The 54,106-nt window shown below is 72.9% G+C and carries 57 protein-coding genes and 2 pseudogenes (2 of these 59 cut by a window edge); 29 read left to right on the top strand and 30 right to left on the bottom strand.

The features are described from left to right. Both ACLIN4_RS03470 and ACLIN4_RS03465 read right to left on the bottom strand, forming a co-directional pair. Positions 1–278: the 5' portion of a DUF6479 family protein gene (locus ACLIN4_RS03470; RefSeq protein ID WP_107477692.1), read on the bottom strand. Its footprint begins 79 nt before the window's first position; the window shows 278 of its 357 coding nt (coding positions 1–278); it begins with the start codon at positions 276–278; its stop codon lies off the left edge, out of view. 37 nt (positions 279–315) lie between these two features. Continuing rightward, entirely contained in the window at positions 316–720 is a 405-nt protein-coding gene (locus ACLIN4_RS03465; RefSeq protein WP_107477697.1) for a ChaB family protein, read from the bottom strand. A gap of 153 nt (positions 721–873) precedes the next feature. Between ACLIN4_RS03465 and ACLIN4_RS03460 the strand changes: the two genes are divergently transcribed. The 5 genes from ACLIN4_RS03460 to ACLIN4_RS03440 all read left to right on the top strand — a co-directional run bounded on the left by ACLIN4_RS03460 (position 874) and on the right by ACLIN4_RS03440 (position 6,525). Continuing rightward, positions 874–1,251, top strand: a complete 378-nt coding sequence (locus ACLIN4_RS03460) for a four-helix bundle copper-binding protein (protein WP_100046063.1) — start codon at positions 874–876, stop codon at positions 1,249–1,251. Between the two features lie 49 nt (positions 1,252–1,300). Further along, positions 1,301–2,170 carry an oxygenase MpaB family protein gene (locus ACLIN4_RS03455; protein ID WP_382024926.1) on the top strand — a complete coding sequence of 290 codons (870 nt, stop codon included), beginning with the start codon at positions 1,301–1,303 and terminating at the stop codon, positions 2,168–2,170. Positions 2,171–2,240: 70 nt separating this feature from the next. After that, positions 2,241–4,496 (top strand): tetratricopeptide repeat protein, encoded by a 2,256-nt coding sequence (locus ACLIN4_RS03450; RefSeq protein ID WP_411575475.1) that lies wholly within the window; start codon positions 2,241–2,243, stop codon positions 4,494–4,496. Positions 4,497–4,673: 177 nt separating this feature from the next. Further along, a complete protein-coding gene (locus ACLIN4_RS03445) occupies positions 4,674–6,251 on the top strand; it encodes a phytoene desaturase family protein (protein WP_411575474.1) in 1,578 nt (525 codons plus the stop codon). Positions 6,252–6,333: 82 nt separating this feature from the next. Further along, the gene (locus ACLIN4_RS03440) at positions 6,334–6,525 is read left to right on the top strand and encodes a DUF2795 domain-containing protein (RefSeq protein WP_107480329.1); all 192 of its coding nucleotides are present in this window, start codon (positions 6,334–6,336) and stop codon (positions 6,523–6,525) included. A 27-nt stretch (positions 6,526–6,552) separates the two neighbouring features. Here ACLIN4_RS03440 and ACLIN4_RS03435 read toward each other — a convergent pair whose 3' ends face one another. Then, positions 6,553–8,328 (bottom strand): serine hydrolase, encoded by a 1,776-nt coding sequence (locus ACLIN4_RS03435; protein WP_307653251.1) that lies wholly within the window; start codon positions 8,326–8,328, stop codon positions 6,553–6,555. 163 nt (positions 8,329–8,491) lie between these two features. Continuing rightward, the gene (locus ACLIN4_RS03430; RefSeq protein ID WP_411575473.1) at positions 8,492–10,915 is read right to left on the bottom strand and encodes a penicillin acylase family protein; all 2,424 of its coding nucleotides are present in this window, start codon (positions 10,913–10,915) and stop codon (positions 8,492–8,494) included. Positions 10,916–11,055: 140 nt separating this feature from the next. Here ACLIN4_RS03430 and ACLIN4_RS03425 point away from each other — a divergent pair, with 140 nt between their 5' ends. From ACLIN4_RS03425 to ACLIN4_RS03400, 6 genes are all read left to right on the top strand, one after another. Continuing rightward, positions 11,056–12,561, top strand: coding sequence for an acyl-CoA synthetase (locus ACLIN4_RS03425; protein ID WP_107480500.1), 1,506 nt, complete (start codon positions 11,056–11,058; stop codon positions 12,559–12,561). Positions 12,562–12,611: 50 nt separating this feature from the next. After that, positions 12,612–13,451, top strand: coding sequence for an alpha/beta fold hydrolase (locus tag ACLIN4_RS03420; RefSeq protein WP_307653254.1), 840 nt, complete (start codon positions 12,612–12,614; stop codon positions 13,449–13,451). Positions 13,452–13,592: 141 nt separating this feature from the next. After that, a complete protein-coding gene (locus ACLIN4_RS03415) occupies positions 13,593–13,835 on the top strand; it encodes a DUF397 domain-containing protein (RefSeq protein WP_043377340.1) in 243 nt (80 codons plus the stop codon). Between the two features lie 85 nt (positions 13,836–13,920). Further along, positions 13,921–14,826, top strand: coding sequence for a universal stress protein (locus tag ACLIN4_RS03410; protein ID WP_411575472.1), 906 nt, complete (start codon positions 13,921–13,923; stop codon positions 14,824–14,826). 63 nt (positions 14,827–14,889) lie between these two features. After that, entirely contained in the window at positions 14,890–15,489 is a 600-nt protein-coding gene (locus ACLIN4_RS03405) for a CGNR zinc finger domain-containing protein (RefSeq protein WP_381914579.1), read from the top strand. 57 nt (positions 15,490–15,546) lie between these two features. Continuing rightward, entirely contained in the window at positions 15,547–16,044 is a 498-nt protein-coding gene (locus ACLIN4_RS03400) for a hypothetical protein (RefSeq protein WP_100046055.1), read from the top strand. Positions 16,045–16,052: 8 nt separating this feature from the next. Here the strand turns inward: ACLIN4_RS03400 and ACLIN4_RS03395 are convergent, their stop codons facing one another. Continuing rightward, a complete protein-coding gene (locus tag ACLIN4_RS03395; RefSeq protein ID WP_289908480.1) occupies positions 16,053–17,987 on the bottom strand; it encodes an N-acetylmuramoyl-L-alanine amidase in 1,935 nt (644 codons plus the stop codon). Between the two features lie 292 nt (positions 17,988–18,279). Continuing rightward, the gene (locus tag ACLIN4_RS03390; RefSeq protein WP_107478174.1) at positions 18,280–19,422 is read right to left on the bottom strand and encodes an aminoglycoside phosphotransferase family protein; all 1,143 of its coding nucleotides are present in this window, start codon (positions 19,420–19,422) and stop codon (positions 18,280–18,282) included. Between the two features lie 287 nt (positions 19,423–19,709). Here ACLIN4_RS03390 and ACLIN4_RS03385 point away from each other — a divergent pair, with 287 nt between their 5' ends. Beyond that, complete coding sequence (locus tag ACLIN4_RS03385) at positions 19,710–21,218, top strand: hypothetical protein (protein ID WP_100046053.1); 1,509 nt, start codon at positions 19,710–19,712, stop codon at positions 21,216–21,218. Positions 21,219–21,230: 12 nt separating this feature from the next. Here the strand turns inward: ACLIN4_RS03385 and ACLIN4_RS03380 are convergent, their stop codons facing one another. From ACLIN4_RS03380 to ACLIN4_RS03365, 4 genes are all read right to left on the bottom strand, one after another. Next, on the bottom strand, positions 21,231–22,556 hold the full coding sequence (locus ACLIN4_RS03380; protein ID WP_411575471.1) for a SpoIIE family protein phosphatase: 1,326 nt from the start codon (positions 22,554–22,556) through the stop codon (positions 21,231–21,233). A 273-nt stretch (positions 22,557–22,829) separates the two neighbouring features. Continuing rightward, positions 22,830–23,849, bottom strand: a complete 1,020-nt coding sequence (locus ACLIN4_RS03375) for a Gfo/Idh/MocA family protein (protein WP_307653258.1) — start codon at positions 23,847–23,849, stop codon at positions 22,830–22,832. A gap of 112 nt (positions 23,850–23,961) precedes the next feature. Beyond that, on the bottom strand, positions 23,962–25,056 hold the full coding sequence (locus ACLIN4_RS03370; RefSeq protein WP_100046051.1) for a chemotaxis protein: 1,095 nt from the start codon (positions 25,054–25,056) through the stop codon (positions 23,962–23,964). Positions 25,057–25,109: 53 nt separating this feature from the next. Continuing rightward, positions 25,110–26,717, bottom strand: coding sequence for an alpha/beta hydrolase (locus tag ACLIN4_RS03365; protein ID WP_411575470.1), 1,608 nt, complete (start codon positions 26,715–26,717; stop codon positions 25,110–25,112). Positions 26,718–26,975: 258 nt separating this feature from the next. Here ACLIN4_RS03365 and ACLIN4_RS03360 point away from each other — a divergent pair, with 258 nt between their 5' ends. Continuing rightward, positions 26,976–27,680, top strand: coding sequence for a chaplin (locus tag ACLIN4_RS03360; RefSeq protein WP_307653260.1), 705 nt, complete (start codon positions 26,976–26,978; stop codon positions 27,678–27,680). 358 nt (positions 27,681–28,038) lie between these two features. Here the strand turns inward: ACLIN4_RS03360 and ACLIN4_RS03355 are convergent, their stop codons facing one another. After that, complete coding sequence (locus ACLIN4_RS03355; protein WP_411575469.1) at positions 28,039–28,524, bottom strand: nucleoside deaminase; 486 nt, start codon at positions 28,522–28,524, stop codon at positions 28,039–28,041. 156 nt (positions 28,525–28,680) lie between these two features. Between ACLIN4_RS03355 and ACLIN4_RS03350 the strand changes: the two are divergent. Then, positions 28,681–29,312 (top strand): annotated as a pseudogene (locus tag ACLIN4_RS03350) (hypothetical protein). 32 nt (positions 29,313–29,344) lie between these two features. On the opposite strand, the gene ACLIN4_RS03345 reads toward ACLIN4_RS03350, so the two are convergent. After that, on the bottom strand, positions 29,345–29,614 hold the full coding sequence (locus ACLIN4_RS03345) for a GlsB/YeaQ/YmgE family stress response membrane protein (protein ID WP_100046046.1): 270 nt from the start codon (positions 29,612–29,614) through the stop codon (positions 29,345–29,347). 141 nt (positions 29,615–29,755) lie between these two features. After that, the gene (locus ACLIN4_RS03340; protein WP_107478178.1) at positions 29,756–30,196 is read right to left on the bottom strand and encodes an SPW repeat protein; all 441 of its coding nucleotides are present in this window, start codon (positions 30,194–30,196) and stop codon (positions 29,756–29,758) included. A 203-nt stretch (positions 30,197–30,399) separates the two neighbouring features. On the opposite strand from ACLIN4_RS03340, the gene ACLIN4_RS03335 reads away from it, so the two are divergent. The 4 genes and pseudogenes from ACLIN4_RS03335 to ACLIN4_RS03320 form a co-directional block, all read left to right on the top strand. After that, positions 30,400–30,567, top strand: coding sequence for a hypothetical protein (locus tag ACLIN4_RS03335; protein WP_179342496.1), 168 nt, complete (start codon positions 30,400–30,402; stop codon positions 30,565–30,567). Positions 30,568–30,694: 127 nt separating this feature from the next. Next, positions 30,695–32,017, top strand: a complete 1,323-nt coding sequence (locus tag ACLIN4_RS03330; protein ID WP_289908485.1) for an aldehyde dehydrogenase family protein — start codon at positions 30,695–30,697, stop codon at positions 32,015–32,017. 216 nt (positions 32,018–32,233) lie between these two features. Further along, a complete protein-coding gene (locus tag ACLIN4_RS03325) occupies positions 32,234–33,124 on the top strand; it encodes a glycoside hydrolase family 19 protein (protein WP_100046440.1) in 891 nt (296 codons plus the stop codon). 28 nt (positions 33,125–33,152) lie between these two features. After that, positions 33,153–33,283 (top strand): annotated as a pseudogene (locus ACLIN4_RS03320) (aldo/keto reductase); the annotation flags it as partial. A gap of 131 nt (positions 33,284–33,414) precedes the next feature. Here the strand turns inward: ACLIN4_RS03320 and ACLIN4_RS03315 are convergent. From ACLIN4_RS03315 to ACLIN4_RS03300, 4 genes are all read right to left on the bottom strand, one after another. Further along, positions 33,415–34,290 carry a DUF899 family protein gene (locus ACLIN4_RS03315; RefSeq protein WP_289908487.1) on the bottom strand — a complete coding sequence of 292 codons (876 nt, stop codon included), beginning with the start codon at positions 34,288–34,290 and terminating at the stop codon, positions 33,415–33,417. A 66-nt stretch (positions 34,291–34,356) separates the two neighbouring features. After that, positions 34,357–34,713 carry an ArsR/SmtB family transcription factor gene (locus tag ACLIN4_RS03310; protein ID WP_289908488.1) on the bottom strand — a complete coding sequence of 119 codons (357 nt, stop codon included), beginning with the start codon at positions 34,711–34,713 and terminating at the stop codon, positions 34,357–34,359. Next, positions 34,710–35,153 (bottom strand): SRPBCC domain-containing protein, encoded by a 444-nt coding sequence (locus ACLIN4_RS03305; protein WP_107478183.1) that lies wholly within the window; start codon positions 35,151–35,153, stop codon positions 34,710–34,712. The genes ACLIN4_RS03310 and ACLIN4_RS03305 overlap by 4 nt, the downstream gene beginning before the upstream one ends. Positions 35,154–35,385: 232 nt before the next feature. Next, the gene (locus tag ACLIN4_RS03300; RefSeq protein ID WP_307653263.1) at positions 35,386–35,844 is read right to left on the bottom strand and encodes a pyridoxamine 5'-phosphate oxidase family protein; all 459 of its coding nucleotides are present in this window, start codon (positions 35,842–35,844) and stop codon (positions 35,386–35,388) included. A 146-nt stretch (positions 35,845–35,990) separates the two neighbouring features. Here ACLIN4_RS03300 and ACLIN4_RS03295 point away from each other — a divergent pair, with 146 nt between their 5' ends. Together ACLIN4_RS03295 and ACLIN4_RS03290 are read left to right on the top strand one after the other, a co-directional pair. Next, complete coding sequence (locus ACLIN4_RS03295; RefSeq protein ID WP_307653264.1) at positions 35,991–36,383, top strand: VOC family protein; 393 nt, start codon at positions 35,991–35,993, stop codon at positions 36,381–36,383. A 43-nt stretch (positions 36,384–36,426) separates the two neighbouring features. Continuing rightward, positions 36,427–37,506 (top strand): adenosine deaminase, encoded by a 1,080-nt coding sequence (locus ACLIN4_RS03290; protein WP_307653265.1) that lies wholly within the window; start codon positions 36,427–36,429, stop codon positions 37,504–37,506. On the opposite strand, the gene ACLIN4_RS03285 is transcribed toward ACLIN4_RS03290, so the two are convergent. Together ACLIN4_RS03285 and ACLIN4_RS03280 are read right to left on the bottom strand one after the other, a co-directional pair. After that, positions 37,488–38,003 carry a mycothiol transferase gene (locus ACLIN4_RS03285; RefSeq protein ID WP_107478186.1) on the bottom strand — a complete coding sequence of 172 codons (516 nt, stop codon included), beginning with the start codon at positions 38,001–38,003 and terminating at the stop codon, positions 37,488–37,490. The genes ACLIN4_RS03290 and ACLIN4_RS03285 overlap by 19 nt on opposite strands. 25 nt (positions 38,004–38,028) lie before the next feature. Next, positions 38,029–38,913 carry a LysR substrate-binding domain-containing protein gene (locus tag ACLIN4_RS03280; RefSeq protein WP_100046433.1) on the bottom strand — a complete coding sequence of 295 codons (885 nt, stop codon included), beginning with the start codon at positions 38,911–38,913 and terminating at the stop codon, positions 38,029–38,031. Positions 38,914–39,040: 127 nt separating this feature from the next. Here ACLIN4_RS03280 and mgrA point away from each other — a divergent pair, with 127 nt between their 5' ends. Beyond that, on the top strand, positions 39,041–40,033 hold the full coding sequence (gene mgrA / locus ACLIN4_RS03275) for an L-glyceraldehyde 3-phosphate reductase (RefSeq protein ID WP_289908492.1): 993 nt from the start codon (positions 39,041–39,043) through the stop codon (positions 40,031–40,033). A gap of 57 nt (positions 40,034–40,090) precedes the next feature. On the opposite strand, the gene ACLIN4_RS03270 is transcribed toward mgrA, so the two are convergent. Continuing rightward, positions 40,091–40,471: a nuclear transport factor 2 family protein gene (locus ACLIN4_RS03270; protein ID WP_100046431.1), complete on the bottom strand. Its 381-nt coding sequence runs from the start codon at positions 40,469–40,471 to the stop codon at positions 40,091–40,093. A 375-nt stretch (positions 40,472–40,846) separates the two neighbouring features. Between ACLIN4_RS03270 and ACLIN4_RS03265 the strand changes: the two genes are divergently transcribed. Then, positions 40,847–41,257 (top strand): hypothetical protein, encoded by a 411-nt coding sequence (locus tag ACLIN4_RS03265; protein ID WP_100046430.1) that lies wholly within the window; start codon positions 40,847–40,849, stop codon positions 41,255–41,257. A gap of 25 nt (positions 41,258–41,282) precedes the next feature. On the opposite strand, the gene ACLIN4_RS03260 is transcribed toward ACLIN4_RS03265, so the two are convergent. From ACLIN4_RS03260 to ACLIN4_RS03250, 3 genes are all read right to left on the bottom strand, one after another. After that, entirely contained in the window at positions 41,283–42,569 is a 1,287-nt protein-coding gene (locus tag ACLIN4_RS03260) for a streptophobe family protein (RefSeq protein ID WP_381942215.1), read from the bottom strand. 178 nt (positions 42,570–42,747) lie between these two features. Further along, a complete protein-coding gene (locus ACLIN4_RS03255) occupies positions 42,748–43,167 on the bottom strand; it encodes a PRC-barrel domain-containing protein (protein WP_381942212.1) in 420 nt (139 codons plus the stop codon). Then, positions 43,164–43,748 (bottom strand): PRC-barrel domain-containing protein, encoded by a 585-nt coding sequence (locus tag ACLIN4_RS03250; protein ID WP_107479332.1) that lies wholly within the window; start codon positions 43,746–43,748, stop codon positions 43,164–43,166. The genes ACLIN4_RS03255 and ACLIN4_RS03250 overlap by 4 nt, the downstream gene beginning before the upstream one ends. A gap of 156 nt (positions 43,749–43,904) precedes the next feature. On the opposite strand from ACLIN4_RS03250, the gene ACLIN4_RS03245 reads away from it, so the two are divergent. Then, positions 43,905–44,360: an ATP-binding protein gene (locus tag ACLIN4_RS03245; RefSeq protein WP_100046426.1), complete on the top strand. Its 456-nt coding sequence runs from the start codon at positions 43,905–43,907 to the stop codon at positions 44,358–44,360. Positions 44,361–44,420: 60 nt separating this feature from the next. Here the strand turns inward: ACLIN4_RS03245 and ACLIN4_RS03240 are convergent, their stop codons facing one another. Then, positions 44,421–45,308, bottom strand: coding sequence for an RNA polymerase sigma factor SigF (locus tag ACLIN4_RS03240; RefSeq protein WP_107479333.1), 888 nt, complete (start codon positions 45,306–45,308; stop codon positions 44,421–44,423). Between the two features lie 244 nt (positions 45,309–45,552). On the opposite strand from ACLIN4_RS03240, the gene ACLIN4_RS03235 reads away from it, so the two are divergent. After that, a complete protein-coding gene (locus ACLIN4_RS03235; protein WP_107479334.1) occupies positions 45,553–45,981 on the top strand; it encodes a helix-turn-helix domain-containing protein in 429 nt (142 codons plus the stop codon). A gap of 49 nt (positions 45,982–46,030) precedes the next feature. Here the strand turns inward: ACLIN4_RS03235 and ACLIN4_RS03230 are convergent, their stop codons facing one another. Together ACLIN4_RS03230 and ACLIN4_RS03225 are read right to left on the bottom strand one after the other, a co-directional pair. Next, positions 46,031–46,633: a ClpP family protease gene (locus ACLIN4_RS03230; RefSeq protein ID WP_100046423.1), complete on the bottom strand. Its 603-nt coding sequence runs from the start codon at positions 46,631–46,633 to the stop codon at positions 46,031–46,033. Continuing rightward, entirely contained in the window at positions 46,633–47,289 is a 657-nt protein-coding gene (locus ACLIN4_RS03225) for an ATP-dependent Clp protease proteolytic subunit (RefSeq protein ID WP_107479335.1), read from the bottom strand. Before ACLIN4_RS03225 ends, ACLIN4_RS03230 begins: the two co-directional genes overlap by 1 nt. Positions 47,290–47,540: 251 nt before the next feature. Between ACLIN4_RS03225 and ACLIN4_RS03220 the strand changes: the two genes are divergently transcribed. From ACLIN4_RS03220 to ACLIN4_RS03205, 4 genes are all read left to right on the top strand, one after another. Then, the gene (locus ACLIN4_RS03220; RefSeq protein ID WP_100046443.1) at positions 47,541–48,023 is read left to right on the top strand and encodes a VOC family protein; all 483 of its coding nucleotides are present in this window, start codon (positions 47,541–47,543) and stop codon (positions 48,021–48,023) included. Positions 48,024–48,146: 123 nt separating this feature from the next. Next, complete coding sequence (locus ACLIN4_RS03215) at positions 48,147–48,845, top strand: ribonuclease H family protein (protein WP_107479336.1); 699 nt, start codon at positions 48,147–48,149, stop codon at positions 48,843–48,845. Positions 48,846–48,962: 117 nt separating this feature from the next. After that, positions 48,963–50,183 (top strand): FAD-dependent monooxygenase, encoded by a 1,221-nt coding sequence (locus ACLIN4_RS03210; RefSeq protein ID WP_382086476.1) that lies wholly within the window; start codon positions 48,963–48,965, stop codon positions 50,181–50,183. 61 nt (positions 50,184–50,244) lie between these two features. Continuing rightward, positions 50,245–51,228 carry an aldo/keto reductase gene (locus ACLIN4_RS03205; protein ID WP_289908498.1) on the top strand — a complete coding sequence of 328 codons (984 nt, stop codon included), beginning with the start codon at positions 50,245–50,247 and terminating at the stop codon, positions 51,226–51,228. Between the two features lie 16 nt (positions 51,229–51,244). On the opposite strand, the gene ACLIN4_RS03200 is transcribed toward ACLIN4_RS03205, so the two are convergent. Beyond that, the gene (locus ACLIN4_RS03200; protein ID WP_107479339.1) at positions 51,245–51,589 is read right to left on the bottom strand and encodes a hypothetical protein; all 345 of its coding nucleotides are present in this window, start codon (positions 51,587–51,589) and stop codon (positions 51,245–51,247) included. A gap of 154 nt (positions 51,590–51,743) precedes the next feature. Between ACLIN4_RS03200 and ACLIN4_RS03195 the strand changes: the two genes are divergently transcribed. After that, positions 51,744–52,241 (top strand): DUF6328 family protein, encoded by a 498-nt coding sequence (locus tag ACLIN4_RS03195; protein ID WP_100046417.1) that lies wholly within the window; start codon positions 51,744–51,746, stop codon positions 52,239–52,241. A gap of 10 nt (positions 52,242–52,251) precedes the next feature. Here ACLIN4_RS03195 and ACLIN4_RS03190 read toward each other — a convergent pair whose 3' ends face one another. From ACLIN4_RS03190 to ACLIN4_RS03180, 3 genes are all read right to left on the bottom strand, one after another. Beyond that, positions 52,252–52,677 carry an SsgA family sporulation/cell division regulator gene (locus ACLIN4_RS03190; protein WP_107479340.1) on the bottom strand — a complete coding sequence of 142 codons (426 nt, stop codon included), beginning with the start codon at positions 52,675–52,677 and terminating at the stop codon, positions 52,252–52,254. 109 nt (positions 52,678–52,786) lie between these two features. Further along, a complete protein-coding gene (locus tag ACLIN4_RS03185; protein ID WP_100046415.1) occupies positions 52,787–53,764 on the bottom strand; it encodes an LLM class F420-dependent oxidoreductase in 978 nt (325 codons plus the stop codon). A gap of 45 nt (positions 53,765–53,809) precedes the next feature. Continuing rightward, on the bottom strand, positions 53,810–54,106 hold the 3' end of the coding sequence (locus tag ACLIN4_RS03180) for a serine/threonine protein kinase (protein ID WP_289908499.1). The gene runs 1,335 nt beyond the window's last position; the window shows 297 of its 1,632 coding nt (coding positions 1,336–1,632); its start codon lies beyond the right edge, outside the window; the stop codon is at positions 53,810–53,812.

Raw genomic sequence — 54,106 nt, 5'->3', positions numbered from 1 at the left:
GTGCGGCTGCCCTGGTTGCCGAGGTCGTGCGGCAGCGTCCGCTCGTCAGTGCGGGGCATCTCGTCGGGCTCCCGCCGCTCACGCACCTCGCGGACGGGCCCCTCGTCGGGCATGCGGGGCTGCTCCTCCGGGGTCGGCGGCGGCGACTCCTTGCGCTTCTGCCTGCTGCCGAAGGCGAACGCCCCGATCAGCAGGGCCACGACCACGACCGCTGCGACACCGATGCCGATGCCGATGCCGCCGCCACCGGCGGCCAGGTCCATCCATGCGTTCGTCATGGAGCGCGGGTACCCTCGGTCCACGCCACCAACCAGCTCAGCTCGACCGGGCGGACCGCGTCCGTGAACGGTTCGCCTTCCGGATCGCCGCGAGCAGATCCGCCTTCGACATCCGCGACCGGCCCTCCACCCCGAGCTCCTTGGCGATGCCGTACAGGTGCTCCTTGGAGGCCTTCTCGTCGACGCCCTCACCACTGCGCCCGCCCTGTCCGCGAGGCCGCGCGGACTGCGGGTCGGACGGGCCCTTGCGACCGCCCTCCTTGCGCTGCCAGTGATCGCCGACCTTCTCGAACTTGTGCTTCAGCGCCCCGTACGCCACCCGGTGGGCGCGCTCACCCTCGCCGTACTCCTCCACGGCCGAGTCGTGCGCCTTGATCCAGGTCCGCTGGGCCTCCTGGGGCGAGCGCTCCAGCGTCGACGGCAGTTCCTGTCGTCCCGGCATGTCCTGCACCTCCGCGAGTCGTGGACGTTCTCGCTGTCACCAGCGTCGGGAGAGCGCACGGGTGCCCGCCGGGCCACCCGGAAAACGGGCCGGAACCCTTGGGAACACCGGGCCCGGCGGTTTGGCACCGTCCGCAGCGGCAACCCGCGCGGTGTGACATCGACGACGACTTCCCAGCAGGAACTGTTCCGCTTCCTCGAGGACCGCTTCGCCTGCGCGCAGGCGTGCACCGAGTGCGCGCGGGCCTGCGCCCTGCGGGCGAGCCTCGTGGACCCGGACGGGACCGAGAACCAGGAACTCGTACGACGCAAGGGCATCATGTGCGCGGAGGTCTGCGACGCGACCTGCCGGGTGCTGTCCGAACAGAACCAGGTGGACGAGACCGCCATCCGCGTCCAGCTGGAGTGGTGCCGGCAGGTGTGCCTGGAGAGCGCCCACGTCTTCGACGCCCACCCGGGCGCCGAGGAGAGCGCCGAGGCCTGCCGCGCCTGCGCCCGTGCCTGCGGAGAGTTCCTGGCCACCCTGCGCTGACCACCGCCGCACCCTGGGGCCGCGGCGCGCGGGGCGTTAGCCTGCCGGTATGACGCTCACGCGGGCGGGCGATCCGGCGGGCGACCCGGGACTGTTCGGCCCCGGCTCGGTGACCTGGCAGGCGCACGGCGACCCGATGATGTGGATCGCCGGAATCCGCGCCCTGTACCTCCAGGCGCTGCACCCGCGCGCCGTGCGCGGCGTCATGCAGAACAGCGACTTCCGGCGCGACGCCTGGGGCCGCCTGATGCGCACCGCGAGTTTCGTCGGCACGACGACGTACGGCACCACCGAGGCAGCAGAGCGGGCCGGGGCCCGCGTACGGAAGATCCACCGCCTGCTGGGCGCGACGGACCCCGACACGGGGGAGCGCTACGGTGTCGACGAACCTGCACTGCTGCTGTGGGTGCACTGCGCCGAGATCGACTCCTACCTGCACGTCCTGCGCCGATCCGGGTTCCCGCTCACCGACGCCCACGCCGACCGCTACCTCGCCGAACACCGGCACAGCGCCCGCCTGGTCGGCCTCGACCCCGCCGCCGTGCCCGCGGACCGCGCCGCACTGGCCGCCTACTTCGCGCGCGTACGGCCCGAGCTGGCCGCCGGCGACGACGCGCACGAGGTCGACGACTTCCTGCGCCGCCCGCCCGTGCACCCGCTCCTGGTCCCCGCACGCGCGCTGCTGTGGCACCGGGTGGCGCAACTGGCGTACGACTCCCTACCGCCGTACGCGCACGAGCTCTACGGCAGAGCGGCCCCCGATCCCGTCACCGTCACCCGGCGACTGCGCGCCACGGGCACCGCGCTGCGCACGATCCCCGCACGTCTGCGCTGGCAGCTGCCGCCCAAACACATCCTGCGCGCCATGGCACGGCTCGGACCGGCCGCGCGCCCGGCACCATACAAACTCGGACCATAAACCGCCATACTGGACCCGCCAGGGGAGGGCGCAGCTGACGGGACGCATCACTACGGGGGCGGGCGTAGTCATGGGGGACAGCACGCTGATCCAGGGCCGGTACCGGCTGCTGGAGCGGATCGGGCGCGGCGGCATGGGCGAGGTGTGGCGGGCGCGGGACGAGTCACTGGGGCGACGCGTCGCCGTCAAGTGCCTCAAACCGCTGGGCGCGCAGCACGACCACGCCTTCACCCGCGTCCTGCGGGAGAGGTTCCGGCGCGAGGCCCGGGTGGCCGCCGCGCTCCAGCACCGCGGAGTGACCGTCGTGCACGACTTCGGCGAGAGCGACGGCGTGCTCTTCCTGGTCATGGAGCTGCTGGAGGGGCGCGACCTGAGCCGGCTGCTGGAGGACAACAAGCACCATCCGCTGCCGGTCGCGGACGTCGTCGACATCGCCGAACAGGTCGCCGCCGCGCTCGCGTACACCCACGACCAGGGCATCGTGCACCGCGACCTGAAGCCGGCGAACATCGTGCGGCTCGCCGACGGCACCGTGAAGATCTGCGACTTCGGCATCGCCAGGCTCGGCCACGACGTCGGGTTCACCGCCCGGCTGACCGGCACCGGCATCGCCATGGGCACCCCGCACTACATGTCGCCGGAGCAGATCGGCGGCGACGAGGTGGACCGGCGCAGCGACCTGTACTCGCTGGGCTGCGTGCTCTACGAGATCGCCACCGGGGTGCCGCCGTTCGACCTCGACGACGCCTGGGCGATCCTCGTCGGCCACCGCGACACCGAGCCCGAGCCACCTCGCACCCACCGTCCCGAGCTGCCCGCCTACCTGGACCGGATCATCCTGGACCTCCTGGCCAAGCGGCCGGACCGGCGTCCGGACGACGCCCGGGAACTGGGCCGGAGGATCACCGCCGGCCGCACGTCGCCGGCGTACGCGCCGGCCGTGGTGGCGCCCCGGACCCGGACGCCCCAGCCGGTCGGCGGTGGCCGGGCCGCGCTGCCGTCCTGGACCGACGGCATGACCACCGGCCACAAGGCGACCGCCACCGGCCTGCGCACCACGCCGCCGGACCCCGCCTCCGGTCTGTCCGCCGACTGGGTCCCGCGGCCCGTCGGCTCCGGGGCCGCGCCGCCCGCTCCCGAAGTCCGCCCAGGACCGACGTCCGAGGCGGCCGCCGCGCTGGCCGGGCGGCACAACGCCGGACTGAGCCTGGGACGGCTCGGCCGCTGGGAGGAGGCCCGCGCGATCCACCGCGCGGTGGCCGAGGAACGCGAGCGCCTGCTCGGCCCCGACCACCCGGACACGCTCGCCAGCCGCTACGAGACCGCCTTCACCCTCAGCCGCACCGGTCACGCCGCCGACGCACTACGCGCCTACAAGCGCGTCGCCGAGGCCCGCATCAGGGTGCTGGGCGCCGACCACGCCGACACCCTCGCCGTCCGCCAGGAGATGGCCTACACCCTCGGCCGGCTGGGCCGGCACGCCGACGCCCACCAGGTCTACGCGTCGGTCCTCGCGGCCCGCGAGCGCGTCATGGGCCCCGACCACCCGGACACCCTCCGCTGCCGGCACAACCTGGCCTTCAACCTCGGCCGGCTGGGCCGCACGGAGGACGCCCACCGCATGGCACGTGAGGTCGCCGAGGCCCGCGCCCGGGTGCTCGGCCCCGATCACCCCGACACTCTGGTCACCCGCTACGAGGTGGCCTACGAACTCGGCCGGCTGGGCCGCTGGCAGGAGGCCCTCGCCGCCTACCGGGAGGTCGCCGAGGCCCGCGGGAGGGCGCTCGGCCCGGATCACCCCGACACCCTCGCGGCCCGCTACGAGATCGGCATCAGTCTCGGGCGTCTCGGCCGCAGCGCGGAAGCGCTGACCCTGTACGAGGGGCTGATCGACGACCGGACGCGCGCCCAGGGACCCGAACACCCCGAGACCCTGCGCGCCCGCCACGGACTGGGAGTCAACCTCGGCCGCCTCGGCCGCTGGGAGGAGGCCCTCGCCGAGTCCCGCGAGGTGTGCGCGATCCGCGCCCGCGTCCTCGGCCCGGACCACCCGGACACCCTCGTCAGCCGCCGCGAGATCGCCGTCGCCCTCGGCTGGCTGGGCCGCTGGTCCGCCGCCCTCACCGAGTACAGCGCAGTCGCCACCGCCCGCGAACGCGTCCTGGGTCCCGACCACCCCGACACCCTGGCCGGCCGCGACGACGAGGCCCACTGCCTCGAACAACTCGGCCGCGCGGCCGAGGCCGTGGAGCTGTACCGCAGGGTGGCTGTCCTGCGCAGGTCGGGAGCCCACCGATCCGGGGCGGCACACGCGGCCGGGCGCTGAAACGCGCAGCGCCGGCCCGGCGACGCGGGGCGCGCCGGGCCGGGCGCGGACGTGTGACGTGGCGTCGCCGCCGGGCGTGAGGCACCGCGTCCGCCCGGCCCGGGGGTTACGCCCCACCCCGGGCCGGGCCGGCGCGCGCCTCTGGCAGCCCGAAGCAGCACCGTGCTAACAAGAGCCATGACGTCGCCCACGCCGCCCCCCGCCTCCCGTACCTACGACGCCGTCGTCGTCGGCGGCGGCCACAACGGGCTGGTCGCCGCCGCCTACCTGGCCCGCGCCGGGCGCTCCGTGCTGGTGCTGGAGCGGCTCGACCACACCGGCGGGGCCGCCGTGTCCACGCGGCCGTTCGCCGGGGTCGACGCGCGGCTGTCGCGGTACTCGTACCTGGTCAGCCTGCTGCCCGAGAAGATCGTGCGGGACCTGGACCTGGACTTCCGGGTGCGCGGGCGCACCGTCTCCTCGTACACGCCCGTCGAGCGGAACGGCCGACCGACCGGCCTCCTCGTCGGCGGGGGCGAGCGGCGGACCCGGGAGTCCTTCGACCGGCTCACCGGCTCGGACCGGGAGTACGCGGCCTGGCAGCGGTTCTACGGCATGACCGGACGCGTCGCCCGGCGGGTCTTCCCGACCCTCACCGAACCGCTGCCCACCCGGGAGGAACTGCGCCGCACGGTCGACGACGAGGCGGCCTGGCGTGCCCTGTTCGAGGAGCCGATCGGCGTCGCGATCGAGGAGCACTTCGCGGACGACCTGGTACGCGGAGTGGTCCTCACCGACGCGCTGATCGGCACCTTCGCCGACGCCCACGACCCCTCCCTGAGCCAGAACCGCTGCTTCCTCTACCACGTGATCGGCGGCGGCACCGGCGCCTGGGACGTCCCGGTCGGCGGCATGGGAGCCCTCACCGGCGCCCTGGCCGGCGCGGCACGCTCGGCCGGTGCCGTGCTCGCCACCGGACACGAGGCCGTGCGCATCGACACCGACGGACGAGCCGCCGAGGTCACCTACCGCTCGGCCGACGGCGAGGGCGTCGCCGCCGCACGCCACGTCCTGGTGAACGCCTCCCCGCGGGAGCTGGCGGCGCTCACGGGCCAGGCACCGCCGCCGCCCGCCGAGGGCGCCCAGCTCAAGGTGAACATGCTGCTGACCAGGCTCCCCGCCCTCCGCGACCCCGCCGCCGATCCGCGCGAGGCCTTCGCCGGGACCTTCCACATCGCCGAGGGCTACGCGCAGCTGGCCGCCGCGCACGCCAGTGCCGCCGCGGGCGAGCTGCCCGCCGCCCCGCCCTCCGAGATCTACTGCCACTCCCTGACCGACCCCACCGTCCTCGGCCCGGACCTCGCCGCCCGGGGCATGCACACCCTCACCCTGTTCGGCCTGCACACCCCCGCTCGTCTGTTCGCGGGGGACAACGACGCCGTACGCGACGAACTGCTGAAGTCGACCCTCGCCCAGCTCGACGCCCACCTGGCCGAACCCCTCGCGGACTGCCTGGCGACCGACGCCGACGGACGGTCCTGCGTCGAGGCCAGGTCGCCGCTGGACCTGGAGCGCGACCTGCGCCTGCCGGGCGGCAACATCTTCCACCGCGAGCTGTCCTGGCCCCACGCCCAGGACGGCACCGGCCGCTGGGGCGTGGAGACCGGGCAGGCGAACGTCCTGCTGTGCGGGGCGGGCGCGGTGCGCGGCGGCGGGGTCAGCGGGGTGCCGGGGCACAACGCGGCGATGGCGGTGCTGGAGCGGACGCGGAGCTGACGCACGCATGCGCCGGACGGGGCTGGGTACCGCGACATAACGGAAATTCCGTACACGCGACCAGCACGACAAGGAGCCTGCCATGGCGGACCTCAGCCCCATCGACCTGCAGAAGGCGCTCAGCGGCATGGACTACCCGACGGACAAGAAGTCGCTCGTCGAGTGCGCCCGCAAGAACAAGGCCGACGACAAGGTCGTGAGCCGTCTCGACGGCCTCAAGGAGAACAGCTTCGACGGCCCCAACGAGGTGCAGAAGGCCGTCTTCAACGACTAGCGGACACCACCGGACGCGTACGACCCGTCAGTCGGCCGACGCCGTCCACCCCACCGCCTCGATCCGCGCCGCGTCCGCCGGGCGCGCGTCGTGGAACAGCACGTCGCCCGCGGCCTCGGCGCGCAGCCCGTCGACGTACGCTCCGCGGCCCACGTACAGCCGGTCGGTCGTGTACCGCCAGCGCAGGGTGAGGCCGCGGGCGGCCGGCAGCGCCGCCGTCAGCCCGTGCCAGACGCGGCCCGACCAGCCGGTGACCGAACCCGCCGGGTGCTCCCGCGGATCCTGGCCGCGGCGCGCGGTCGTGAACGGCACCGGCGTCCACGTGGTGCCGCCGTCGGTGGTGGCCTCCAGGACGAGGGCGTCCGAACCGGGCTCCGTGTCCCACCACAGCGCGCACCGCAGCCGCGCCGCACCGCCGGACGTGTCCAGCGCGGGCAGGGTCAGCGTGGCCGTGGTCGAGCCCGCCGTCCCGGAGAACCACGCCGTACGCCCGTGCGCGGGACGGACCGGCACGGCCCGTGCCAAGTTCGTTCCCGCGGCGACCCTGGGGGCCGACCCCGAGCGCCAGCCGCGCACCGGGTGCACCGAGTTGCCCAGCACCACCAGGAACGAGTCGGTCGTCGGGTCCAGCACCAGCGAGGTGCCGGTGAAGCCGGTGTGCCCGGCCGTGCGCGGAGTGGCCATCGCGCCCATGTACCAGTGCTGGTACAGCTCGAAGCCGAGGCCGTGCTCGTCGCCCGGGAAGTCGGTGTTGAAGTCGGTGAACATCAGCTCCACCGACTCCGGCCGCAGGATGCGCGCCCGCCCGTAGGAACCGCCGTTGAGCAGCGTCCGGCCGAGCACCGCCAGGTCCCAGGCGCAGGAGAACACCCCCGCGTGGCCGGCGACGCCGCCGAGGCTGAACGCGTTCTCGTCGTGCACCTCGCCCCACACCAGCCCCCGGTCCAGACCCGACCAGGGCTGCCGGGCGTCCTCGGTGGCCGCGATCCTCGGTCTCCAGGAGGCGGGCGGGTTGTAGCGGGTGCGGTCGAGACCGAGCGGGGCGGTGATCTCGTCGCGCAGCAGGACGTCCAGGGTGCGGCCGGTGACCTCCTCCAGCACCAACTGGAGGGAGATCATGTTCAGGTCCGAGTACAGGTACGCCGTGCCGGGCGGGCTGACGGGCGCCTCGTCGTAGACGAGCTGGACCTTCTCCTCGTACGTGGGCACCCGGTACAGCGGGATCCACGCCCGGAAGCCGGAGGTGTGCGTCAGGAGCTGCCGGACCGTCACGTCCTGCTTGCCGGAGCGGCCGAAGTCCGGCAGGTACGAGGCGACCGGCGCCTCCAGCTCCAGCGCGCCGCGCTCCAGTTGCTGCACGGCGAGGATCGAGGTGAACAGCTTCGAGATCGACGCGAGGTCGAACACCGTGTCCCCGGCCATGGGGATCTGCTCCCCGGCCGGGAACTCGATCCCGGTGTCGGTCTCCTCGTCGTACGCCCGGTAGCGCACCGCCATGCCGATCGGCTCGTGCAGTGCCACCGTCCCGCCCCGGCCGGCGAGCAGCACGGCGCCCGCGTACCACGGGTGCTTCGGCGAAGGGGAGAGGAACGCCTCCGCGTCGGTGACCAGCCGGCGCAGATGGCCGGGCAGCAGGCCGGCGCGCTCGGCGGAACCACGCCGCAGGGTGGGGTGGCGACCCCGGTCCGCGACGGCCTCGGCCGGTCCGGCCGCGAACGGGGCGACGGCCAGGGCGCCGCCCAGGGCCAGGGCTCCGGCGCCCAGTTGACGCCGTGTGAATCCGCTCGTCACCTGTCCGGCCATCGAAGAGCCTCCCGCCGTCGAAGCTGAAAGTATCTTTCCTGGATCGCCGTGCGGGGTGAAACTTTCCTGTCAGGACGCGGGTCGTGTCAATGGGGCGTGCGGAGTCGACAGGGCGCCGGACCCGCCCGGCAGAGCGCCGGACGGGTCGCGGGGGCGGCGTGGTTCAGCGTTCGCGCACCCGGACGACGCGGAGCTCGGGTGACGACCGGATGTCGCGCTCGCAGAAGCGGGACGTCACCCACCGCTCGCCGGAGAACAGCCGGGTCTGGTCGGCGTGGTGCGGCGAGGCGGGGTTGGACGACTGGGAGTAGGTCAGCAGCGTGCGCGCCACCGGGCAGCGGCTGCCGTCCCAGCCCACGGCCTGGATGTAACTGGAGCCGGTGGTCACCTCCGTGTACCCGCCGCCGGCCGGGTCCCACACCGGCTCGATCTTGTTCCAGACGCCCAGCGACTCCGTACCCCCGCCCACGGGTAGGCGCTCGCCGCCCCGCACCACGAACTGGTGCTCGCCGAGCCGGGCGTCGAGCGGGATGCCCGCCGCCCGCAGTTCGCCCACCGTGTCCGCCAGCGCGGTGGCGAAGCCCGGCGCGCCGGTGTTCAGCGTGTTCGGCGTGCCGACCGGGTCCGCGGCCGAGAACGGCACCTTCCACAACTGCCCGGCGGGCACCGTCCTGGTGAGCGCCCGCCAGAACCGGTCGAAGAGCAGCGCCCCCTCGCTGCCGGTGTCGACCGTGCGGTCCCAGCCGGCGAGCACGTCACAGGCCTCCCGCACGTCCACGGACCTGCCCTCGCCGTCCTGTGCCGTGCCGCCCGGCAGCGCGGCGCAGGCCCGTGCCGCATCCTCCGCGGCCAGGTCACCGGCGGGCACGCGATCGGCGAACTGCTGCCGCTCCAGGTCGCGTACGGTCAGCCCGCCCCGGTCCGCCATGGCCGCCACGTCCTCGATCGCGCCCCGCGTCCGCATCGACCGCTGGGTGCCGACCGTGCCGAAGACCCGCTCGTAGCCGGTCAGCGGCCGGTCCGCGTTGGCCAGCCAGGCACTGTCGTTGGAGTTCTCCGCGTACGGCGCGTCCTTCAGCGTCGGCATCCGCGAGGGACCGAAGATCCCGGGCCGAACGGCGTCCCGGTCACTGCCTAGCGCGCACTCGCCGCGCGAGCCGTCGAGCACCGCGAGCCCGGAGGACGGGTAGGTGACCTTGCCGAGCTCCGTCGAGCAGCGTTCGGCGAGCTCGTCGGTGATGCGGGGGAGCACCTGCGACTGCGTGAACAGCGTGCGGCCCCGCGAGTCGGCGGCGATGGTGTTCACCCACGGCAGCCCCTGCGTGCGGCGCAGCGAGTCCAGTACGTCGTCCGTGCCGCGGGCCCGGCTGAAGCCGAGCGCGGTGTCGGAGGCGCGCAGGTTGGCGGCGTTGGGGTCGTTGAGGGCGTACGCCGTGGTGGACGTCCAGGGCAGCGGCAACGAGGTGCCGAGCGAGGTCGCCACCGGGCCGTACCGGGTCCACCACTGGGTCTTCGTCACCGGGGCGCCGTTCCGCACCGGGACGGTGACGGACCGTTTCGTCATCCGTTCGCGCCGGCCGTCCACCAGGTAGACCGTCGGGTCGGCCGGATCGAGCGACAGCCGGTGGAGGTTGAGGGTGACGCCGGTGGCCACGGTGTGACTCCAGGCGACGTGCGCGTTGTGGCCTATGGACACCGTGGCGGAGCCGAGCAGGGAACCGCCGGCCACGTCGAGCCGTCCCGGGATGGTCTGCTGCGACTGCCAGAAGCGGCGCCCGCCGTGCCACGGGTAGTGGGGGTTGCCCAGCAGCAGGCCGCGGCCGTTCGCGGTGGTGCGCCCGCCGAAGGCGACGGCGTTGGAGCCCATGTCGGCGTCGTCGGCGGCGAAGAGCTCCCGGGCGGCACGTGCGGCCGCGTCGGCGCCGGGCTCCGGAGCGGACGCCTGCCGGGAGCCGTCGGCCGGCGGCTGTGCGGCCGTGATGCCGTCGACGGCGCGGCCCTGCCCGCCGAGCACGGAGAGGGCGAAGCCGCGCGCGGCCACGTCCAGCGCGGTGACCGGCCGCACCCACGCGGCGCCCCGGCACGCCGGGTCGGTGATCCGGTTCTGCTCCAACCAGGCGTTGTAGCCCGCCGCGAAGCCCCGCATCAGCTCCTTCGCGTCCCGGCTGGGGCCGCGCGGCGCCGGCTCGGCGAGCAGCTTCTCGACGGTGCCGGCCCGGCGCACGCCCCGGAAGTACAGGTCGCTGGAGAGGTTGGTGCCGGCCGACGAGAGCGAGAGGTCGGACGCCGCGTCGGCGCCGAAGAAGCGGGAACGCTCACCGCGCACGGTCACGAAACCGTCGGCCAGCGTGCAGACCTGGTCCGCGGCCTGCGCCCAGCCGGTGCCGAAGCCGAGGTCGGCGTAGTCCTCGGCGACGATGTGCGGGATGCCGTACTCGGTGTAGCGGATGACGGCGGACAGTCCGCCGTGGGACGGACGTTCGTGCCGGCCGCGGGCGGGTCCGTCGGCGGCGGCCGCGGGCAGTGCGGTCGCCGCGGTCAGCAGCGCGACGGCCGCGGCGACGAGCCGTCTCGGGCGGATGCGCATCGTGCCTCCCGACGTCTTCGTGGGAAAGGAGCGGCCGAGCGTACCAGTCGGTATGTGCAGGTGTCAGTGGCATGACACGACGGCTTTCGGTGCCACGCACATGACTTGACCCGCCCCGCCCACCGGCCGAGGATCGGGCCATGACGCTGACGCCCGGACACGGCAGCACGGTCGACGGGGTGCTGCGGCGCAGTGCCCGGCGCACTCCGGCCCGCGCCGCGGTGGAGTACCGCGACCGCACCTGGACGTACGACGAACTCGACACCGCGGTCTCCCGCGCGGCGAGCGTCCTGCTGGCCGAGGGCCTGTCCCCGGGCGACCGGGTCGCCACCTACGGGCACAACTCCGACGCCTACCTCATCGCCTTCCTGGCCTGCGCCCGCGCGGGCCTGGTGCACGTCCCGGTCAACCAGAACCTGACCGGCGACGACCTCGCCTACATCGTCGGCCAGTCCGGCAGCGCCCTCGTCCTCACCGACCCGGACCTGACCGCGAGGCTCCCGCGGGACGTGCGCACGCTGCCCCTGCGCGACGCCGACGGCTCACTGCTCGCCCGGCTGGCCGAGGCGCCCCCGTACGACGGCCCCGAGCCGGGCGGCGAGGATCTGGTGCAGCTTCTCTACACCTCGGGGACCACCGCCCTGCCCAAGGGCGCGATGATGACCCACCGGGCGCTGGTGCACGAGTACCTGAGCGCCATCACCGCCCTCGACCTGCGCGCCGGCGACCGCCCCGTGCACGCCCTGCCGCTCTACCACTCGGCGCAGATGCACGTCTTCCTGCTGCCCTACCTCGCCGTCGGCGCGACGAACATCGTGCTCGACGCACCCGACGGCGACCGCCTCTTCGACCTGATCGAGGCCGGCCGCGCGGACAGCCTGTTCGCACCGCCCACGGTGTGGATCGGCCTCGCGAACCGCCCCGACTTCCCCACCCGCGACCTCGGCGGCCTGCGCAAGGCCTACTACGGCGCGTCCATCATGCCCGTCCCCGTCCTGGAGCGGCTGCGCGCCCACCTGCCCGGACTCGCGTTCTACAACTGCTTCGGCCAGAGCGAGATCGGCCCCCTCGCCACCGTCCTCGGCCCGGACGAGCACGAGGGCCGCATGGACTCCTGCGGCCGGCCCGTCCTCTTCGTCGACGCACGGATCGTCGACGAGGTCGGCAAGGACGCCCCCGACGGCACCCCCGGCGAAGTCGTCTACCGCTCCCCGCAGTTGTGCCAGGGCTACTGGGACAAACCCGAGGAGACCGAGGCCGCCTTCCGCGACGGCTGGTTCCACTCCGGCGACCTCGCCGTGCGGGACGCGGACGGCTACTTCACGATCGTCGACCGGGTGAAGGACGTCATCAACTCCGGCGGTGTACTGGTCGCCTCCCGCCAGGTCGAGGACGCCCTCTACACCCACGAGGCCGTCGCCGAGGCTGCCGTCATCGGCCTGCCCGACGAGCGGTGGATCGAGGCGGTCACGGCGGTCGTCGTCCCGCGCGGGGAGGTGACGGAGGACGAGCTGATCGCCCACGCCCGCGAGAAGCTCGCCCCGTTCAAGGCACCCAAGCGAGTGCGCTTCGTGGACGCGCTGCCGCGCAACGCCAGCGGAAAGATCCTCAAGCGGGAGCTGCGGAACCGGTTCACCGCTTCGTGACCCGGCCGATCGCGTTGCGGCGCCGGTCGCCGACGTCGATGATCGGCGCCGTGCCGACCCTCACCGCGAACGACGGGACCCGACTCGCCTACCACCTCAGGGGCGACGGCCCGCCGCTGGTCGTCCTGCCGGGCGGCCCCATGCGGGCCTCCGCCTACCTGGGCGACCTGGGCGGACTGTCGGCCCACCGCACGCTGGTCCTGCTCGACCTGCGCGGCACCGGCGACTCGGCCGTACCCGCGGACCCGGCGACGTACCGCTGCGACCGGCTCGTGGACGACGTGGAGGCGCTCCGCGCCCACCTCGGCCTGGAGCGCATGGACGTCCTCGCGCACTCGGCGGGCGGCAGCCTCGCCATGCGGTACGCCGCCCGGTACCCCGCCCGCGTGGCGAGCCTCTCCCTGATCGCCGCCACCCCATGGGCGCTCGGTATGCCGGCCACGGCCGAGGACCGGCTGGCCGCGGCGCGGCTGCGCGAGGACGAGCCCTGGTACGGAGCGGCGATCGGCCCCTTCCGGGCCTGGCTGGCCGGGACCGGTGACTTCGACCCCGTCTTCGCCCCCTTCTTCTACGGCCGCTGGGACGACGCCGCCCGGTCCCACTTCGCAGGCGACGAGGCGGAGACCAACGACGAGGCCGCCGACGTCTACGGTTCCCCGGGCGCCTACGATCCGCCCGCCACCCGCGCCGCGCTGGCCGGCCTCGCCGCCCCGGTCCTCGTCCTCGCCGGCGCGCTCGACGGAGGCCCCCGCCCCTGCCTCGCCCGCCGCTGCGCCGATGTCTTCCCGCGCGCCGAGGCCGTCGTCCAGCCCGGTGCCGGGCACTATCCGTGGCTGGACGACCCCCGGTGGTTCGTACGGCGTGTCGCCGCTTTCCTCGGACAGTGCTGAGGCCACCGGAAGACGATCACCGCGCGGCCCGTGGCGCCCGCCGAACCGATCTTCCGGAAGGCACCCCCTCACGTGGCCTGTCGGTGGTCGGAACCGATCGCTAGGCTGACCGCGGACGACGACATCGGGAGGAGCACGGACGTGGCCGAGAGCACCACCCACCAGCGCCCGCTCATGGGCTGGGACAAGCCGGAGCTGGACCTCAGCAACGCGCAGTGGCAGTCCAGCAGCCGGGGCCTGGGGGATGTCCAGATCGCCTTCGTCGAGGGGTTCATCGCCATGCGCAACAGCGGCAGCCCGGAAAGCCCCTCCCTGATCTTCACCCCCGCTGAATGGGGCGCGTTCGTGTCGGGAGCACGCGAAGGGGAGTTCGACCTCACCTGAGCCGCCGGAAGCTGGGCCGACCGGCCGAACCGGTGTGTCCCGTCCGTCCCCGGGGGGAAGTCGGTCTTCCGGAGGTGAGGCACCCATGAGCACCCTGCCGGTCATCGCGGCGGTCGACGGATCGGACGACAGCCTGCGCGCCCTGGACCAAGCGCTGGAGGCCGCTCACCGGCGTGAGGCACCCCTGCGAGTGGTGCACGTACGCCAGTACGCCGCCTGGGCCCAGACGGACGTCCTGGTCGCGGGCCCACCGGACACCGGCGAGGACCCCGTGCTCGACCAGGCCCGAGCGCACCTGGAGGGGCGGGCCTACGCGGTCGCCACGGAGTACGTCGGGATGGAGGGCGTTCCCGGCGCCGTGCTGCCGGAACTGGGGGCCGACGCCCAGCTCCTGGTGCTCGGCTCCCGGGGCCGCGGCGGCTTCGCCAGCCTGCTGCTCGGCTCCAACGGACTGGCCGCGGCCCGCGACGCCGAGTGCCCCGTCCTCGTGGTGCCGCGCCCCGGGCGCGAGGCCCACGGCGAGGCGCCGGACGAGCCCGGCCCCCGCGTGGTCGTCGGCCTGCACGTCGACAGCCCCGACGACGCCACGCTCTCCTTCGCCTTCACCGAGGCGGAGCAGCGCGGCGCCCGCCTCCAGGTGGTCGCCGCCTACCCGTGGCCGGTGCAGACCTGGGCCGCGGCGGGCCAGATCATGCCCCCGGTCATCGACGAGGTCTCGATCGAGAGCGAGACCCGGGTGCTGGCCGACGGCTTCCTCGCCCCCTACCGGGGACGCCACCCCGACGTCCGGGCCGAACCGTACGTCGTGCCCGGCGACGCCGCCGGACACCTCGTCACCGCCTCCCGCGACGCCGACCTGGTCGTCGTCGGCCGCCACCGGCGGCGCCTGCTGGCCCCGGCCCGCATGATGGGCTCGGTCACCCACGCCGTCCTGCTGCACGCGGTCTCCCCGATCGCGGTCGTACCACCGGCTCCACCGGACGAGGGCTGAGGGACGCGGGGCGACGGGCCCGAGCGCGGAACGCACGGGCGCCGCCTGCCTATCATCGGCCCCATGCAGCAGGACTCGACCAGCAGGGACACCCGGATCGCCCTCGACCTCGCGCTGACCGTCCGGCACGACGGACACGGCGGGGTCGCCGACGACCTGGCCGACCTCGCCGGGCTCGGCGCCTGGGTCCGCGCGCACCCCGGCACCGTGCCGGACGCCGAACGGTACCGCGCCGGCGAGCCGGACCTGGCCGCCGTCCGCGCGGTGCGTGCCGCGGCCCGCGCCCTCTTCGCCCGCGCCGTGCGCCCCGGAGAACCGAGCCCCGCGGACGCCGCCCGGCTGCTGCCCGTCCCCGAGGCCCTGCGGTGTCTCAACCAGGCGGCCGCGCGCATGCCGACCGTCCCTGTGCTGGACTGGGCCGATGCCGGTCCCGTGCTGCGCAGGGAGCCCGCCGAGGACCGGGCCGACCTCGCCGCGGTGCTCGCCCACGCCGTGATCGGCTTCCTCGCGGGCCCCGACCGGCCGCGGCTGCGGGCCTGCCACGCACCGCGCTGCGTGCGCTACTTCCTCAAGGAGCACCCGCGCCAGGAGTGGTGCAAGCCGTCCTGCGGCAACCGGGCCCGGGTGGCCCGCCACCACGAACGGCAGAGGCGGACCGCGTAGCCCGGCAGGACACCGCCCGCACGCCGTTCGAGGGCCCGGGCCACGTACCATGGCGGCATGTCGTTCCTCCGCCGCCGCAGCGCCACGCCCGCCGGGCCCGACTTCGACGTACTGGCCATGGACCCGGGCGACTGGCCCGGCAATCTGGGCGCCGGTCTGCTGCCCGCGCCCGACGGCAGCTGCCAGGGCGTCTTCCTGCGCTACGACCTGTTCGGCGGCCGCGGCCCCGCGATGATCATCGGCAATCTGCCGGAGGGCTCCCCGGCCCGCGAGGTCCCCGAGGGCGAGATCCCCTTCGAGGTGGCCCAGCTGCTGCTGGCCCTGGAGAACGACGAGGAGGTGAAGGTCGTCGGCGCCGAGGACGTGCCGGTGATGCAGGGCGACAACCTGCTCATCGTGCGTCGCCTCAAGCTCTCCGAGGGCCGGATCTCCTGTGTGCAGTTCGACCGCAGCGACGGCGTCCTGGTGACCATCGCCGCCTGGGACCGCCCCATCACCGACGACCTGTATGCCCTGCTGAAGCCGCTCCCGGCGGAGCTTTTCCAGCAGGGCTGACCCGGCGGCTACCGCACGGTGGAGAGCGTGACGTCGGCGGCGCGCACGTACCCGACCCGGTGGCCGTACTGGATCTGGTAGTACACGTCCCGTCCGGTCACCACCCGGTGGGAGGCCTCGTCGAAGGTCACCGCGTAGTAGTACTCGCCGGGCACCTTCTCACCGACCACGTACTCCTGGCCGGCGAGCACCCGGTAGGGCAGTGGTGAGACCGCCTGGGCCGGTACGCCCGCCGGGTAGGCCGCCTGCTCCGGGTAGGCGCGGCCGTAGACCGGGACGCTGTCCAGGCCCTTCCTCGGCGTGATCACCCGGCCCGACGCGGGGACCGCCGCCGGGTTCTCCTTCGAGTTCCGGAACCAGGCCTTCTGCCCCAGGTACCAGATGGCCGTCCAGTCGCCCCACCGGTCGGCCACCGCGTACTGCTGGCCCGTGGAGACCCGGGAGGACAGGTCGTTCACCCCGGTCGTCGGGGCGGTACCCAGACCGATGTCCCGGATCAGCGGCGCGTTCACGTCATGGTCCGTGTACAGCCGGACCGCGCTGGAACCGTGCGCCGCGCAGGGCTCGCCCTTCGTCTCGCAGCCCGTGTACCGCGGGCGGTTGGCGGCGTAGTCGGGGCGGATCGTCACCAGGCCGGACTTGCTGCCGGCGGTGGGCTCGAAAGGACGGCCCAGCAACCGGAAGTAGTGGCGCCAGTCCCAGTACGGGCCGGGGTCGGTGTGCATGCCGGGGATCGTCGCGGTGGTCGTGCCGGGGACGTTGTCGTGACCCAGGATGTGCTGCCGGTCCAGCGGGATGTCGTACTTCTTCGCCAGGTACTTCACCAGCCGCGCCGACGAGCGGTACATCGCCTCCGTGTACCAGGCGTCCGGCTCCGCCAGGAAACCCTCGTGCTCCAGGCCGATCGACTTCGCGTTGACGTACCAGTTGCCCGCGTGCCAGGCCACGTCCTCCGCCTTCACGTGCTGGGCGATGTGGCCGTCGGTGGAGCGCAGGGTGTAGTTCCAGGAGACGTAGGTGGGATCCTGGACCATGTCGAGCACGCCGTTCCAGGCACCCTCCGTGTCGTGCACGACGATGTACCGGATGCGCTGGGAGGCCGGCCGGTTCCCCAGGTCGTGGTTGCCGTAGTCGCCGTCGCCGAGCTCCTCGTACGGCGCCGGGATCCACTCGCAGGACACCGACTTCGGGCACTCGGTGCCGGCGGCCTTCGCGGGCCGCAGCCCCGCGCCGTCCAGCTGCGAGGTGTCGGGGGTCACGTCGGGGCGGGCCGCCAGGGTGACCCGCTGCCCGGCGTCGGTGGTCCGCCGCTCGCCCGCGCGGATCACCTCGAACACGTCGTTCGCGTACGCCGCCGCCGTCGCGGAGTCCTCGGCGCCCGAGAAACGGGCCACCGCCCCGTACCAGTCCGCCGGGTCCGAACTCAGCGGCTCGCCCAGGTCCCGCTGGGCGGCGGCGAGCAGCGCGGCACCGCCGGACACGTTCGCCGCCGGATCGGTGCGCAGCTTCTCCTCGCTCAGACCGGTCAGCTCGGCCGCCCTCGGCAGCGTGGTGAGCCGCGCCGGCAGCTCGGCGGGCGGGGATGCCTCCGCCTTCGGGTGGAGCGGGGCGCGGGCGTCGTCGCCGCGCGGATCCTCGGTGCCCTCGCCGTGGTGCGTCGCCCCGGCCAGGGCCGTGCGCGCGTCGGTGAGGTGCAGCGGCCCGTAGCCACCGGTCACGCTCGGCGCGCCGCCGTGTGCGTCCCAGCGTGACTGGAGGTAGGAGACGCCGAGCAGGACGCTCTGCGGCACGCGGTACTCGGCCGCCGCGTCGGCGAACGCCCGCTGCAGGCGGTCCGGGGCGGGCGGCGCGTCCGGCGGCCGGGCGGTGGACGGCGCCGCGCCGAGCAGCGGCAGCAGCAGGGCCGCGGTGGCCAGGGCGGGCACGACGGGGGAGCGGCGCAAAACGGCCTCCTGTGACGGTCGGACGTGGCGGGGACGTGTCGTAGCGCGAGCGACGGGACGTGCGGGGCCGGGCGTGGGTCAGTGGTACCCGCCGGTCAGACGATCCGTCAATCATGCCGCCACGGTGGCGATTTCCCACGTCAGCAGGGGGCCGGGCGAGTTTCGGGGCGGCGGCTCACGGGCCTGCGCGGCGTCAGTGGCGTACACCAATGGCCACCCCGAGCAGTCCGGGCACACCAAATCCGCGGTGCACCCTCGTCGAAGGGCGCACCGCGGACCGTCGTCCTGCTCCTCAGCGCGTGCCGACCGCCGCGCGCACCGCCCTGCGGGCCATCTGGCAGTCGTCGTGCAGCCGGCGCAGCAGAAGCCGCTGCTCCTCGCCGGACGGCACGGCACCCGGCTGGGCGGGCACCGGCTGCGCCGGAACCGTGTCCTGCATCGAGCGCTGCACGGCCGTCTCGTACGTACGGATCTCCCGGGTGAGCACCAGCATCAGGTTCACCAGGAAGGCGTCCCGTGCGGCGGTGCCGCCCGACTGGGCGATCTGGCTGATCTGGCGTCGGGCCACCGGCGCGTCGCCGAGGACCGCCCACAGGGTCGCCAGGTCGTAGCCGGGCAGGTACCAGCCCGCGTGCTCCCAGTCCACGAGCACCGGACCGGCCGGGGACATGAGGATGTTGGACAGCAGCGCGTCACCGTGGCAGAACTGGCCCATGCCCTGGCGCCCGCCCGCGTGGGCGATGCCGTGCAGCAGTTTCTGCAGGTCGCCCAGGTCCCGGTCGGTGAGCAGCCCCAGCTCGTGGAACCGGGAGATCCGGGCCGCGTAGTCGAGCGGGGCGTCGAAGGTGCCGGCCGGCGGCCGCCACGCGTTGAGCCGGCAGACCGCGCCGAGCGCCGCCCTGATGTCCGCCCGGGGCGGAGCCTCCAGCGGGTGCCGCTGGAGCGCCGCCGACCGTCCCGGCATCCGCTCGATCACCAGCGTGCAGTTGTCCGGGTCCGCCGCGATCAGCCTCGGCACCCGCACCGGGGGGCGGTGCCGGACGAACGAGCGGTATGCCCCTATCTCGTGCCGGATGCGCTCCGCCCACGCGGGGGAGTGGTCCAGTAAACACTTGGCGACCGCGGTGCTGCGCCCGGTCGTGCCGACCAGGAGCACGGACCGACCGCTGCGGCGCAGCACCTGCACCGGGGAGAACTCCGGGCAGATCCGGTGCACGGAGGCGATGGCCGTGCGCAGTTGGGCACCCTGCGGGCCGGACAGGTCGATTCTTCCGCTGAGCGGCTGGGTGCCGGGGCCCGTGCCGCGCCGCGCCCTGCCCGCCCCGAGCACCGGGGCCGCCGGACGCGCGGGGGCGAGATAGGGGCCGCCGCCCGCCGCCGGGCGGGGGTGCAGCGAGCGCTGCGGGGCGGACACGGAGGACGATGCTGCGTACATGGGCGAGACAGATCCCTTCGTGTGCCTGCTGTGCCTGCCTGAAGAGCCGTGCCCGTCCGTTCAGGAGGCGGGCACCTCTTCCGAAAGCCGTCGCGCTGCCCGACCGGCCGCCTGGAGCCACCCTGGGGAGTAACCCCGCGGCGACCGGGTCGGGGTGGCGCATTCCTACCTGACACCCCACCGCCCGTGGCACACCATCTGGCGCACCCTGGCGAACGGTGGCGAATAGTCGCCCGGCAACCGGCACGGGGCTACTGTCAACTCAGCCGAGAACCTGGGGGCTTGACGTGAGCAAAGAACCCAACACCCGTCTGTCGGACCTGTTCGGCCTGGCCGGCTGGTCCAAGGGCGAGCTCGCGAGGCTGGTCAACCGGCAGGCGGCGGCCATGGGCCACCCCCAGCTGGCGACCGACACCTCGCGGGTGCGGCGGTGGATCGACATGGGAGAGATCCCGCGCGATCCGGTGCCGCGGGTGCTGGCGGTTCTGTTCACCGAGCGTCTCGGCCGTGTCGTGACCATCGAGGACCTCGGTCTGGTCCGGCACGGGCGTGCGGGGAAACGGCAGGGCGGCGGGAGCGAGGAGCATCCCGACGGAGTGCCGTGGGCGCCCGAGCGGACCGCGGCGGTCCTCACCGAATTCACGGGAATGGACCTCATGCTCAACCGACGCGGCTTGGTGGGCGCGGGCGCCGCGCTCGCCGCGGGCTCCGCACTCAGCAGCGCCATGCACGACTGGCTGCACACCGACCCGGCCCTGGCTGCCGACGCTCCCGACCTCCGCCAACCCCTGCATGCCGACCCCGCCGGGTTCGACCGCTACGAGGCCGCCCCCATCGGGTCGCAGGAAGTGGAGGAACTGGAGCGCTCGGTCGAAGTGTTCCGCGCCTGGGACGCCGCCCGGGGCGGCGGCCTCCAGCGCAAGGCGGTGGTGGGCCAGCTCAACGAGGTGGGCGGCATGCTCGCCTACCACCACCCACCCCACCTCCAGCGGCGCCTGTGGGGGGTCGCCGCCAACCTCGCCGTCCTGGCGGGCTGGATGTCGCACGACGTGGGCCTCGAACCCACGGCCCAGAAGTACTTCGTCATCGCCGCCCACGCCGCGCGCGAGGGCGGTGACCGGCCGCGGGCCGGCGAGGCGCTCTCCCGGGCGGCCCGCCAGATGGTGCACCTGGGCAAGCCGGACGAGGCGATGGACCTGATGAAGCTCGCCCAGTCGGGCTCCGGCGAGCAGGTGCTGCCGCGCACCAAGGCCATGCTCTACACCATCGAGGCCTGGGCACAGGCGTCCATGGGCAAGGGCCAGGCGATGCGCCGCACCCTGGGCCGGGCCGAGGACCTGTTCGTCTCCGACAAGGCCGACGTGCCGCCGCCGGACTGGATGCAGACGTTCAAGGAGGAGGACCTGTACGGCATGCAGGCCCTGGCCTACCGGACGCTCGCCGAGTTCGAGCCTGGGGCCGCCGCGCACGCCCAGCACTACGCGGAGAAGGCCCTGGCCCTCAGGATCGACGGCCGGCAGCGGTCGAAGATCTTCGACTACCTGTCGATGGCCTCCGCCTGCTTCATCGCCGACGACCCCGAACAGGCGGACCGGTACGCCCGCCTCGCCCTGGTGTCGATGGGCTCCAACTCCTCCCAGCGCACCTGGGACCGGCTGCGGCAGATGTACCGGCTCACCGCGCAGTACGCCGAATACCCGAAGATCCAGGAGCTGCGCGAGGAGATCGAACTGGCACTGCCCAAGGGGAAGGCGTCCAAGGGCAGGGGGAGCGGCGGCAGGACCGCTCAGGCGTAGGGCACGACGCTCCTACTGCGGAGTCACCCGGGCCACCAGTACGCACGCGTCCTCCCGGCGCAGGGGCTCGCCGATCTCCGCCGCCACGATCCGCAGGACCTCCTGTGCCGAACGCGCCCCGGTCAGACGGGGGGCCAGGGCGAGGAGGCGTTGCCGGCCCGCCGGTACGAGTCCGCCGGTGTGCAGCAGCAGCAGGTCGCCGGCTTCCAGGGTGGTCTCGGCCTGCCCGGCCTGCCCGTGCCCCGTCCCGTCGCGGAACAGCAGCGGGGCGGGGCCGTCGCCGTGCGCCCACGTCAGGGTGCGGGTGCCGGGCCGGTAGCCGCAGTACACGCCGCCGCGCACGGGCGGCAGTGCGGTGGACCGGAGCGACCGGGCGAGCCGGTCCGGAAGGTCTGCCGGGCCGATGCCCGCCGTCGCCAGTCCGCGCAGCGCACCGATCACCATCGCCGGGCCCTGCGCCGGGTCGGCGTCGGGGCAGGGGAGTTCGCCGACGCACATCAGGGTCTCGTCACCGGCGAGCGAGCACGCGTCGTACCAGACGCCGCACCGGGGCGTGTCCGCCGCGGCGGGCAGGTATCCGGCCGCCAGGTCCAGGCCGGGCCGGCCCTGATGCGGGAACCGCAGGAGGCCGTGCCAGGGTGGCAGCACGGCTTCCCGCGGTTCGACCGCGGCCCGTTGCCCCGCGTCCGCGGGCAGCGGATGGTGCCGGAACGAGTCACGGGTCTCGTCCACGGCCCGCTGACTGCGGCGCAGTTCGCTGACGTCCCGCAGTACCGCCCACATCGAGGCGGTGCTGCCGTCGGCGTCGAGCACGGGCTCGCCCATCATGTGCACGGTCCGTACGGTGCCGTCGGGGCGCACGATGTGGAACTCCCCGTCGATGGGACGGCCGTCGACGAGGCAGTCCGTGACCATCGCGGTCAGTTTCGGCCGGTCCTCGGTGGGGACCAGGGACGGGAACTCGTCGAGGCTGAGCGGGGCGGAGGCGGGATCGCGGCCGAGGATCTGGAAGAGCTCCCCGGACCACTCGGCCTCGTCCGTCAGCAGGTTCCACTCCGCGCTGCCGACCCTGCTGAGCAGTGAACCGGCGCGGGGCGCGGGGGCCGGCCCGTCCCGCAGCTGCGCCAAGTGCTCGTCCAGATCGCTGAGTTGGTGCAGCGCCAAGTCGTACAGGGCGCGCTGCCAGCGTCCGCGGGGATCCGTTCGGTCGGCCTGGCTGTCGCGACGTACGGCGTCCACGTCGCCCTTGAGTCGCCGCGCCTGCGATATGAGCGCCTCGACCGAGCCGCGTCCTGGCGGCTGGGCGGCTGGGTGGTCCGCAGAGAGATGGGACGACATGACGCACTCCGATGTGCAGACGGTACGAACCAAGGCGGGACCGAGGCCGGCGGGAGGGCCGTTACGACTGTTGCACAGCCCGCGACGCCCCGTAAGGGATTTGGCAAGACACGATACGGTGGTGCTTCCGGCATATGCCACCGTCTTCCCGGAGTGACTGCGACGCCCGAAGTGCGTACGCGTATCCTCCGTCAAGTCGTAGGAGTTCTACGGGACTTGGCGGGTTTTTGGACCTGCCGGAGTCGTCGCCCCGGTGTTCGTCGGACCCATGTTCTACGACGCGTCGTACAGCGCGGGGCGAGGTGCCGGATCGACGGGCGTGCGCGACCCCGTCTCCAGCGCCCGCACGCCGGCCTCGGCGACCACGGACGCCGCGTACCCGTCCCAGGCGCCCGGGCCGGTGACCCGCCCCTGCCGGGTGGCGTCGACCCATGCCTGCACCTCGCGGTCGTAGGCGTCCGAGAACCGCACGAGGTAGTCCTGCGGCACCTCCGCCCGGGCATCGCCCGCCGCCGTCACCACCATGGAGCGCGCGTCCCCGATCCGGGCGCTGCCCGCCTCGCAGACGGCCTCGCAGCGCACCTCGTAGCCGAAGCCGCAGTTGACGAAGATCTCCACGTCGACCAGAGCGCCGCCGTCGGTCTCGAAGAGCACCAACTGCGGGTCGAGCAGACCCTCGGGTGCCCCCGCCGACGGACGCGGCCGGAGCACGGTCACCGCGGTCAGCTCCTGCCCGAGCAGCCAGCGGGCCGCGTCGATCTCGTGCGAGACGGAGCTGGTGACCAGCATCGAGGAGGTGAAGTCCGGCGGGGAGGACACGTTGCGGTGGACGCAGTGCAGCATCAGCGGCCGGCCCAGCCGCCCGTCGTCCAGCAGCGACTTCAGCTGCCGGTACTCCGCGTCGTAGCGCCGCATGAACCCGATCTGCGCCAGCCTGCGGCCCAGCCGCGCCTCCGCCTCCACCACGCGCAGCGCGCCCGCGGAATCCGGCACCATCGGCTTCTCGCACAGCACCGGCAGCCCTCTCGCGAAGGCGGCGAGCAGCGCCTCCTCGTGCGCCTCGCCGGGCGAGGCGATCAGCACGGCCTCCACGCCCGGCGCGTCCAGCGCGGCCTCGACGTCCGTGTGCACGACGACCCCGTCGACCGCGCCCACGGCCGCCTTCGCCCGCTCGACGTCGGGGTCCGCCACGGCGGCGACCCTGGCTCCGCTCACCACCCGGTCGAGGCGCCGTACGTGGTCGGCGCCCATGTGTCCCGCGCCCAGGACCGCCACACCCAGAAGTTCGCTCACGCTCCGCCGGCTCCTTCCCCGTCCGCCGCGCACCCGCGGGGCGGGTACCTGTACCGCGAACAGGGTTTCACGGTCGTCAAGAGGGGCGGGGCGGCAGGGCGCGGCGCCGGTGTCAGTACCGCAGGACGCCCGCGATGCCCTCCACCTCGCCGAGCGCGCCGTCGGGGACGAAGCGGACGTCGGCGCCGGTCTCCAGGCACTGCTCGACGATCTCGTCCACGATGTCCTCACGGGCGTCGAGGTCGCCGTCGTGCGCCGGGAGCAGGTGCTCGCCGTCGTCGCGCATCGTCACCTTGAAGTTCTCCTCGACGGCCAGCAGCCGGACCCGGCCGGTGTGCGCGCTCTCCCACAGCTCGTCGACGCCGGCCGCGAAGTCCTTGCGCCCGCGGGCGGCGTCCAGTTCCCTGGCGACGGCCTCGACCCAGCCGCGCGCCTCGTCGTCGAGGACGGGCGCCACCGCCTGCCACACGGCGTCGGCCGTGCCGTGCGCGAGGCCCCCGTGCGGGACGAGCACCGCGTCGCGGACGGTGTTCCCGGTCTCCTCCAGCAGGGACAGTGCGGGCTGGGGGCCGGTGACGTACAGCGGCCGGGGGTGCGCGCGCAGGACCCGGCCCATCTCGGTGTCGGCGTCGCGCAGGAACCGGCGGGTGGTCTCGTCCCGGAAGGTGCTCGGCGAGTCGCCGATCCGCTCCATGCGCTCGGGGTCGAAGTCCAGCGGCGGGCGGTCCATGGGGAAGCCGCCGGTGCGGTCCTCGACGACCCGGCCGGCCCCGCCGCTCCACAGCGTCACCCGGTCGGCGGCGACCGACAGCACCCAGAACGGGCGCTCGGCGGCCTGGGCGGCGACGAGATTGCGGGTCAGGAAGGTGTCCGAGAGGACGACGCGCTCCGGAACGGAACGGGCGAGCGTCCAGACCTGGTGCTCACCCGGCGCGGCGAAGATCGCCAGGCCGTCCTCGGCGTGCGACAGGTCGACCTCGGCGAGGGCCCGGTCGAGTTCCCGGGACACCTCCATACGCCGCTCACGGGTGACCGCCGGGTCGTCCTGCAACTGCTTCTTGGCCTCGGCGACGGCGTTGCGCAGCCGGACGGGGTCGCCGGCGTTGTCCGGCTCGCGGCGGTGCGTCGGCGTCAGCACCGACACGGCCGGGTAGGGGCGGGGGCGCCGGAGTTCGGCGAGGGCGGCGGGACTCAGATCGTGCTCCATGTCAGCACGATAGGACGAACGGGCGTGTCGGGCATTCGGAGCAATTCATCTCATCACTCACGTTCCTGGGATGTCTCGGAGCCACAGGAGCTGCCGTCGGGCGGCAGGGAGCCGTACAGCAGGAAGTCGTCGACCTTGCGGTGCACGCACTCGGAGGACGCGTAGCCGGTGTGTCCCTCGCCCTTGTTGTCGAGGACCACGGCCGAGCGCCCGATCCGGTCGGCCGTCTCCTCGGTCCAGCGGTACGGGGTGGCCGGGTCGCCCCGGGTGCCGACGAGCAGCATCTTCGCGGTGTCGAGGTCCTTCACGTCCTCGCGGATGTAGTCGGTGCCCTTGGGGCGGCCGTGGCACATCAGCACCTGCGTGAGCCGGTACCGGCCGAAGACCGGCGAGGCCTCCTCGTACCGGGCGCGCAACCGGCCCAGCGACTCCGCGACCTGGGCGGCGGAGGGCCGGTCGGGGTCGTCCGCGCAGTTGATCGCCATCAGCGCGGCCGGCAGGTTGTCCATCGGGATGTCCTCCGGGTCGGTGAGGCCGGCGCCGGCCTTCTCCCCGCTCCCCGCACGCGTGTGCGCTCGGACCGGGAAGGTCACGCCGCCGGACACGAAACCCTCCAGGCCGCTGGTGTCGCCGCTCTCCATCAACTGCGCGAGCGCCCGCTCCAGCGACGGCCACAGCTCCTCGCTGTAGAGGGCCTGGCCCATGGCGCCCACCATGTCCTGACCGGAGAACGGCTCGCCGAAGCCCGTGGGAACCGGGTCCGCGTCGAGCGACGCCACGACCTGCTCGACCAGGCGCCGGGCCTGCCGGGCGTCCTGCCCGAACGGACAGGCGATGTCCTCCACGCACCAGTCGAGGAAGTTCTCCAGCGCTGTCTGCTGCCCGCGCGCACCGGCCAGACCCTGCTCGGTCAGCGGCTCCGTCAGGGTGTCCACGCCGTCCAGCACCACCCGCCCGACCTTGTCCGGGAACCGGGCGGCGTAGACCGCGCCCAGCCGGGTCCCGTAGGAGAAGCCGAGGTAGTTGAGCCGGTCGTCGCCGAGCGCCTGGCGCATCACGTCCATGTCGCGCGCGGCCTCGACCGTGCCTATGTGGGGCAGCACGGGGCCGGAGTGCTTCGCGCACTCGGCCGCAGCGTCCCGCAGTCGCCGCAGCACGTCCCGGGGGTCGGTGAGCTTCTCGTCCCCGTCCGTCGCCTCGATGATGTCGACGGTGGCCGGGCCGCAGGTGACCGGTGAGGACCGGCCTACGCCCCGCGGATCGAAGGTGACCACGTCGTAGCCGTTGGTCAGGCGCATGAACTCCTTGCCGCCGCCGACGAGTTCGTCGACGCCGGAGCCGCCGGGCCCGCCGAAGTTCAGCAGCACCGAGCCGCGCTTGTCGCCGGTCGCCCGGTACCGGGCGAGGGCGAGATCGAGCGTTCCGCCCTGGGGCCGGTCGTAGTCGAGGGGGACGGTGACCTTCCCGCACTGCAGGTCCTTCGGCGCCTCCATGTCCTCGCACGCCGACCACTTGATCCTCTGGTCGTAGAACCGGGACAGGTCGGGGCCGGTGTCCTCGGCGGTCGCGGCGGGAAGCCCCGCGAGCAGCAGGGTCAGCCCGAGCGCGCCGGTGACCGCGCAGCGCCGGAGCGAGGGCCGAGACGACGGCTTGGCCAGCATCGATGCCTCCCGGGCGCCGGGTCGCGGACCGGTGGTCGGCGCCCTCGCCCACCATAAGCGGGCCCCGGACGGCTCGCCTCCGGGCGGTGCCGCCGCCCGCACGGTGCGTCACCGCGGCGCAGGGGCGCTTTGCCGTTCGTTCGACAAAACGGTCACTCGATGGGGTGAAAGGCCTATTAGCCATAACTCGGATGGTGCGTCCGCGTTTTAACCGGTGCGGGCGACTGCCCGCGACCAAGTCTGGAAGGCAGGGAACTCATGAGAAGGGTTACCCGAAACGGTGTGTTCGCCGTCGTCGCCTCCGGCGCGCTGGCCGTGACGATGCCCGGGTACGCGGCGTTCGCGTCCGACAGCGCCGCCGCGGACGGTTCCGCGGCCGGCTCACCGGGGCTGATCTCGGGCAACACCGTCCAGCTCCCGGTGGACGTCCCGGTGAACGTGTGCGGGAACACGGTGAACGTGGTGGGGCTCCTCAACCCGGCCGCGGGCAACAGCTGCGCCAACAGCGGTGAGCACGGTACGGCGGGCAAGGGGAAGGGCTCCTCCGAGGGGACGGGTGCTTCGGGAGGAGCGGTCGCCGAGGGCGGCGCACAGGACTCCCCGGGCGTGCTCTCCGGCAACGGCGTGCAGCTGCCCGTCCACCTTCCGGTGAACGTGAGCGGCAACAGCGTCAACGTCGTCGGCGTCGGCAACCCGGCCGTCGGCAACGAGTCGACGAACACCCCCGGTGACAGGCCCGAAACCGTCCGGCCCCCCGCGGAGCCGGAGCCCGAGCCGTCGGTGCCCGAGAAGGAACGCGCCCGGCCGAAGCCGTCCCCGCACGTCGCGGCCCCGCCGCGGGAGTCGGCGTCACTGGCCCACACCGGTGCGGACCAGACCCTGCCCGTCCTGGCCGGGGGCGCCGCTCTGGCGCTGGGCGGGGCAGTCCTCTACCGGCGGTTCCGGCCGGGGGCCGGATCCTGACCTGCGGCGGCCGGACGTCCCGGTGTGCCGGACAAGGCCATCGGGGCGCGGCCCTGTCCGCGCCCGGTGTGCCTGCACCGCCGGGCGTGCTGTCGGCTCCGTCAGGCGTAGCGTCCCCCGGCGGATGAGCCTTCCTGTCGGGCTTGTCGGCTCGCTGAGAGGGGGCCGACCCCGCTGCGGCGCGCCGGTACGCCGGGCGGGCCGACCGGCCGGGACGTACGCTGCCCGGTCGGCTGCTTGCTCGGGTGCGCCTCCCGGTCGGCGGGCGCACCGGGCCGCCGGGCATGCCGGGCCGCCGGGCGTGCCCGTCCGCCGTCAAGCGCGCCGCCGGGTGACGCGGTCCCCGGCGCGCTGCCGCTCAAGCCCGCCCTGCGTGGAACCGGCGGTGCAACGCGTGGATCTCCTCGGTCAGCTCCGGTACCGGGCCGTCCACCGTCACTCCGGGCGCCACCTCCCGCACCGCCAGCGTCCGCACCGGTGGTGCGGGGACGCCCAGCTCCGCCAGCCAGCCGCCGAGCTGCTCGGACGAGGCGACGTACACGATGCGCCCGAGACCCACCCACGCGTGGGCGGCCGCGCACATCGGGCAGTGCTCGCCGGACGTGTACACCGTGGCGGCGGCCCGCTCGTCCGGGGCGAGGTGGGCGGCGGACCAGCGCGCGAGCTCGAACTCCGGGTGGCGGGTGCGGTCGCCGGACGCCACGCGGTTGTGGTCCTCGGCCAGCACCCTGCCGTCCGAGCCGACCAGCACGGATCCGAACGGTTCGTCACCCGCCTCCAGCGCCTCGGCCGCCAGCTCCACGCAGCGACGCAGGTACGGCAGTTCGGTGTCCTTCACGACCATCGGCCACGGCCCTCCTAGGCGATGTGTTCCTCACCGGCAGCCTATGCCCCTCCATTGCTACGGGTCATCGCGATAGTTAAGTCTCTAACAAGAGCTAGTCGTCATTGCGTTCTGCTCCTGTCGACTTCCCAGAGGGACCGAGAGAGGGGGACCACCATGTCCGCCGCCACCCCGCAGTCGCCCAGTCCGCACACCGTCCTCGGGTCGGGCCCCGCCGGCACCGAACTCGCTCGTGAACTGGTGCGCAGGGGGCACCCGGTCCGGCTCGTCGGCAGGAAGGGCGCCGGTCCCGCGATCGAGGGCGTCGAGCGGTTCGGCGCCGACGTGAGCACCGTCGAGGGCGCGCGGGCGGCGATAGGGGGAGCCGTCGCCGCCGTCGCGGCGCCGGCGCCCGCCTGGTCGTGCTCGACATCGATCTGCCGCACAGCTACACCGACAACCGGGACGGCGCGGCCGGCCTCGCCACGCTCGGTGAGCGGCCCGACGGTGACGGTCGCGTCTGGCACCTGCCCACCGCGCCCGCCGTCAGCACGCGCGAGATCCCCACGATGATCGAGAAGCGTGTGGGCCGCCCGCTGAACGTCGTGACGCTGTCCGAGCCCCGCCCCTTCGGCCCGTTCGACGAGCGGTTCATGGCCGAGTTCGCGGAGATGTTCTACCAGCACACGGAGCCCCAGATCATGGACTCCACCGCCTTCGAGCGGACCTTCGGTGCGGCTCGCACCCCGCTCACGGACACCGTGGACGCCACCGTGATCTGGTACGAGGAGTGGCTCGGCAGCCGTTGACGGGCCGGCCCGCCGGCACCGGGCCCGCGCGCTCAGCGCCGGGTGCGGGACCTCGACCGGTCCAGCGCGGCCACGCCGAGGGCGGCCAGACCGATCTGGATGAGCCACTCGACCCAGTCGACGCCGTCGGTGTCGGCCACGTCGAACGCCGTCGCGATCCACGATCCGATCAGTGCGGCCACGATGCCGACGAGGATCGTCCACAGGATTCCGATGCGCTGACGGCCCGGGATCACGAGTCGTCCCAGGACGCCGATGACGATACCGATGACGATGGCACTGATGATGCCGTCGATTTCCATTTCCGCCCCTTCGTGTCAAGGCCCCCGCGGTAAGGCGTGTGCCCGTTGCGGGGGTGCGTAGTCCGCGGCGTCCGTCGCCAGGGGCGTGCGAGGGCCGGCCCGCGGGAGCGGACCGGCCTTCGGTGTTCCCTTCCCTCGTGTCTAGGGCCTACGCATGCTCTTCGCCGCCGTGGCGGCGCACACCGTCCCCAGGGCCAGGGTCAGAGCACCGATGATGATGTTGTTCCAGATGACGCCGGCGTCCGGGTTCGTGCCGACGATCCACGGCGAGATGATCATCCAGATCCCCATCGCGCACATCGCACCGCTGAGGCCGTACATGCGTTCCGGAGCGCGGGTGAATCCCAGGGCCAGCAGGCCGATGGCGATTCCTATGATCAAGTTGTGGGCCACGAGTGCGGGCTGGCTGGTGGTGAAGTGGACTATCCACGGGGACACGGCACAGTACAGGCCCAGCAGGAACACCGGCCCGTCCACGAGTGCCACATCACGGCCGCCGAGCATGCGGGCGTAGCGCTCCTGCATTTCCGGGGCGTCGGGGTGGCTGGCGATGTCACCTCGGGGGTGCGAGACATTGGCCATGATTCGTCTCCTTTGACTGACCTGGCCGTCTGGTGCGGTTTTCGGTAGCGCCGCACGCGTCCATTCTGCTCTTATTTTTCCCTTATGTGTAGTCGGGGAGTGGTCTGTCGTGCGGGGTGGGTGGACATGTCCACGCGGATCGCGGGCAAGCGGACGGGGGAGAGGTGTGAACGGACACAACGACAGCGGAGGTGGCCGCCGTTATGGGTGCGAAGGTGTTGGAGCGGTTCCCCGCGGGCTCGCCGCGCGGGTCGTGGCCGGCGGAGGAGTGCGCCGCGCGTCGTCGCGCTCGGGGCGAGCCCGCGACCGTCGTGATGGACCTGGAGTCCGACGCCTTCCTGGTGGTCGTGCCGGTCCGCGAGGAGAAGTGAGCGCACCCTGATCGTGGCGTAGGTGCCACGGAGAGTAAGGGGGGGCGGCAGGGGGAATGCATTTCGGTGCCTGAAAGGTTGGCAATTACATCCACTGTTAACCTTCCCCCCACCAGCGAGGCACTCCGTGAACCACCCCGCCCCCGAGCGGCCCGCCGACGTCGTCGCCCGCCTGCGCGCCACCTTCCGCACCGGCCGTACCAAGCCCGTCGAGTGGCGCACCGCCCAGCTGCGCCGCCTGCGCGCCCTGCTCACGGAGAACGGCGAGGGCCTGGAGGCGGCCCTCCACGCCGACCTCGGCAAGAGCGCCACCGAGGCCCAGCGGACGGAGATCGGCTTCACCGTGCGCGAGATCGACCACACCCTCGACCACCTCGCCGACTGGCTGCGCCCCGAGCCCGCCCCGGTCCCGGCCCACCTCGGCACCGACGCCACCGCCTGGACGCAGTACGACCCGCTCGGCGTCGTCCTCGTCATCGCGCCCTGGAACTACCCGGCCCAGCTGCTGCTCGCCCCGGTCGTCGGCGCCCTGGCCGCGGGCAACGCGGTGGTGGCCAAGCCCAGCGAGCTGGCCCCGGCCACCTCCGCCGCGCTGGCCCGGCTGCTGCCGCGCTACCTGGACACCGACGCGGTGGCCGTCGTCGAGGGCGGCGTCCCCGAGACCACGGCCCTGCTCGCCGAGCGCTTCGACCACATCTTCTACACCGGCAACGGCACCGTCGGCCGCATCGTCATGCGCGCCGCCGCCGAGCACCTCACCCCGGTCACCCTCGAACTCGGCGGCAAGTCACCGGCGTTCGTCGACCGCGACGCCGATCTCGACGCGGTGGCCGCCCGCCTGGCCGGCGGCAAGTTCCTCAACGCGGGCCAGACCTGCGTGGCTCCCGACTACGTGCTCACCGACCCCGAGACCGCGGCCGCCCTGGAGCCGGCGCTGGTCCGCGCCGTCGAGGCGCTGTACGGCACCGACCCGGCGCGGTCCACCGAGTACGCGCGGATCGTCAACGAGCGCCACTTCGACCGGCTGACCGGCCTGCTGGACTCCGGCCGGGTGGTCGTCGGCGGCGGCAGCGACCGGTCGCGGAAGTACATCGCGCCGACCGTGCTCGCCGACGTCGCGCCCGACGCGCCGGTGATGCGGGAGGAGATCTTCGGCCCGATCCTGCCGATCGTCACCGTGTCCGGCCTGGACGAGGCGATCGATTTCGTCAACGACCGCGACAAGCCGCTGGCTCTCTACGTCTTCAGCGAGTCCGACGGGACCCGCGAGCGGTTCGCCGCCGAGACGTCCTCCGGCGGTCTCGGCCACGGCCTGCCGCTCGCCCATCTCACCGTCTCCGACCTGCCGTTCGGCGGAGTGGGGGAGAGCGGCATGGGCAATTACCACGGCCGGTACTCCATCGAGACGTTCAGCCACCGCAAGGCGGTCCTGAAGAAGCCGCTGGGCTGACGGGAACGACGTCTCCACGCCAACCCGGCCGATATTCGGCCGGGTTGAACTGGTCTACACCCTTGACTGGTACAGACCAACGCGGTTGAGTGTGCCTCCACACCCCCCACCACGGCCGCCCCCGACGCCGTGGCCGGCCCGGCCGGCCCGCGCACAGGATCCGCACCTCCCTGCCCTGAACCGGGAGCGGCCGTGCTCCGCCGAAGGAGGCAGTCCGTGTCGAGGCGCCGTATATCCGCCGTGGTCACCGCACTCGCCCTCGCGGGAGCCGTCCCCGCCTTCCTGCCCGCCACCGAGGCGTCCGCCGCCTCCTGCTCGAGCTACCCCGCCTGGTCGGCCGACGCGAACTACGACGCCGGCGACATCGTCCGCTACACGGACGGCAAGGCGTACATCGCCGAGCACGCCAACCCGGGCTACGACCCGCTGATCAGTACCTGGTACTGGGAGCCGTACGCCTGCGACGGCGGTTCCGAGACGCCGGTCGGCAACTTCGTGGTGACCGAGGCGCAGTTCAACCAGATGTTCCCGGGCAGGAACTCGTTCTACAGCTACAGCGGCCTCACCGCCGCGCTCAGCGCCTACCCCGGCTTCGCGGGCACCGGCAGCGACACGGTGAAGAAGCAGGAGGCCGCCGCCTTCCTCGCCAACGTCAGCCACGAGACCGGCGGGCTGGTGCACGTCGTCGAACAGAACACCGCCAACTACCCGCACTACTGCGACTGGAACCAGCCCTACGGCTGCCCGGCCGGCCAGGCCGCCTACTACGGGCGCGGCCCCATCCAGCTCAGCTGGAACTTCAACTACAAGGCGGCGGGCGACGCCCTCGGCATCGACCTGCTGAACAACCCCTGGCTGGTGCAGAACGACTCGGCCGTCGCCTGGAAGACCGCCCTGTGGTACTGGAACACCCAGTCCGGGCCGGGCAGCATGACCGCGCACAACGCCATGGTGAGCGGCGCCGGCTTCGGCCACACGATCCGCGCCATCAACGGCTCACTGGAGTGCGACGGCAAGAACCCCGCGCAGGTCCAGAGCCGCGTCACCAAGTACCAGCAGTTCAGTCAGATCCTCGGTGTCTCACCGGGCGGAAACCTGTACTGCTGACCCGGCCGGAGCCTGCGGGACTCCGTCGATGACCTCGGAAGCGATCACCGCGGAGACCTCGGCTCCTGGCACCTCGGCGACCTGCCCGTCCGCCGCGTCGGCTTCGGCGCGATGCGGCTGACGGGCGGCGCCGCCTTCCCCCTCGGCACCCCGCGCGAACCGCGCCCAGGCGACCTCCGCCGCACGATCCCGGAGACGACCGCAACGAATGGCCGCGACCCGCGCGGTCGCCCCTGGCCGTTGATGTCCAAGACCGTCCCCTACAGCCGCCCCACTTCTCGCAACAGGCCTCAGTGACAACGGTGAGGGCTCGGCGCCGGCCCCGACCCGGCGGGTCCGAGGTCGTCGGAGCGGCCTTCCGCGAGGCGCGGCCATTGGCCGAGCGGGCGTCCGCCCGGCCACTGCGACACCGGCGGCCAGTCGGGTGCGCCGCCCTCGGTCCGCGTGTTGGTGCACCGTTGCGGCCGGCCGGGAGGCGAGTCCTCCCAACTCTCCTGGCGTCCGTACGGGGTGAGGTCCATGAGCGCGTAGCTGTAGTCCATCGTCTCCGCGCCCCGGCGGGTCGTCCAGTACGTCTCGAAGACGCGGTCACCGTCCCGCAGGTAGCACACGAGGTGGAACAGGCCGTGCCGGCGCCCGACGAGCAGCGCGTCGAGGGAGGACTGCGCCGAGTACCACGGCATGTTCCAGCCCATGAAGTCGCGATAGCGCAGGCTCGCCTCGTACGTCGCCCGGGGTTCGGCCCCCGCCTCGACCGTGTTGCGTCCCATGCAGAAGACCGCGTAGGTGATGCCACGGGAATGCAGGGCGGACAGCTCCCCGACCTGGTTGGTGTAGTACGTGCAGCCTTCGCACTGCTCGGGTGCGGGGCGGCCGGGGTTCCACATGAAGTAGTAGGCGATGAGCTGTTGGCGTCCTTCGAACGCGTCGAGCAGCGTCACCGGCCCGTCCGGGCCGATCAGCTCGATATGGGCGTCCACCTCGACCATGGGCAGCCTCCGGCGGGCCGCTGCGATGGCGTCGCCTTCCCGGGTGTGCGCCTTCTCCCGCACGCGCAGCGCATCGATCTCGGCCTGCCAGGTGGCCCGGTCGGTCACCGGTGGCAGCGCGAGGGTGTCATGACCACCGGCCGTCGGTGCCTCGGTGGCCTTCGAGTCTCCGTTCATGATCGCCTCATCTGTGAATGCATGTGCATGTCGACACTGATGGGTCCTTGTGGCGCCGAGACCCGGCTACGGGCGCGCCTCCCGCTCCGCCGCTTCCGCGATGTGCTTGATCCGCGACAACCGCCGGTCCCAGTCGGCCGCGAGCGAGGCCATCCACCTCGCCGTCATGTCCAGGGTCGCGGGCCGTACGGTGTACCGCACTTCGCGGCCGACCCGGTTGCCGGACGCGAGCCCGGCGGCGCCCAGGGCGGCGAGGTGTTTGACCACTGCCTGGCGTGAGACGGGCAGCTGCTCGGCGAGTGTCGTCGCCGTGGCCTCACCCTGTTCGGCGAGCAGGCTGAGCACCCTGCGCCGGGTGGGATCGGCGAGCGCGGCGATGACGGTGTCCACCGCCTCGTCGTCACCGTGCCCCTCCTGGGTCATGCCGACAGGCCCTCGGAGCGCTTCCTGATCGCGTCGAAGCACTGGGACCAGCCGTCGGCATGGTCCTTGATCACGTTGCGGCGGTTGTCCTCGGACGTGGGCAGTGCCGCGAATCCGCTCTCCACGACGCGCAGCCGCGTCATGTCTCCCTCGGGGGTCAACGTGAACTCCACGAGGGTGCTGTTGTCGTCGCGCAGTTCTTCTCCGGGGAAGGCGCTGACCCAGCGGTACGCCACGTAGGCCGGCGGTACGACTTTCTCGACCCGCACGGGGAAGTCGCCGTGCTCGGAGTGGGTCGCCACGGCCGACTGGCCCTCCTCGGCCACGGTGCCGGACGGGTTCTCGTCGGTCGCCCAGAACCCGGGTTCCGCAACCAGCGGCCAGACCCGCTCGATCGGCGCCGCGATCAGGGTCTCGCGCTCGATCCGGTCCTCACTCATCGGTGTGCTCCCATCCTGTCGGCATCGCGTGCAACTTCAGAGTTGCACATGACGGTCCGACGCGCAATCGCGGAGTTGCGCATCGGCTCGCGGGACGGGGTGGCGCCCGTACGGGGCGTACGGGCGCGGTGGTGGCGCGGCGCCCACTCCGCGCACCGGCCTCGCGGTCGGCCGCACCGCTGCTCGCGAGCACCCCCTCCGGAGGCCTGCGGTGATCGCGAGCGGGCGGGTCTCAACAGGTCCAGGTGCCGTCCCGCATGATGTGCCGCTGCTTCAGCTCGCGCACCTCGTGCCACGCCTGGACCGCACGCGGGCGCACCCGGAACCAGGCGTACGACGCGCTGTCCCCGCGCGGGTCCCAGCCGGTCTTCGCGGCGAACGCGCCGGCCGCGGCGGCGGGGGCCTCCCGCAGGGCGAACGTGTCCACCTCGCCGTCGATCAGCACGACGTCCCGCGTGTGCCCGAGCGCCAGCCGCGTCCGGCCGCCGTCCCGCAGGTTGCGGCCGGTCGGGTTGGTGAGCCGAGTGCACAGCCAGACCGCCTCCTCGTGCCACACGAACCACAGCGGGACCATGCACGGCGACCCGTCGGCGTCCGCCGTGGCCACCCAGATGTCCAGCTCCCGATCCAGGCGGTCGAGCACGTCCTGCCTGCGCTGCCCGGGTTCGCGCGGCGATGCGGTGATCTTCATGGCGGCGACGGTAGGGGACGGGCCGCTCCCACGCCTCCGCCCCGAGACGTAGGAGGGCGGAGCCCCTGGGCGTAGGACCAGGGACTGGCGCCCCGCGCGTTTTACGTATAACCTCTCCCGTCAATCGCCCGTCCCGGAAGGTCCCGATGCCGCACATCGCCCTGGTCACGCTCGTCGTCGACGACTACGACGAGGCGATCCGCTTCTACACCGAGGCCCTCGGCTTCCGCCTCGTCGAGGACACCCCCCGGCCCGACGGCTCCCGCTGGGTCGTCGTCGAACCCGGCGCGGGGGGCGGAGGGACCGCCCTCCTGCTGGCCCGGGCCAAGGGTGAGGCGCAGCGGGCCAGGATCGGGGACCAGACGGGCGGACGCGTCGGGTTCTTCCTGTACACCGACGACTTCGCCCGCGACCACGCCCGTATGACGGCCGCCGGCGTGACCTTCCTGGAAGGGCCCCGGCGCGAGCCCTACGGCTCGGTCGCCGTCTTCCGCGACCTCTACGGCAACCGCTGGGACCTGCTCCAGCCCGCCGCCTGACCGTCCCACCCTTCGCCACCGACCCGCCGAGGAACGACCAGCCATGTCATCTACGCGCATAGACGCCGAAGTCATCCGCCGCCTCCCCAAGGCGGTCCTGCACGACCACCTCGACGGCGGCCTGCGCCCCGCGACCGTCGTGGAACTGGCCGAGACCGTCGGCCACACCCTGCCCACCACCGACCCCGACGAACTGGCCGCCTGGTACTACGAGGCTGCCAACTCCGGGGACCTGGTGCGCTACATCGCGACCTTCGAGCACACCCTCGCCGTGATGCAGAGCCGCGAGGGTCTGCTGCGCACCGCCGAGGAGTACGTCCTCGACCTCGCCGCCGACGGCGTCGTCTACGGCGAGGTCCGCTACGCCCCCGAGCTGATGCTGAAGGGCGGTCTGACCCTCGCGGAGGTCGTCGAGACGGTCCAGGAGGGGCTGGCCGCCGGCATGGCCAGGGCGAAGGCGGCCGGCACGCCGGTGCACGTCGGCACCCTGCTGTGCGGCATGCGCATGTTCGACCGCACCCGCGAGACCGCCGACCTCGCGGTGGCCTTCCGGGACGCGGGCGTCGTCGGCTTCGACATCGCGGGCGCCGAGGACGGCTTCCCGCCCGCCGACCACCTCGACGCCTTCGAGCACCTGCGCCGCGAGAACGTGCCGTTCACCATCCACGCCGGCGAGGCGCACGGGCTGCCCAGCATCCACCAGGCCCTCCAGGTGTGCGGAGCCCAGCGCATCGGGCACGGTGTGCGCATCACCGACGACATCCCCGACCTCGCGGCCGGCAAGCTCGGCCGTCTCGCCGGCTGGGTGCGCGACCGCCGGATCGCCCTGGAGATGTGCCCGACCTCCAACCTTCAGACCGGTGCCGCCGCCTCGATCGCCGAGCACCCCATCACCGCGCTCAAGGACCTCGGTTTCCGCGTCACCCTCAACACGGACAACCGCCTGGTCTCCGGCACGACGATGACCCGCGAGATGTCCCTGCTCGTCGAGCAGGCGGGCTGGACCGTCGAGGATCTGCGCACGGTCACCGTGAACGCGGTGAAGAGCGCCTTCGTCCCGTTCGACGAGCGCAGGGCCCTGATCGAGGACGTCGTCCTGCCGGGTTACGAAGCCGCGCTCTGAACGAGCCCGCGCGCATAGGCGGCCTGTCCGACGTGCTGGAGATCGTCGGACAGGACGCTGACCAGGCGCGCGCCGAGCGTGACCGGCGGGTCCCAGTTCTCGTCCACGATCCGCTCCAGGTCCTTGGCGGCCAGGGAGCGCAGGGCCCCGAGCGTCTGCTCGTGCACCGCGTCGTAGTAGCCGGTCAGCAGCTCGGGGGAGTCGACCCGGACCTTCGCGACCTTCGCCGGGCTGTGGCCGTACCCGGTGTCGAGGCGGGGCAGGCCGAGCCCGAAACGCTTCTCCCACTCCCCGGTCAGCCACACCTGGTCGAGCCCGAAGGCGTCCGCGACGTGGTCGTCCTGAACCCGGGTGAGGTGCCAGACCAGCCACGCGACGGAGTTGGCGTCGTCGGCCGGGCGGGCGTTCAGGCCGTCGGGGTCCAGGCCCTCGACGGCGGCGTGGACTTCTTCCTGGATGCGGCCGTACGCCTCGATGAGGATGTCCTTCGCATGCATGCGTCCACCATCGCGCAGTCCGTACTCAGCCGCTCGCCGTATCCAGCAGCCCCATGAGCGCCCGCGCCGCCGGGCTGGTGGACTGGGCCGGCGGCAGCAGCGCGATGGTCTCGTACGCGCTCTCGTCGCCGTCCGCGAGGGGCAGCGAGGTCAGGGACGCCCGCTTGTGCCGGAAATGGCGCGGCACGACCGCGATGCCGAGGTTCTCGTCGAGCAGGTCCAGCAGACCGTGCACGTCGTTCACCTCCAGCGCGACGGTCCGACGCACGCCTGCCTCGGCGAAGGCGGTGTCCGTGACCCGGCGCGGGCCCCAGTCGGGGTGGAAGTCGACGAACACCTCGTCGGCCAGGTCCTGCGGGGTCAGCACCGCCCCGTGCGCCGCCAGGCGGTGCTCGGGGTGGCAGAGCACCGTCATCGGCTCGCCGGCCAGCGACACGGACCGCAACTGGTCCGAGTCCGCCTGCGTCCGGTAGGCGAAGGCAAGGTCGAGCCGCCCCGCCGCGACCTCCTCAGCCAGTTCGCCCGAGCCCGCCTGCCGCAGCCGGATCTCCACGTCCGGATGCCGGCGCCGGAACGCGGCCAGCAGTCCGGCGACCGGCACCCCGGCGATGCACTGCTCGGTGCCCAGCGACAGCGTGCCGCGCAGCACGCCCTGCACCGCGGCGACGGCCTCGTGCGCCGAGCGCACCTGCGCGAGGATGCGCTGCGCCTCGCCCAGCAGCGCCCGCCCCGCCTCCGTCAGCGTCACCCGGCGGGTCGTGCGCACGAACAGCGGTGCCCGCAGCTCCCGCTCCAACGCCCGGATGGAGGCGGACAGGCCGGACTGGGACACCAGCAGCCGTTCGGCCGCACGGGTGAAGTGCTGGTCCTCGGCGACGGCCACGAAGTGCTGGAGATGACGCAGTTCCATGACTCAGAAGCGTAGCCGCACAATCTCATCGGATTCTTCTGTTGGACCACTGCTCGCAGGTCACGCCAGAGTGGGAGGCGGTTACACACATGCCCCGTACCCGGGTGCCAACCCCTCTGGAGTCGCGTTGTACACCGCACACCCCGACCGCTACGCGGAGATGCCCTACCGGCGCACCGGACGCAGCGGCCTGAAGCTGCCCGCGCTCTCGCTCGGCCTGTGGCACAACTTCGGCCCCGACCGCCCCGTCGAGACCCAGCGCGCCATCCTCCGCCGCGCCTTCGACCTCGGCGTCACCCACTTCGACCTCGCCAACAACTACGGCCCGCCGCCCGGCTCCGCCGAGTCCGCCCTCGGCGAGGCGCTGCGGGCCGACTTCGCGCCGTACCGCGACGAGCTGGTCATCTCCACCAAGGCCGGCTATCTGATGTGGCCCGGCCCGTACGGCGAGTGGGGCTCGCGCAAGTACCTGCTCTCCTCCCTCGACCAGAGCCTGTCCCGGATGGGCCTGGAGTACGTCGACATCTTCTACTCGCACCGCCCCGACCCGGACACTCCCCTGGAGGAGACGATGGGCGCACTGCACACGGCGGTGCAGCAGGGCAAGGCGCTCTACGTCGGCGTCTCCAACTACTCGCCGGAGCAGACCCGCGAGGCCGCCCGCATCCTCGCCGAGCTGGGCACCCCGCTGCTGATCCACCAGCCGCGCTACTCGATGCTCGACCGCCGCCCCGAGACCAGCGGCCTCCTGGACGCCCTCGACGAGCTGCGGGTCGGCTCCATCGCCTACTCCCCGTTGGAACAGGGTCTGCTGACGGGCCGCTACCTCGACGGCATCCCGGAGGACTCGCGCGCCGCGAGCGACAGCCCCTTCCTGAACTCCGACGCGGTCACCGGGGAACTGGTGGGCAAGCTCCGCGCCCTGGACGAGATCGCCAAGTCCCGCGGCCAGTCGCTGGCCCAGATGGCCCTGGCGTGGGTGCTGCGCGAGGGCCGCGTGACGTCCGCCCTGGTCGGCGCGAGCAGCCCGCGGCAGCTGGAGGACAGCGTGTCGGCCATCGGGAACCTGGACTTCGACGCCGACGAACTGGCCGGCATCGACGAGATCGTCACGCGGTAGGGGCGCTCGGCCGAGCCGCTCCTCGAAAGGAGCGGCGGAACCGGTCGCCGCCGAGGGTCACGCTCCGGCGGGCACCCGGTCGAGGAAGCCGAACACGGACCGGATCCGGTCCTCGCCGTCCAGCGTGATGACGTCGGATCCGGCCACGGGTGCCGAGCCGTCGGCCTCGCTCACCAGTTCCCAGGAGAAGCGCGCCGTGTCGTGGTGCCCGTCCACGGCACCCGACAGCCGGAAGACGAAGCCCGGGAACTGCTCGTGCGCCGCCGTGATCACGGCGGCGATCTGCTCGTGGCCGCGGACGTCCGCCAGGGGGTCGGTGTAGCCGCCGTCATTGGTCCAGGCCGCGGCGACCGCCTTGGCCAGGGCGTCCGGCCCGGCGTTCCAGGCCTCGAAGTAGCGGGCGACGGCGTCCTCGTAGCGGCGAGTGGTTGCGGACATGTCGATCAGCCTCCATCGGTGCGAACACGCAGGTCGGGTACCGGATGCCGGTCGCGGCGACCCGGTAGCTCAACCATGCCCGCACCCGTCCGCGCCGTCGATTACCCCGGAGGTCATGCGGGCGCGCCTCCGAGGCCGGGAAGAGGGCGCGCCCGGGGGGATGGAGACGGGATCGCGCGCCGCGGGTTTTCGGCCATCAAGTGCCGTGAATATGCCAGGAGACTGGCCGGAAATTCATGGTGACAGTGGTTCAGTAGTGAACATACTCACCTCTAGGGCGTCTCACACCATGCGACAGCGTCCTCACGCACAGCACACGAGCCGCACGGACGCCGTGCCCGACCGGCAGGGGCAGGCGACGGGGGGAGGGGAGCAGTGCACGACGAGTTCCTGTGCCATGTCACCGCCTACGGTGTCTGTGACGGCCGGCGCATCGGTGTACCCCTGGGAACCTACCGGGCTCCCACCCTCGCCCTCGCCCTGTGGTGGCTGCGCGACCGCGCGTCCTGGATCGCCGAGCGGCTCGATCCGCAGCCCGACACCCCCCACTTACCGCGCGGCGCCCTGACTCCGGTCGCCGACGACGCTCCCGACGTGCCGCGTGTCATGCGCGCATGGTGCGCCGACGACGTCCAACAGGAGAGGGTCGCCGACGAGTTGGCCGCGGGGCGCCTGGTGCGCATCGCCACCAGCGACGACACCACCGAGTACGAACTCATGGCGGAGTCCGTGGACGCGCTGCGCATGCAGCGGGCGTCCCCGCCCCTGGTCGTCCCCGTCGCCTGAGCCGCCCGAGCGCCCTCCGACGGTGTCATCCGGACCGAGTGGAGCTCCTGCCACCGCGCCGGCCCGCCCACCGCGCGAGCGACGCGCCGAGGAACCCGGCGACGAACCCCCACAACAGTGCGAGACCGGCCGCACTCCACGGACGCGGCCGCAGGAAGAGCCGTCCGGACAGTCCGCCGCCCAGGTCGCCGATGCCGAGCACCGACAGGCCGTAGTGCGCGGAGATCCGGCCGACGAGCCCGATCACGAGAACCGTCAGCGCCAGCGCCACGGCCATGTGCACGGCGTGCAGCCAGGCCGGCACCCGGGTCGGGGAGCGGGAGGCGAGGACGACCCCGGCCGCCAGGAGCAGCACCGCCGCGACGACCACGAGCCACCACATCCGCCCGTCGTGCTCGGCGAGCGTGCCCACGTTCAGCGTCGAGACGTCCGGCCCGCGCAGCACCTCGTCGAGCACCTGCGGCATCGGCAGCCCGAACGGTCCCTCCACGCGCCCGTCCCAGGTGGCACCGAGGCCGATCGCCAGCGCGAGCCACGCCAGGTTCGGCAGACCGAGCAGCAGGACGGCGAAGGTGTCGGCGGGGTGCCCCCGCGTCGCCGCGACGACCAGCCCGACGACGAGGCCGACGACGACGTACGCGAGCAGCAACACGACCATCGCGTACGCCGCCGGCCGCACCGACGTCCGCAGCCGCAGCAGCCGCCCGGGCAACGGCGCCCCGCGCGAGACCAGTAGAGCCGTCACGAGCACCCCGGCCAGCCACAGCAGCCCGAAGAGGACGGTCAGCGGCACGTCCGTGGTGAAGCCGACCGTCGGAGTGACGCCGAACAGGTCGCCGAGGTCGTCCAGGACGCCTTCGCCGAGGGAGACCTCGAAGGTCTGGCGGGCGGCGAAGGCCGAGCCGAGGAGGGCGAGCAGCCACAGCACGGCGATGCGTCCGGCCCACCCGGCCAGTTCCGGGGTGCCGGTGACGGCCCGGTGGCGCAGCGGTCGCAGAAAGCCCCGGGCGATCACCAGCGCGCCGGTCAGGGTGACGGACAGCGGGAGCACGGTCAGCCCCGCGTCGGTGTCGGCGAACCCTCCGGCGTCACCGGACAGTTCCAGCGCACCGCCCACGGCGGTGACGACGGTCGCCGTGACGACCCGGGGGAAGGCGTTGTCGGGCAGGTCCGCGGCGCCGGCCGCCCACAGCCCGAGCGCGGCCACCACCCACATGGCGACCAGCCCGGCCACCACCGTGACCAGGGCCTGCGGCCAGCCATGACGGGCGACCGCCTGTCCCGTCGTGCCGGGTGGGGTTCGCGAACTCACGCTGCCACGCTAAGCAGCACCGGCCGCGGGCGCGCGCCGGAAGGACCGTCCGCGTCCGCCGGCCGCACCATCGGGCAGCCCCCGGCCGGCCGACGCACCGCACGGCCCACCCGGGGCCACGGGCGCCGTGCGTCAGCCCGGCCCACCCGGGGACCGGGGGACCGCCCGGCGCCCTGGCTCAGCCCGCCCGGACGACGAGGGCGTGGTCGCCGAGGCCCAGCAGCCGGTTCGCCGGTACTTCGCCCCGGGTCGTGAAGACCGCGAGGAGACGTCCCGTCTCCGTGTCGAACGCCACGTCCAGCACCGTGCCGTGTTCGGTGCCCGCGTCGGTCAGGACCCGACGGTCCAGCAGGTCGTGGCACGGCGGGCCGGTGCCCGGGGCGGCGTCGGCGGACTCGACCCGGAGGGCGCCCGGGCCGATCGAGCGCACCGCCTCCCAGGGCAGCACCGTCTCGCCGCGCAGACGGCCCCCGCGGAACCGGACGTGGCTCACCGCGCCGGACGCGACGTCGACGGCCAGGGACGTCACGGTGCCGATCCGCCCGGCCCGGGCCGGCGCCAGGACCGGCAGCCCCCGCACCTCGGTGAACAGCATCACGGCAGGGAGCCCTTCCACGGGCCGGGAACACCGCCGACCAGGGCCGTGAAACCGGGGAGATCGTCGGCGACGTGCCGGACGGCCGCCCCGGGCAGGACGAGGGACCGGCCGGAGACCGTGAGCGACTCGCCGCGCGGCACGTACACCCGGCGCCGGTGCCGGGTCCGGCCCGGAACGAAGCCTCTGCTCGCCGCCACCCGGAAACCGACGACCCACCCACCGGTGCCGCCTTCCACCACGACGTCGAGCACGGTGCCGACCTCGTCACCGGCCTCCGTGAGGACCCGCGCCCCCAGGACCCGGGCCCGGAGCGTCTGCTGCGGCGCCGTCATGGCCGCGGCGCTCACCAGGCCCCGCCGGTCGCGGATCATCACCGCGTCGTGCCCCAGCGCCCACACCGCCGACCAGGGCAGACCCTCCTTCAGCGGGCCCGACAGCAGCCCCCGCCCGCTCAGGGTGAAACCGGTGATCCGGCTCGCGTCGGCGTCGCATACGGTGTCCTTGACGTGGGCGACGGCATCGCCGCCGAGGGTGACCACCGGCCGGGTGGTGATGCTTCGCGCGGCCATCAGTTCGTTCATCGCACGCCCTTCCCGCACCCTCTCCCGCCACCCGGGTTCCCCGCGCCACTGTGACGATGCCCGCAGTACGAGCGCAGGGGGACTGCGAGGCCGGGTCCGGGGTACGAGGACAGGTGCAGCAGCGTCCGGCCAGTCCGGCTTCCGAGAGAGAAACGCATGACCGAGTACCTGGACGGGGCAGTGATACCGACTGGTTTCGACGTACCCGTTGAGCCGCTGAGGCGGGCGGCACACTACTCCGGTGAACCGGGGTGCATAGCGCAGGCACGTTCCTTCGCCTCGCTCTTCCTCGACCGGCTCAGGACCGAGTGGTGCGCCACGATCGGCCCGCGGGCCGACGGCGCGGTGCTGCTGGTGGTGAGCGAGCTGATCACCAACGCGGACCGACACAGCAAGGGGCCGTACATCCTGGAGCTGGAGGGCACGCCCGCCTCGGTGGCCGTCACCGTCTACGACAGCAGCGGCGCCGTGCCCGAGCGTTACCCCCGTGATCCCGAGCGCGTCGGCCGGCACGGGCTGGAGATCGTCCACGCCCTGGCGGAGGCGGTCGTCGTCGAACGCGTGCCGGTCGGGAAGCGGGTCAAGGCCCTGGTGCCCCTCACCGAGGCGTGAACGCACCGCCCCACTTCCGGTGTGTGGGGCGGCTTGTCGCGTCCGCTTCCCGGGTTTCCCTCAGGCGCAGCCCAGCTCGCCCAGCATGCCCTCGCGCAGCCGGGTGATGATCCGCTTGATCAGCCGGGACACGTGCATCTGCGAGCAGCCGAGCTGTTCGCCGATCTCCGCCTGGGTGGCCTCCTCGACGAACCGCATGTGGATGATCTGCCGGTCCCGCTCACTGAGCTCGGCCATCAGCGGGGCGAGCGAGTGGAAGTCCTCGACGAGCCGCAGCCCGTCCTCCTCCACGCCGATGAAGTCGGCCAGCACCGACTCGCCGCTGTCGGGTCCGTCGCCGGTCAGTGCCGCGTCCAGCGAGGAGGAGTTGTAGCCGTTGGACGCGATCTGTCCCTCGATCACCTCGTTCTCGCTGATGTTCATCAGCGTGGCGAGTTCGGCGACGGTGGGCTCGCGGTCCAGGCGGGAGGAGAGTTCCTCGCGGGCCTTGGCGAGCTCCACGCGCAGCTCCTGGAGCCGCCGCGGCACGTGCACCGCCCACGTGGTGTCCCGGAAGAACCGCTTGATCTCGCCGACGATGTACGGCAGCGCGAAGGACGTGAACTCCACCTCGCGCGACAGCTCGAACCGGTCGATGGCCTTGATGAGGCCGATCATGCCGGTCTGGACGATGTCCTCCATGTCGTCCCCGCGACCGCGGAAGCGGCCGGCGGCGAACCGCACGAGCGACATGTTCATCTCGATCAGGGTGTTGCGCGCGTACTGGTACTCGTGCGTGCCCTCTTCGAGTTCCGTCAGGCGCTGGAAGAACTGACGCGACAGCTGCCGTGCGTCACGCGGAGCCACGGTGCGGGGGTCCACGCCACCCGGCAGTGATCCGTCATCCGTCCCGCTCCCGGTGGTCTCTTCGACGACCTGCGCTTCCGGCCGGATCACGGCGGTCTCCATTACCTCTCCCACGAAAGTCACGGTTGGCGTCTCCCTAGGCTCTTCCCGCTTGCGGATACCCGGGTGGCTGCGGCACATGCCTCTCATTTTCACGGGAGGCGGAAATCGGGTGCCGCGGCGCCTTCGCGGAGTGATGTGTCCGTCCCCAGGGTAGCCCCGCCGGCCGCGACCGGCACCCGGGGATTTCCCTCTGGGCTGAACGCCGCCCCCTTCCGCCGCCCGGCCGGGATCCTAGGCTGAGGAGGTGACCAGCCACGTGCCGAACGAAGCCCGCGTCATTCCCATGCGCCCCCGGGCCACGCGCCCTCAGGCCCGCCCCACCGCTCCGCCGACGGCTGTGGAACGAAGGCGGCCCGCCGTCCGTGAGCCCTTGTGGCGCGATCTTGTGGGCGGCATCCTGCGGCAGGAGCGCCTCGCCCAGGAACGCACCCTGAAGGAGGTCGCGGAGACCGCCCGGATCTCCATGCCGTACCTCTCCGAGGTGGAGCGCGGTCGCAAGGAGGCGTCCTCGGAGGTGTTGGCCGCCGCCGCGGGCGCCCTCGGACTGGGCCTCGGCGACCTGCTGGCGCGGGCTCAGGGAGAGCTGGTCCGGCTCGCCTCCCGGCACTCCGGCCCCGGCCGGGGGCCCGGTGCGTCCGGCGCCCGGTTCGACGGGATGTGCCTGGCCGCCTGACCGCCGCACGGGACGGCGCCCCGCGGACCGCGCGGCGCCGTCCCGTCGCTCACACCCGCACCAGTCGCCGGCTGAGCACCTCGTCGGCCAGCCCGTACGCCACCGCCTCCTCGGCGGTGAACACCTTGTCGCGGTCCATGTCCGCGCGCAGTGTCGCCGTGTCGTGGTGCGTGTGCCGGGCCAGCACCTCCTCGACCTGCGCCCGGATCCGCACCATCTCCTTGGCCCGGAGCGCCAGGTCGGAGGCCGTGCCGCGCTGTCCGCCGGAGGCCGGCTGGCCGAGCAGGACCCGCGCGTGCTCCAGCACGAACCGACGCCCCGGATCACCGCCGGCCAGCAGCACCGCCGCGGTGGAGGCCGCCTGCCCGACGCAGAACGTGGAGATCGGCGCCTGGACGAACGTCATCGTGTCGTAGATGGCCATCAGTGACGTGAAGGAGCCGCCGGGGGAGTTGATGTAGACGGCGATCTCGCTCTCCGGGGCCGCCGACTCCAGATGGAGGAGCTGCGCGATGACCACGTTGGCGACGCCGTCGTCGATCTCGGTGCCCAGAAAGATGATCCGCTCGTTCAGCAGCCGGCTGAAGACGTCGAAGGACCGCTCGCCCTGCGGGGTCCGCTCGACGACGTTCGGAATCGTGTAGCTCCCCATCACCGCAGTCCCATCCTCGGTCGCGCGGCGGCCGGGCGGACGTCCGCGAGGGACTCCAGGACCCGGTCCACCATCCCGTACTCCCTGGCCTCCTCGGCCGTGAACCAGCGGTCCCGGTCGCCGTCCCGGGAGATGGTCTCCGGAGTCTGGCCGGTGTGCTCCGCGGTGATCCGCTCGATGGTCCGCTTGGTGAACTCCAGGCTTTCCGCCTGGATCTCGATGTCGGCGGTGGTGCCGCCGATGCCCCCCGACGGCTGGTGCATCATGACGCGCGCGTTCGGCAGGGCGTACCGCTTGCCGGGGGTGCCGACGCTCAGCAGGAACTGTCCCATGCTGGCGGCGAACCCCATGGCGAGCGTCGACACGTCGTTGGGGATCAGCCGCATGGTGTCGTAGATGGCGAGCCCCGCGTGCACCGAGCCGCCGGGGCTGTTGATGTACAGGCTGATGTCGGTGCGCGGGTCCTCCGCGGAAAGGATCAGCAGCTGGGCGCAGACCCGGTTCGCGGAGACCTCGTCGACCTGGGTGCCCAGCAGCACGATCCGCTGCGCGAGCAACTGCGCGGCCAGGTGGTCGTCGAACCGGGAGGGAGGGGTGTCGCCCTCCTCCGCCCGGGGCAGTGCGGCCGGCGCGCGACCGGTGATGAGTGGAGACATCGGCGCTCCTTGTCGAGTCGTCGGGCGAGTCGTACGCGGCCGTTGCCGCCGCGTTTCCTCCACTCTTGGCCCGCCGCGGCGGCGAAGAGCCCTTTCTCTGCCCGCGGCAGATTCGCCACGGGCAGAGCGTCCGGCCGGAGCGTCCGGGCGGAGCGTGCCGGGAGGCCCGGGACGGGGCGCGCGCCACCGATGAGTTCTCCGGATCCCGACGGTCGACAGTGGTGACCGTGTTCCGCGCCCGGGAGGTACTCATGAACACCGACGGATTCACCACGTGTCTCTGGTTCGACGGCCAGGCGGAGGAGGCCGCCCACTTCTACGTCTCCCTCTTCAAGAACTCCGGCATCGGTGCCGTCACCCGCTACCCCGAAGGGGCGCACCAGCCCGCCGGCACCGTGCTCACCGTCGACTTCACGGCCAACGGCCAGCGGTTCGTCGCCCTCAACGGCGGTCCGGAGTTCCGGTTCAACGAGGCGATCTCCTTCCAGATCACCTGCGACGACCAGGAGGAGGTCGACCACTACTGGGCCAGGCTCACGGAGAACGGCGGCGAGGAGGGCCCCTGCGGCTGGGTCAAGGACCGGTTCGGCGTCTCCTGGCAGGTCGTCCCGGGCCGGCTCGAGGAGATGTTCCGCGACCCCGACGCCACGAAGGTCGCGCGGGCCAACCAGGCCATGATGTCGATGCGCAAGCTCGACATCGCCGCACTCGAGAAGGCATACGCCGGGGAGTGAACCGTCGCGCACCACGGCGACCGCGCCTGGTTCCGGTGGTCGGCGTCACGCGGACCGAGGGGGGAGACGCGAAGGTCACGGCGGTCTCCGGAACCCGGTCCGGACACCCCGCCGCGCCATGGCATGATCGGGCGCATGCTTGAACGTGTTGTGGCCGCGTGCGACGGGGCTTCGAAGGGAAACCCGGGCCCGGCCGGCTGGGCCTGGGTCGTCGCCGACGCGTCGGAGACCCCGGTGCGCTGGGAGGCCGGGCCGCTGGGCCGGGCCACCAACAACATCGCCGAACTCACGGCGCTGGAGCGCCTGCTGGCCGCGACCGACCCCGGCGTGCCCCTCGAGGTCCGGATGGACTCGCAGTACGCCATGAAGGCCGTCACCACCTGGCTGCCCGGCTGGAAGCGCAACGGCTGGAAGACGGCGGCCGGCAAGCCGGTCGCCAACCAGGAGCTGGTCGTGCGCATCGACGAACTGCTCGACGGCCGCTCGGTCGACTTCCGCTACGTGCCCGCCCACCAGGTCGACGGCGACCGGCTCAACGACTTCGCCGACCGTGCCGCCAGCCAGGCGGCCGTCGTGCAGGAGCCCGCGGGCAGCGAACTCGGCTCCCCCGAGCCGCCGCCCGCACCGGACGTCCCGGCGAAGAAGGCACCGCGCCGGGGAGCGGGCACCGCCCGCAAGAGCGGCGGCGGCTCGGCGCGCACCATCAAGGCGAAGTTCCCCGGGCGCTGCCTGTGCGGCCGGTCGTACGCGGCCGGTGAGTCCATCGCGAAGAACGACCAGGGCTGGGGCCACCCGGAGTGCCGCACGGCCGCGGCGGGCTAGCGGCGGGAGCGTCGGACGGCCGCCCGGCGCGCGACCCGCGCCGGGCGGGTCACGCGACACCGTCCCACTCCTCTGTACTCTGCGTAGCGTTATGCCCGTTTTGAGTGCATTCCAGGGGTGAATGTGAAGGTCGCCTGCGTCGGCGGCGGGCCCGCCGGCCTGTACCTGTCGATCCTGCTGAAACGGCAGGACCCGTCCCACGACATCACCGTCCACGAGCGCAATCCCGAGGGGTCCACCTACGGCTGGGGCGTGACCTACTGGCGCGGTCTGCTCGACCGGCTCCACGAGCACGACCCCCACTCCGCGCGCGCCGTCGAGGAGCACTCCGTCCGCTGGCGCGACGGCGTCGCCCACGTGGGCGACCGGGCCGTCCGGCACCGCGGCGACGAGGGCTTCGGCATCGGCCGCCACCGGCTCCTGGAGATCCTCGCCGCCCGCGCCCGCTCCCTGGGCGTGCGCCTGGAGCACGAGCACGAGATCACCGCCGACCGGCTCCCCGAAGCCGACCTCGTCGTGGCGGCCGACGGAGTGGGCAGCGCCGTGCGCACCCGGCACGCCGGGCACTTCGGCACCGAGGTCCGGGCGGGGCGCAACCACTACATCTGGCTCGGCACCACCAAGGTGTTCGACGCGTTCACCTTCGCCTTCACCGAGACCGAGCACGGCTGGATCTGGGCGTACGGTTACGGCTACGGCCCCGAGGGCAGCACCTGCGTCGTCGAGTGCGCGCCCGAGACCTGGACCGGGCTCGGGCTGGACCGGGCCGACGAGGCCGAGGGGCTGATCCTGCTGGAGAAGCTGTTCGCCGACGTCCTGGACGGCCACCCGCTCACCGGCCGCCGGGCCGGTTCCGGCGCCGGTGCCTCGTGGCTGACCTTCCGCACCCTCACCAACCGCACCTGGTCCCGCGACAACCTCGTCCTGCTCGGCGACGCCGCCCACACCACGCACTACTCCATCGGCGCCGGCACCACCCTCGCCCTGGAGGACGCCATGGCCCTGGCCACCGCACTCCGCGAGCCGGACACCCTCCAGGGCGCCCTCGCCCGCTACGAACGCGAACGCAGAGCGGCCCTGCTGCCGGTGCAGAGCGCGGCCCGCTACAGCGCCCGGTGGTACGAGAACCTGCCCCGCTACATCGGGCTCCCCCCGCAGGAGATGTTCGCCCTGCTCGGCCAGCGCCACTCGCCGCTGCTGCCGCACGTCCCGCCCAGGTTGTACTACCGGATCGACCGCGCGGCCGGACAGTCGCAGGCGCTGCGGCGCCTCAAGCGCACGCTGGGATCCAGGATCGCGCGGACGGTGCAGGCGCGGAACCTGGCCGCCCGCGGCTGAACCGCCTTCCCGCACCGTCCCGAGGCGGTGCGGGAAGGCACCGGATGACAGACTGGCGCGCATGGACGAGCGCACATTCGACAGGTCGCACCAGCACGCCTCGGTGATCGGCCTCGGCACCTGGCAACTCGGCGCGGACTGGGGAGACGTCGATGACAAGGAAGCACTCACGGTGCTGGAGGCGGCGGCCGAATCCGGGGTGACCTTCTTCGACACCGCCGACGTCTACGGCGACGGACGCAGCGAGGAGACCATCGCCACGTTCCTGCGCGGCCGGCCCGACCTGCACGTGCTGGTCGCCACCAAGATGGGCCGCCGGGTCGAGCAGATCCCGCAGAACTACGTACTCGACAACTTCCGGGAGTGGAACGACCGCTCCCGCCGCAACCTCGGCGTCGACGTCATCGACCTGGTGCAGCTCCACTGCCCGCCCACCCCCGTCTACTCCAGCGACGAGGTCTTCGACGCCCTGGACACCCTGGTCGAGGAGGAGCGCGTCGCCGCCTACGGCGTCAGCGTGGAGACCTGCGAGGAGGCGCTGACCGCGATCGCCCGGCCGAACGTGGCGAGCGTGCAGATCATCCTCAACCCGTTCCGGATGAAGCCGCTGCGCGAGGTCCTTCCGGCGGCCCGCGAGGCCGGCGTCGGCATCATCGCGCGAGTGCCGCTGGCCTCCGGCCTGCTGTCCGGCAAGTACACCCGGGACACGGTCTTCGCCGCCAACGACCACCGCAACTTCAACCGGCACGGCGAGGCCTTCGACCAGGGCGAGACCTTCTCCGGCGTCGACTTCGCCACCGGTGTGGAAGCCGCCGCGGAGTTCGCCGCGCTCGCCCCCGAGGGATACACCCCGGCCCAGCTGGCGCTGCGCTGGATCATCCAGCAGCCCGGCGTGACCACCGTGATCCCCGGCGCCCGTTCACCGGAGCAGGCCCGCGCCAACACGGAAGCCGCCCGGCTTCCGGAGCTGTCCGATCAGACCCTCGCGGCCGTCCGTGACCTCTACGACCGCCGGATCAAGGACCAGGTCGAGGGCCGCTGGTAGCGGTCGGTCACCCGCCTCACGGCACCAGGAGCAACTGCCGTTCCCGCTCCTGGTCGCCGGAGGCCGCGCCCTCGTTCCGGGTGCTGAAGGCGTGGGCCAGGGTCCGGCTCGCCGCCTCGACGGCCTGCGGCGTCCCCTGCACGGTGACCGTCACCGGCGCGGACAGCGGGGCGCCCGCCCGGGACCGCGTGGACGCCTCCGGAGTGTCCGGGGAGTCGAAGGTCGCGGTGCGCACTGTCGCGCGCTCGTCGGCCGGCATGGCGTCGGGCGCCCCGAAGACGTCCTCCAGTGCGCGGACGACCGCCCGCGCGTCGTCCACGCCGCCGCCGCTGAGCGTCACGGTGAGCTGAGTGTCGGACATCCTTCGCCATCCTCCCGGCAGCCTGCATCGGTCCCGGCCCGTGTAACCGTCTCCCGATCACTCAAACCGTGAGCCCGTCGCGCCGACAGGGCGCCTGAGGGTGGGGAACCCGGGAAGAGGGAAGAGGACGCAGGCCACGGCAACGGGAGGAAACGTGACGGACGCGGCTGAGGGGTCGGTGCGGCGCAGAGGGCGCAACGAGACCGAGGAGGAGCGGGCGGACCGGATGTGGACGGAGCTGATCCAGGAGGTCCGCGTCGCGCAGATGGGCGTACAGATCCTGTTCGGCTTCCTGCTCACCGTCGTGTTCCAGCCCAAGTACGACGACCTCTCGGACACCGACCAGATGATCTACCTGATCACGGTCGTCCTCGGCGCCGTGACGACCGGCGCCCTGATCGGGCCGGTCTCCCTGCACCGCCTCGTCTCGGGGCGGCGCGTGAAGCCGCAGGCGGTGCGGTGGGCATCCCGGCTGACCGTGCTCGGCCTCGTGCTGCTGCTCGCGACGACGGCCTGCTCGCTCCTGCTGATCCTGCGCGTCGCGACCGACGACGGTTTCGTGCCCTACCTCGTGGCCGGCGTCGTCTTCTGGTACCTGCTGTGCTGGTTCGGGATCCCGCTGTGGACCCGGTACCGCCACACGTCCCGCTGAGGGCGGGCGGTCAGCCCTCGGCCATCAGCTCCGCGAGGAAGTCGTCGACGCGCACTTCCTCCCGCCCCGGACGGACCACGTCGTACGTCTCGCGCAGGAAGGCCTCGACAGCCGCCGCCCACACGAACACCACGGCGCGGTGGCGCTCGCCGTCCGGCCGGGCGTCGCCGAGCAGTTCGATGCGCAACTCGTCCCACACGCCCCGCGACTCGGGCCGCAGCCGCACGTCCCCCACACCGACCGGACGGGTCAGTCCGTCGCCCACCATCTCCCGGTCCAGCGTCCAGCGGGCGAGCACGCGGCCGTCGTGGCTGAACACCACGGTGAGCGCGAACGGGTCCGCCGCGTCGTAGCCGAGGTGGGCGAGCACCGGGCAGCGTTCGGCGTCGCCCGCCTGGAGCTGCACGACCAGCGTCTTGCGCACGAGGGAGTTCACGACAGGAGCCTCCAGGGAAACGGACGTAGAGCCCTCTAGTACCCCGCGCGTCCACAAGATGCTCAGTCGGACGGGTGAATCGTCACCGGCCGGGTTTCCCGGCCGGACGTCACGAGCCGCCCAGCGCCTCGCGGAGTGCGGGCAGCAGGGTCTTCTCCGACCAGTCCAGGAAGGCGGGTTGGGTCTCGCCGCCGATCTGCACCAGGGCGATCTCGGTGAACCCGGCCTCGGCATAGGGGCGTACGGCCGCCACGAAGGCGTCCGGGTCGTCGCCGCACGGGATCGACTCGGCGACGTCGTCCGGGGTGACGAACTGGGTGGCCGCCTCGAAGGAGTCCGGGTGCGGAAGTTCCGAGTTGACCTTCCAGCCGCTGCCGAACCAGCGGAACTGCGCGTGGGCACGCTTGATCGCCGTGTCCCGGTCGGGGTCGTAGGACACCGGCAGCTGGCCGACGCGTGGCTTGCCGCTGCCGCCGTGCCGGTCGAAGGACTCCAGCAGCCCCTGCTTGGGCTCGGTGGCGATCAACAGGTCGGCGTGCTCGCCGGCGAGCTTGCAGGAGCGCTCCCCGGAGACGGCGATGCCGATGGGCGGCGGGCTGTCCGGCACGTCCCACAGCCGCGCCGACTCCACGTCGAAGTGCGTGCCGCGGTGGTTCACGTGGCCGCCCTCGAACAGCGCCCGGATGATCTCCACGGCCTCCTGGAGCATCTCGTGCCGTACGTCGACCGACGGCCAGCCGCCGCCCACCACGTGCTCGTTCAGGTTCTCGCCCGAGCCGAGCCCCAGCCGGAACCGGCCCTCGGACAGCAACTGCACCGTCGCCGCCTTCTGCGCCACCACCGCCGGGTGGTAGCGGAACGTCGGACACGTCACGTAGGTCATCAGCGGGATGCGGGAGGTCGCCTGCGCCGCCGCGCCCAGCACGCTCCACGCGTACGGCGAGTGGCCCTGCGCGCGCAGCCACGGGAAGTAGTGGTCCGAGGTCACCGAGAAGTCGAACCCCACCTCCTCGGCGCGCACCACATGGCCGACGAGCTCACGGGGGCCGGCCTGCTCGGTCATCATCGTGTATCCGATTTGCACCATGACCGGCGAGTCCCCGGCGGGACGGAGCGAAAACGGCCCTGGTGCTCACGCGCGCCGGTCCGTGCCCTCCCGGAACGTGTCGAGCACGGTGGCGAGCGCCTTCTCGTTCGCCGTGGCGTCCCAGTCGTCCGCGGGCGCCGTCCAGCGCAGCGAGAAGCTGCGCCCCGCGCCGAGCAGGAATCCGCGGCCGAAAGTGCGCAGCAGGGCGCCGTCGTCCTGGGCGACCCATTCCATGTCCGCCGCCTCGCGGCCCCGGTACGTCGTCGCCCGGATCCCACCGATCCGGCGGTACTCGCCGTCCGACCGCCGCAGTCCCGGTTCGACGTCGTCGCGCCACACCGC

It is taken from the genome of Streptomyces mutabilis (genome assembly GCF_046628145.1).
Taxonomy (GTDB): Bacteria; Actinomycetota; Actinomycetes; order Streptomycetales; family Streptomycetaceae; genus Streptomyces; species Streptomyces mutabilis.
This window is presented reverse-complemented; position numbering and strand designations above follow the sequence as displayed.

Bases quoted from the DNA above. Each gene is read 5' to 3' on its own strand.
- ACLIN4_RS03465 (WP_107477697.1), bottom strand. From the start codon at position 720: ATGCCGGGACGACAGGAACTGCCGTCGACGCTGGAGCGCTCGCCCCAG.
- ACLIN4_RS03455 (WP_382024926.1), top strand. From the start codon at position 1,301: ATGACGCTCACGCGGGCGGGCGATCCGGCGGGCGACCCGGGACTGTTC.
- ACLIN4_RS03450 (WP_411575475.1), top strand. From the start codon at position 2,241: ATGGGGGACAGCACGCTGATCCAGGGCCGGTACCGGCTGCTGGAGCGG.
- ACLIN4_RS03445 (WP_411575474.1), top strand. From the start codon at position 4,674: ATGACGTCGCCCACGCCGCCCCCCGCCTCCCGTACCTACGACGCCGTC.
- ACLIN4_RS03440 (WP_107480329.1), top strand. From the start codon at position 6,334: ATGGCGGACCTCAGCCCCATCGACCTGCAGAAGGCGCTCAGCGGCATG.
- ACLIN4_RS03435 (WP_307653251.1), bottom strand. From the start codon at position 8,328: ATGGCCGGACAGGTGACGAGCGGATTCACACGGCGTCAACTGGGCGCC.
- ACLIN4_RS03430 (WP_411575473.1), bottom strand. From the start codon at position 10,915: ATGCGCATCCGCCCGAGACGGCTCGTCGCCGCGGCCGTCGCGCTGCTG.
- ACLIN4_RS03425 (WP_107480500.1), top strand. From the start codon at position 11,056: ATGACGCTGACGCCCGGACACGGCAGCACGGTCGACGGGGTGCTGCGG.
- ACLIN4_RS03410 (WP_411575472.1), top strand. From the start codon at position 13,921: ATGAGCACCCTGCCGGTCATCGCGGCGGTCGACGGATCGGACGACAGC.
- ACLIN4_RS03405 (WP_381914579.1), top strand. From the start codon at position 14,890: ATGCAGCAGGACTCGACCAGCAGGGACACCCGGATCGCCCTCGACCTC.
- ACLIN4_RS03400 (WP_100046055.1), top strand. From the start codon at position 15,547: ATGTCGTTCCTCCGCCGCCGCAGCGCCACGCCCGCCGGGCCCGACTTC.
- ACLIN4_RS03390 (WP_107478174.1), bottom strand. From the start codon at position 19,422: ATGTACGCAGCATCGTCCTCCGTGTCCGCCCCGCAGCGCTCGCTGCAC.
- ACLIN4_RS03380 (WP_411575471.1), bottom strand. From the start codon at position 22,556: ATGTCGTCCCATCTCTCTGCGGACCACCCAGCCGCCCAGCCGCCAGGA.
- ACLIN4_RS03370 (WP_100046051.1), bottom strand. From the start codon at position 25,056: ATGGAGCACGATCTGAGTCCCGCCGCCCTCGCCGAACTCCGGCGCCCC.
- ACLIN4_RS03365 (WP_411575470.1), bottom strand. From the start codon at position 26,717: ATGCTGGCCAAGCCGTCGTCTCGGCCCTCGCTCCGGCGCTGCGCGGTC.
- ACLIN4_RS03360 (WP_307653260.1), top strand. From the start codon at position 26,976: ATGAGAAGGGTTACCCGAAACGGTGTGTTCGCCGTCGTCGCCTCCGGC.
- ACLIN4_RS03355 (WP_411575469.1), bottom strand. From the start codon at position 28,524: ATGGTCGTGAAGGACACCGAACTGCCGTACCTGCGTCGCTGCGTGGAG.
- ACLIN4_RS03345 (WP_100046046.1), bottom strand. From the start codon at position 29,614: ATGGAAATCGACGGCATCATCAGTGCCATCGTCATCGGTATCGTCATC.
- ACLIN4_RS03340 (WP_107478178.1), bottom strand. From the start codon at position 30,196: ATGGCCAATGTCTCGCACCCCCGAGGTGACATCGCCAGCCACCCCGAC.
- ACLIN4_RS03335 (WP_179342496.1), top strand. From the start codon at position 30,400: ATGGGTGCGAAGGTGTTGGAGCGGTTCCCCGCGGGCTCGCCGCGCGGG.
- ACLIN4_RS03315 (WP_289908487.1), bottom strand. From the start codon at position 34,290: ATGAACGGAGACTCGAAGGCCACCGAGGCACCGACGGCCGGTGGTCAT.
- ACLIN4_RS03310 (WP_289908488.1), bottom strand. From the start codon at position 34,713: ATGACCCAGGAGGGGCACGGTGACGACGAGGCGGTGGACACCGTCATC.
- ACLIN4_RS03305 (WP_107478183.1), bottom strand. From the start codon at position 35,153: ATGAGTGAGGACCGGATCGAGCGCGAGACCCTGATCGCGGCGCCGATC.
- ACLIN4_RS03300 (WP_307653263.1), bottom strand. From the start codon at position 35,844: ATGAAGATCACCGCATCGCCGCGCGAACCCGGGCAGCGCAGGCAGGAC.
- ACLIN4_RS03295 (WP_307653264.1), top strand. From the start codon at position 35,991: ATGCCGCACATCGCCCTGGTCACGCTCGTCGTCGACGACTACGACGAG.
- ACLIN4_RS03290 (WP_307653265.1), top strand. From the start codon at position 36,427: ATGTCATCTACGCGCATAGACGCCGAAGTCATCCGCCGCCTCCCCAAG.
- ACLIN4_RS03285 (WP_107478186.1), bottom strand. From the start codon at position 38,003: ATGCATGCGAAGGACATCCTCATCGAGGCGTACGGCCGCATCCAGGAA.
- ACLIN4_RS03280 (WP_100046433.1), bottom strand. From the start codon at position 38,913: ATGGAACTGCGTCATCTCCAGCACTTCGTGGCCGTCGCCGAGGACCAG.
- ACLIN4_RS03270 (WP_100046431.1), bottom strand. From the start codon at position 40,471: ATGTCCGCAACCACTCGCCGCTACGAGGACGCCGTCGCCCGCTACTTC.
- ACLIN4_RS03250 (WP_107479332.1), bottom strand. From the start codon at position 43,748: ATGAACGAACTGATGGCCGCGCGAAGCATCACCACCCGGCCGGTGGTC.
- ACLIN4_RS03245 (WP_100046426.1), top strand. From the start codon at position 43,905: ATGACCGAGTACCTGGACGGGGCAGTGATACCGACTGGTTTCGACGTA.
- ACLIN4_RS03240 (WP_107479333.1), bottom strand. From the start codon at position 45,308: ATGGAGACCGCCGTGATCCGGCCGGAAGCGCAGGTCGTCGAAGAGACC.
- ACLIN4_RS03230 (WP_100046423.1), bottom strand. From the start codon at position 46,633: ATGGGGAGCTACACGATTCCGAACGTCGTCGAGCGGACCCCGCAGGGC.
- ACLIN4_RS03225 (WP_107479335.1), bottom strand. From the start codon at position 47,289: ATGTCTCCACTCATCACCGGTCGCGCGCCGGCCGCACTGCCCCGGGCG.
- ACLIN4_RS03220 (WP_100046443.1), top strand. From the start codon at position 47,541: ATGAACACCGACGGATTCACCACGTGTCTCTGGTTCGACGGCCAGGCG.
- ACLIN4_RS03215 (WP_107479336.1), top strand. From the start codon at position 48,147: ATGATCGGGCGCATGCTTGAACGTGTTGTGGCCGCGTGCGACGGGGCT.
- ACLIN4_RS03205 (WP_289908498.1), top strand. From the start codon at position 50,245: ATGGACGAGCGCACATTCGACAGGTCGCACCAGCACGCCTCGGTGATC.
- ACLIN4_RS03200 (WP_107479339.1), bottom strand. From the start codon at position 51,589: ATGTCCGACACTCAGCTCACCGTGACGCTCAGCGGCGGCGGCGTGGAC.
- ACLIN4_RS03185 (WP_100046415.1), bottom strand. From the start codon at position 53,764: ATGGTGCAAATCGGATACACGATGATGACCGAGCAGGCCGGCCCCCGT.